We start from the raw sequence: 55,984 nt of genomic DNA, 5'->3' as shown, positions 1-55,984 counted from the left end.
AGCTATTTTGGTATTCAAACCTTGACGGCTGGCATTTATAAAGCTTGGTTGGTCATGGACAACCGAATTGCCGCAGCGCAATTGGCCACTTTGTTGCTGGGCACAGTTCTTGTATTGCTACAACTTGAAAAAATGGCGCAGGCCCGAATGCGTTTTTCAAGCCTGCGTTCTTATGCACCGTCATCAGATGCGCAGCCAACTTCTTTAACTGGCCTGTCCGCAATCGGCATGAGTACTTGGTGCGCCCTGCCCCTGTTCTTTGGATTTTTGTTACCCGTGCTGTTAATGCTGAGACCCTTGATGGACTCTGATCTCGATGTGCCATGGGCTCGATTCATCGATTGGGCGTTGAACAGTCTTCGATTGGGACTCATGACTGCACTGATCGCTGTCGCATTGGCACTGGTGTTGTCGTACAGCTTAAGGACCAAGAAAGACCTCGCCACCCGCATGGCAACGGGATTGATCGGATTGGGGTACGCGGTTCCAGGGGCTGTGGTCGTGGTGGGATTGTTATTGCCGGTCACATGGCAACAACAACGCTGGCCAGATTCCCAAATTGGTTTCTGGCTCACGGCAACGGTGTTGGGTCTGATTTGGGCGTACATGATTCGTTTTTGTGCAGTCGCCTTGCAAACTGTGCAAAGTGGCTACACACGCATTCCCAAAAGCCTAGATGACTCTTCGCGTATGCTGGGGATATCTGGGGTCAAACTGCTTACCCTAGTGCATGTGCCTTTGTTGAAGCGTTCCATCTTTGCTGCCACACTGCTGGTTTTTGTGGATGTGATGAAAGAGCTGCCAGCCACTTTGGTGTTACGCCCCTTCAACACTGACACACTGGCCGTAATGGCTTATCAACTGGCAAGAGACGAGCGATTGGGCGAAGCCGCATTGCCCAGTTTGGCTTTAGTTTTGGTGGGCTTGTTGCCTGTGATGTATCTTAGCCGTGCAATGAAAAAATCGACCTCTGCTTGAGGCTTCCAAAGGCGTATCAAACTTTTTTTAGGTCGCCCATCCCCCACTAACGGGAAAAACCTGGCCCACAAAGCAAGCTGCTTGATCACTGCACAAATACGCTGCGAAAGCGGCATCTTCTTCAGCGCTGACCAATCGACCCAAGGGAACTTCCCTTTTAAGACGGTCCTGAAATTTGGGGTTGGCTTGAATCTCGGCACCGTAATAGGTTGGGTTGTCAACAAAATTTTGCGCAATGGCATTGAAACGAATGCCCTGCGAGGCGAGCTCCAACCCGACCGATTTGACATAGGCAAGTTGTGCACCACGAGCAGCGCTGTAACTGCCGGTACGTTTCTGCCCTCTCAGCGCCGCAGCGCTGCCCATCAGCAAAATACACCCTTCCCGGCGTTCAAGCATCTGAGGCAGTACTGCTGAAACCAATCTAGGCATGGGATCAACCAAGTGCGCAAACACATTTCGCCACTCGTCATCTTGAATGTCTACAGCGGGCGTGCTGGGTGCAGGCAATGCAAGATGCAAAAGCAATATATCAATGTGCCCCGCGCTTTGGACTAACTGTTGTGGAAGTGAAGGATCTTGGTTCAAGGGGCGATCATCTGCGATCACTTCAGCGCCTTGGTTTTGAAACATTCTGAGCAATGCAGGGCCCATGAAATCAGTGGCTTGTGTCAATAAAACGCGCTTGCCATCCAGTTGATTGATCTTCATTAATTTACTCGCAATTCCTCAATGTCTCTTCAATCTGTTGATGCTGCTGTGACCCCATGACGGTCTTGTCGCCCACGCAATTTGTGCGCAGTGCTGACTGATTGCTCATGTGAGCTCTGATTTGTAGGCTCACCCCCCAAGGGCAAGCGTTCCTGCGCCAAACATTTTGGCCGTGCCCTGGCACCACTTGCCAAATAGTCTTGGAGCAGCGATGCACGAACAGGCGATGAATCCATCTCTCTTACCACTGTCAAATAATGAAAGACAGCGTCTACTAAATCCTCGGGTGTCAACCCATAAGTTTTTCCAGTAGACAGCCAAACATGATCGGAAAAATGCATGAAGGATCGGAACGCAGAAGCAGGCAGTCCAATAGGCGTCAATATCAAGGGCAAGCTAGTTTTGAAGCGTCCCGAATTGGCAATCAAGTCCCAATACTTGGCCATGCGGGTGAAGCGCTCCAAGCTTGACGCATCCAAGTCCTTGGTTTTTCGCACCACATAAGGTGGTTGATCGTCATAGACCATTTCAAAAGGCACGGTGTGCCTTGCAATCGGCGTTCCACGCAAACGCTTCAAAATACCCAATTGAATTTCTTGCGGTCCAATGGCCATCAGTCGGTCAAAACCTTCTGCAAAGCTGTCCAATGTTTCACCAGGCAAACCAAAAATAAAATCGGTGTGAAGGTGTGCATGCGACTCATTGATCAACCATCGCAAATTGGCTTCTGTCTGGATGTTGTCTTGCCGCCTAGAAATCAGTTTTTGAACGATTTCATTGAAACTTTGAATACCCACCTCAAATTGCAGCACCCCAGGAGGGTACTTCGCAATCAAAGCCTTTAACTTGTCTGGCAAATGGTCTGGAATGACCTCAAAATGCACCAACAAACCTTCTGCACCGGGTTCATTCAATCGATCCAAAAAGAACTGGAGAATTTGAACAGATGCTTCAATCTTCAGATTGAAAGTGCGATCGACAAATTTGAAGTTTCTGGCGCCACGCTCATACAAAATTTTGAGCTCATGCAAGAACGGCGACAACTCAAAAGCCCACGCCGTTTTATCTAAAGAGCTGAGACAAAACTCACATTTGAATGGGCATCCCCTTGAAGCTTCCACATACAACAAACGGTTGGCCAAATCGGCGTCCGAAAAGTGTTGGTATGGCAAAGCAATCTGATCCATTGGCGGTTGTTCGCCAGGGATCACCTTCATGAGCGGGGGCGGCCCCTGAACCAATTGCAAACAAAGTTTCGGAAAGCTCACATCCCCCCAGCCTGTGATCACATGATCAGACAATTTCACAATGTCTTGTTGGTCGGTTTCGTGACTTACTTCGGGACCGCCCAAAACAATTTTCAAGCGGGGGCGCTGGCATTTAAGCAAACGAATCAGCTCTGTGGTCTGAAGCACATTCCAAATGTAAACGCCGAAACCGATGACTTGTGTTTGACCTGGGCGCTCTTCGCCCAAGGTGTTCAACAATTGCAATACCATGTCTGGCAATGGCTTCGACAAGGTGAATTCAAGCAATGCTGTTTGATCTGCCAGCGCTTGGCTACCGTGACGCGCCATGTTGGCCATCAGATAGCGCAGGCCCAAAGACGCGTGGATGTACTTCGCGTTCAGAGTGCAAAGGATGATGGTGGGCTTCGAGGTCACAGAGTCAGGCATGTACAGATTATCCTGCGCAAACAGAAACTCAGTGCACAAGCCCAATCGGAAATAAGCTGTATATTGAGCCCATTTTCCAGCAGGCATTGCTGGCTACCCCTCAAATTAGGAGTCACTCGATGTTAAAAACATTTATATGGGCATTGCTGGCGGTTGCGCTCAGTGCCAACGCTGCGACGGCCCCTTACGACGAATCAGCCAATGCACCTGCACAGATTCAGACAAGCCTCCAAGAGGCCAAAGCCACCAACAAACCCGTACTGGTGGTCTTTGGTGCCAACTGGTGTGGCGATTGCAAAGTGTTGGACATGTCTTTCAAAACAGGGCCCAGTGCCCCATTGATTCAGCAGCATTTCAAAATGGTCAAAGTCAATGTTGGCAAATTTGACCGCAACCTCGACATTGCACAAGCCTACGGTGTGCCGCTCAAAAAAGGAATTCCCGCCATTGCAGTGCTGTCACCTGCAGGCAAAGTGATTTATGCCACGCAATCTGGAGAATTGGCCGATGCGCGCAACATGGGCGACACCGCCATCTTTGATTTTTTAGCCAAGGTGGCCAGCACGAAACCCGTCACACCTTGATTGCAAACAAGGGAAGAAACAGTCTTACCCGTTCAGATCCAAGAATACTCGGCCATTTTCAATTTTGACAGGCCACGATTTGACGGACTCGGATGCAGGTCCGCATTGAACGGAGCCATCGCGGACATCGAACAAGGCCTGGTGGAAGGGACACTCCACATGATGACCCTCCATAAATCCATCGCACAATTTGGCGTTGCCGTGGCTGCATTCATTGTTGATCGCATACACGCCCTCCTCCAATTTAAAAACAGCGATGTCATGATTTTGAGGGGTGACAGCAATGCCTGCACCTTCAAACAAATCGGCCTCTGCGGCCACGTCAATCCAGTTGTTCATGGTTAGATGGGGTAGATCACAGAATTGGGAATCATCTCGCTGTCGTAAACGCACAGACGCTCAGCGAATTTGAATCCTTCGGGTGTCGACACAATGATGTCAAGATAACGTCCCACGTTGTAGACGGTGCTTTCTTTGTCCAACTTGGTACGAAACACCGCGTAGTTGGCCTCACTGTAAATGCGGCCTTCTTCTACTTTTCGAACGATAGGTGCGCCCACCACGTGTCGCTGATAGTAGGGGTCGTGAAAGATGGTTTCACTGATGCCATACACGCGATCTTTCAACATACCCTTGCTGGTCAATGTCAATGTGGCCAAGGGAAATCCGCGCTCGTGATTTTCACGGGGTTGTAATTTGTAAACACACTGCTCTGTGAAGAAGTCAGGCCATAAATTCCATTGCCCACTGTCGACGGCACTGGCGTAATCGGCATAAAGTTGCTGGATGCCAAACCAAGTTTGCATGTCAACCATGATCAATCCTCCATCACATTTCGCCAGTATTCGTACATCCCTCGGATCAGGGTTTCGGTCACCATATGATCGGTGTCGCCTACATCTTTACCGCCCAACTCAGCAAGCGCGCGGTGCTGAGATTTAGATTCAAAGGCCTGCTGCGAAAATTCAATTACTTCACCATCATCGGCTGAGACAAATCCTGCAGGGCCAAACAAGTTGGCTTGTCGCAAGCGGCGCTCAGTCATCTCTGGCGTGTCGTCTTCAAAGCCGAAATGTGTCCACACGAAATCAAATGCGCCATGACCGTCAGGCTGAATGTGGCGCGTAGAAACACTGTTGACCTGCTGCTGAAAAATCACACTGGGAAATAGCGTCATCATGACAGCCGTAGGCCCCTCCCACCAAGGCTCGGGCACGATGTCTAAGAAACTGGGGTCGTTGAGTTCCATGCTGGCTTTGAAACTACTGACCTGCGTCACATCTGAAGCCCCACCCGTTGCTTGTCCTGCAGAGCCGCGCGTGGAAATCATGGCGGCATGACGATGCTTGTCGTCCATGCGCAATTCGCTTTTATTGTCAGCGCGCCAAAGGCCAAAGGTCACAAACCAAGTGTGCAACAAGCCTGGGTGATAAGGATCTTTGATGTTCTCTTGCATCAATTTCCAGTTACCTGGAATACGCTGACGGTTGTAGCCCAATATCTTGAGCTGTCGACCATTGAACAATCGGTCAAAGTACTTCAAGATCACCGGCCCCATGTAGTCTTCCAAAGACTCAACCTGGTGATCAAAAGAAGCAAACACAACGCCACCCCGTATGGCCACTTTCAACGAAGTTAAGCCATGGTCTTTGGGGTCAAAATCGGCAGGCATGCCGCCATTGACCTTGCCCTCGTGCCGCACACCGCGTCTAAAGGGGACCCCTTGTAACTTGCCATCCAAGGCATAGCTCCATTGATGGTAAGGGCATACCAATTCTTTTTTATTTCCATGCCGCTCTCGGCAAAAAGCCATCCCACGGTGCGCGCACACATTTTCGACCACATGAATTTGACCATCTTGCGCGCGGGTCATGATGACAGACCGCTCGCCGATGACGGTTCGTTTGAAATCACCCGCATTGGGGACTTCAGCCTCTAGGCCCACATAACTCCAGTGAGCCTTGTAAAAAAACCGCTCAAGCTCTTTGTGATGCGTGGCCTGTTGCGTATAGACGGCAAATGGGATCCGGCTGGTGCCAGGCGTTTCCCAATGTATTGGCTGTTCTTGCATGTGTGCGAATCTCCACAAGATGGTTGACGTTCATCATGCCAGCCGCTTTAAATTAGTAAATCAGATTTTAAATATAATGATTATTTGAAAATCGAATATTAAAAAGATCCATGGAACTGGCAAAACTCGACCTCAATTTGCTCTTGGTATTTCACCATTTGCTCATTTTGAAACGCGTCTCAGCGGTTGCAAATCTGTTGGACATGAGCCAGCCCGCTGTGAGCAGTGCGTTGGGCAGGCTCCGCACCAGTTTGAATGACGAGTTGTTCATCCGCACCCAGGGTGGCATGACCCCAACGCCTTACGCCTTGCAGCTGGCAGAGCCAATCGCCACTGCGCTGAATGGCTTGCAACAAGCTTTGAATGTGCGCGGCGCTTTTGATCCAAAGACCAGCCGCCGAAACTTCACCATTGCCCTGACGGATGTTGGCGAAATGTATTTCTTACCTGTACTGGTCAATGCCCTGGCCAAAGTAGCGCCCGGTGTCACTTTGCAAATTGTGAGCGTGGCGCAATCGGCGCTCAAAGAAGACATGTCAACGGGCCTAATTGATTTGGCCATGGGACTGCTACCGCAACTCCAAGCAGGCTTTTTTCAACAATCCTTGTTCAAGCAAAAATACGTTTGCCTGATGCGCAAAAAGCATCCATTGGCACAGACGACAAGCATCTCAGTGGCAGCCTTGTTTGCCTCAGAGCATGTTCGCGTTTTGGCAACTGGCACAGGACATCGCAAAGTAGATGGGGCCATGGACCAACAAAAATATTCGCGACAAGTGAGGCTCACAGTGCCCCACTATGTTGCTTTGGGCGACGTGCTGCAAAATGCCAACTTGATTGCTGTGGTGCCCGAGCGATTTGCACAACGCATTGTCAAACCTTTTGATTTGGTCATGCGCGACTTGCCCATCAAAGTAGAAGACAGTGCCATCCAGCAGTGTTGGCACGGTCGCCTACACCGCGACCCTGGTCACCAATGGTTGCGGCAATTGATGCGCGAACTCTTTGGTGACCGTTCCACAGGTGGCGAAGAGCTAGCGATCTGATGGATCAGAAAGGCAGTCCCACGTAATTTTCTGCCAAGGAACTTTGGGCTGCATCGGATGAGAACAAATAGGCCATCTCAACTTCTTGCAACTTTTGGTCGTATTCGATTGAATCTGGAAACGTGTGCAACAAGGTTGTGAGCCACCATGAAAAGCGCTGCGCTTTCCAAACGCGGGACAGCGCCTTTTCGGAATAGTTGTCCAAGCCTGTGCTGTCACCCTTTTGGTAGTGGTCCACAAAGCCATGGTACAAGTAGTAAATGTCAGACCCTGCAGTGTTCAAACCCCGTGCACCAGTGGGCGGCACAATGTGGGCCGCATCACCTGCCAAAAACATGTTGCCGTAACGCATGGGTTCAGCCACAAAAGAGCGCAGCGGTGCAATGGACTTTTCGATGGTGGGACCTGTGATCAATTGAGAAGACACTTCAGCGGGCAAACGACGTTTCAACTCCGCCCAAAAAGCCTCATCCGACCAATCTTCAACTGAATCAGTCAGTGGCACTTGGATGTAGTAACGGCTTAAAACTTGTGAGCGCAAAGAGCACAGTGCAAAACCACGCGGGTGCTTGGCGTAAATCAGCTCAGGCGAAACTGGTTTGGTTCGAGACAAGACGCCCAGCCAACCAAAGGGATACACTTTTTCGTATTCTTTAATGACGTCGCTTGGGATGGATTTGCGGCTCACACCGTGAAATCCGTCAGCACCAATGATGAAATCGCAATCAACGCGTTTTTCCTCACCGCCCACACTGTAGGTGACGTAAGGCTTGTCGGACTTCACATCGTGCGGTTGAACGTTTTCTGCGCTGTGAATCACGATGCCGTTCATGCGGTCCCGCGCTTCATACAAATCGCGCGTCAACTCCGTTTGACCGTACACCATCACGGAATTGCCACCGCTGTATTTGTGCAAATCAACACGATTCAGTTTGTCGGCATGCGCCAAGAAAAATCCATCGTGAATTTCCCCTTCTCGGTCCATGCGCTCACCGCATTGGGCTTCACGCATGAGTTTGGCAAAGCCATTTTCCAGAACACCGGCACGAATGCGACTGAGGACGTAATCCCTTGTTTGGCGCTCCAAAACCACCGTTTCAATGCCTTTGAGATGAAGCAACTGGGAAAGCATCAGGCCAGATGGCCCGCCACCGATGATGCAAACTTGGGTTTTCATTTGTTGTCTCCGTAAAACTTGATCTAAGGCAATTTGTCAAAACAAATCGAAAGATACCTCTTAAGCGACCCGACAGGAATGGCTGAAACTGGCAAAAACTTGTACATTTCGAACATGGAAAAAACACTTGCCCATGTACATAGCTACAGTCTATTTGGCGAATCCACACATTTGCCAGACGTGTTGCACTGCGAAACCATTGCAGACCGGTCGGAACTGCACGACTGGGAGTTGGCACCCCATCGACATGCACGTTTGCATCAGGTTTTGCTGATAGCGCATGGCGGCGGATGGGCCACCTTGGATGGAAAAACCCATGCTTTGCCTCAAGGCTCTTTGGTGAATGTGCCCCCCGATCATGTCCACTCCTTTCGATTTGAAAAAGACACGCGCGGTTGGGTCACTACCTTGGCCGATGAATTACTGGACGAACTGTTGGTGGGCGGAGGCACCCTTCGTTCTGAACTTGATCAGGCCTGTGTGCTGTCCGCTGATACCTTCGTCACCCAAACTGTTCATCAGATATGGCTTGAGTTCTCCGCGCAAGAAAAAGCCCGCGCGCTGGTGCTGCGAGGACTGAGTGGCGTGTTGTTGGGCTGGGTTGCAAGACAACTTGCCCAGAGCACATTGGCGGACGCCAAATTCAATGACTCGGAATTGGTTCAGCGGTTTAAAGAATTAATTGAGCTCAATTTCAAAGCCCATTGGACTGTGAGCCAGTATGCCAAAGCCTTGTCTATCTCTCCAACCCATTTGAGTCGGCTCACGCGCGCTGCCAATGGAAGCAGCGCACTGCGCTTGATTGAAGCGCGACTGATGCGCGAAGCACGTCGAAATTTGGCTTATACGAACCTCAGCATCTCCAGCATTGCCTACACACTGGGCTTTACAGATCCCGCCTATTTCTCTCGCGTTTTCACACGTGACGCAGGCATTTCACCCAAGGCATTTCGAGCGCAGATTTAATTTGGTAATTCGAAAGAATCTCGTGGAACTCACACATCACTGGTTCAATATGATAATCCGCAACTAATCTAAATAAGATGAATTCAATGAGCCTCCTCCGTCCATCGCGCATTGTCGTCACCCTGATTTTTTTGAATTTATTTGCATCGCAAGCGACCCCAAACTTACGAAGTGGCAAAATTTTCGAGGCTCGCGAAATGGACTGGCGAAATGGCGCCATCGTTTATCAAATTCTTGTCGATCGGTTTGTACCTTCTGATCATTTAGAAGCAAAAAAACACCTCTATCAATCACCCAAGGTTCTCAAAGAATGGCATGAACAGCCTCAGCGCGGCACCGAGTTAGAAGCCCAAAAGCTCAACAGTCAAGAGCTTGAATTTTGGGGAGGCGACATTCAAAGCGCTGGGACCAGACTCGACCATGTCAAGCAACTGGGTGCCACCGCAATTTACTTGAACCCTATTCACTTAGCATGGACCAATCACAAATACGACGCACTGGACTACAAAGCCATTTCGCCAGAATTTGGTAGCCGCAAGGACTTCAAAGAATTTGCAAAGCATGCCCATCAACTAGGTTTAAAAGTGGTGTTAGATGGTGTGTTCAATCACATGGGCCGCAACTCACCACAGTTTAAAGACGCCATGGTCAACCCCAACAGCCCTTGGCGCAATTGGTTTGCAATCGGTGCGCAATACAAAGGAGGCGCTCGCGTTTGGACAGGCTTTCAAAATTTACCTGAATTGAATTTAGAAAACCCTGCAGTTCGCCAATATTTGTATGAAGCCCCCGATTCCGTGGTTCGCGGCTACCTCCGTGATGGGGCAGACGGCTGGCGTTTGGACACTGCTTACGAACTGGGTCTGCCCTACATGCGCGCCCTCACAAAAGCAGCACGCCAAGAAAAAAAAGACGCTTTGGTCGTTGGCGAAATAGTCAATTACCCCGATCAGTGGCTGACCGCGATGGATGGCGTCATGAACTTCACTTTGAGAGAAATGATTTTGGGTCTTGCAAAAGGTGAGATCAGTGCTGTGACAACTGCGCGAATGATCGAACGCATGATCCAAGATGCAGGCATTGAACCCATGTTGAAATCTTGGAACATCATTGACAACCACGACATTCCTAGAATTGCCACGCAGTTTCCTGACGCCAAGCAACGCCGTTGGGTTCAATCTTTGCAATTTACTTTGCCGGGCTCCCCCAATGTGTATTACGGTACTGAAATCGGGATGACCGGTGGTGGTGATCCTGAAAATCGAAACCCAATGCGATGGGATTGGGTTGGCACTGACCACCCAGAAATGATTTGGCTCAAAAAACTGATCGACCTGCATCAGCAAAACAGAGCGCTGCGCGTGGGCAACTATCGCCGAATCGAAAGTGAACGACTGTTTGCCTTTGAAAGATACACTGACAAAACGCTTGAGACTCGACTGGTTTTGGCCAATCCCAGCAAAACAGATGTTTCTGAGACGATCATGGTTGCCAATGCAGGCTTGATGGACGACACCCCCTTTGTCGACTTGTTGGGCGCAGACATACAAAAACACATCACCACCATGGGGCCAGGCCTCATGCGCATCACTGTCCCTGCTCAAACAGTGATGGTCCTGAAGCCTGTTGAGCGGTATTTAGGTGGGTACAGCAGATACAAACGATATCCATGAAGCATGCTCTTTATGAGGATCTATCAAACACACTTGACCAAGTGCTAAAGTTCAAACCTAGTGCAAACCTTTTAGACATACATGACTCTTCCCAACTGCCCTCAGTGCCAATCAGAATTCACTTATGAAGATGGCGAAAATTTCATCTGTCCAGAATGTGCGCACGAATGGCCTCAACATGTTCAAGCGGAAGTTGAAATCAGCAAGGTTTTCAAAGATGCCTCCGGCAATGTCTTGCAAGACGGCGACACCGTGACCTTGATCAAAGACCTCAAGCTCAAAGGCTCTTCAAGTGTGATCAAAGTGGGCACCAAAGTGAAAAACATTCGTTTGATCGATGGCGACCACGACATCGATTGCAAAATTGAAGGTTTTGGTGCCATGCAACTCAAAACGGAATTTGTTCGCAAAGCCTGACTCCTTCACAAAACTGAATCCTATTTTTACGACGCCATGAAAAAAATCTTTTTCTGCTTGACCTTGACGCTTGCAACTTTGTTAACCGGCTGTGGGGGTGGCAGTAACAACACACCTTCAGGCCCCACGCTCTTGCAAACCACAGACACTTTAGTAGGTACCGGCGCAAGCGCTGTTGCAGGCAACACCCTCACAGTCAACTACACCGGCTGGCTTTACGATGCAACAGCCGCACAAAATCATGGCAAACAGTTTGACTCTTCCGTTGGCCGTGCCCCCTTTAGCTTCAAACTCGGAGCAGGCCAAGTCATTGCCGGTTGGGACCAAGGCATGGTGGGCATGAAGGTGGGCGGAAAACGGACTCTGATCATCCCCAGCGCCTTAGGGTATGGCAGTTCTGGCGCCGGTGGCGGCCTGATTCCGCCTAATGCGGCCTTGGTGTTCGATGTGGAGCTGATTGCCATCCAATAAAACACCGCCGCAACCCAGGCGCAAGCCATATTTCACCTTGCGAAATTTGGCTTGAATTTTTCGACTTTCTCTCAGATCAGCACAGTGTCAGACTTCTCTTTTAGGATCTAATACTGGCTTTCGAGATTTACTGTTGCACAACAAAAACGAGGACACAATGTCTAATCAAAAATCCAAAATCATCTACACCCTGACCGATGAAGCCCCTCTGCTGGCCACATCGGCATTTCTGCCAGTTGTTCGCACGTTTGCGGCGCCTGCGGGGATTGAAGTTGAAGCCAGCGACATTTCGCTTGCAGGACGCATCTTGGGTGAGTTCTCTGACATGCTCCCAGAAGAGCAGCGCATCCCCAACAACTTGGCCATTTTGGGCAAATTAACCCTCCGCCCCGAAGCCAACATCATCAAGCTGCCCAACATCAGCGCGTCGGTTGGCCAATTGAACAGTGCCATCAAAGAATTGCAGTCCAAAGGCTATGCCCTGCCCGACTACCCAGACAATCCTAAAAACGACCAAGAAAAAGAAATCAAAGCCCGTTACTCCAAGTGCACTGGCTCTGCAGTCAACCCTGTCTTGCGTGAAGGCAACTCAGATCGCCGTGCACCACGCGCTGTGAAAGAATTTGCGCGCAAAAACCCTCACAGCATGGCCGAGTGGAGCCAAGCATCCCGCTCACACGTGTCGCACATGCACCATGGCGACTTCTACCATGGCGAAAAATCCATGACCGTTGAGCGTGCACGTGACGTGAAAATGGAACTCATCACCAAGAGTGGCAAGACTATTGTGTTGAAACCAAAGGTCTCTTTGGTTGACCGCGAAGTGGTTGACAGCATGTTCATGAGCAAGAAAGCTTTGGAAGCTTTCTACGAGCGCGAAATTGAAGACGCGCACAAAACTGGCGTGATGTTCTCCTTGCACGTTAAAGCCACCATGATGAAGGTCTCACACCCCATCGTGTTTGGTCACTGCGTCAAGATCTTCTACAAAGATGCCTTCAAAAAGCACAAAGAGCTGTTTGACAGCCTTGGCGTCAACGTCAACAACGGCATGGTCGACCTGTACAACAAAATTGCGACCTTGCCCGATTCAAAGCGTGAAGAAATCATGCGAGATCTGCACGCATGTCATGAGCATCGTCCAGAACTGGCGATGGTCGACTCAGCAAAAGGCATCACCAACTTCCATTCACCGAACGATGTGATCGTCGATGCATCTATGCCTGCCATGATTCGCAATGGTGGCAAGATGTGGGGGGCTGATGGCCGCTTGAAAGATGTGAAGGCAGTTATGCCCGAGTCAACTTTCGCCCGCATCTATCAAGAAATGATCAATTTCTGCAAATGGCATGGTGCTTTCGATCCCAAAACAATGGGTACTGTCCCCAACGTGGGCTTGATGGCGCAACAAGCTGAAGAATACGGCTCTCACGACAAGACTTTTGAAATTCCAGAAGATGGCGTGGCCAATATCACCGACCTGGAAACCGGTGAAGTTTTGCTAAGTCAAAACGTTGAAGTAGGCGACATTTGGCGCATGTGCCAGGTGAAAGACGCTGCCATTCGTGATTGGGTCAAACTGGCGGTGAGCCGTGCACGCAACTCTGGCATGCCTGTTGTTTTCTGGTTGGATGCATACCGTCCGCACGAAGCCCAATTGATCCGCAAAGTGAAGATGTATCTGCACGAGCATGACATCAACGGTTTGGACATTCAAATCATGAGCCAAGTGCGCGCCATGCGTTACACACTTGAGCGTGTTGTTCGCGGCCTGGACACCATCAGTGCCACCGGCAACATTTTGCGCGACTACCTGACCGACTTGTTCCCCATCATGGAATTGGGCACCAGTGCCAAAATGCTGTCCATCGTGCCCTTGATGGCTGGAGGTGGCATGTACGAAACAGGCGCTGGCGGTTCTGCCCCCAAACACGTGCAGCAACTGGTGGAAGAGAATCACTTGCGCTGGGATTCTTTGGGCGAGTTCTTGGCTTTGGCCGTTTCGTTCGAAGACTTGGGTATCAAAACCAACAACGACAAAGCCAAACTGTTGGCCAAAACTTTGGATGCAGCCACAGGCACTTTGTTGGCAAACAACAAAAATCCCTCACCCAAAACAGGCGAATTGGACAACCGTGGCAGCCAGTTCTACTTGGCCATGTATTGGGCTCAAGAACTTGCAGCGCAAACTGATGACAAGGAATTGCAAGCCAAGTTTGCACCGATTGCAAAAGCTCTGACAGAAAACGAAAAGAAAATCGTTGAAGAGTTGAAAGCGGTTCAGGGCAAGCCTGCCGACATTGGTGGCTACTTCAAGCCCTCTGTTGAGTTGCTGGAGAAGGTCATGTGCCCAAGCCCAACATTCAACGCCATCATTCAATCCGCCAAAGCTTGAATGCAGCTCACAAAAACCAACACTCGAACCCAGTTCAGTGTTGGTTGAGTTCAAAAAAAGCCGCAGATGCGGCTTTTTTTAATGGCACTGACAGGTTTATTCGAAGAGATCGGTTTGATTCAGATTCGAATCCTTGGCTTTCAGGTTTCGTTGTTTTTTAGTTTTGGTGGCCAGATCTGATTTGGCCGCATCTTTGATGGGCGACAGCTCCAAGATGGCCGGCAAGCGGGACGCAATCACTTTTTCAACAGGCAAAGCAATGGGCTCAGTGAGGCCGGCTGGCCAACGCTTCAAGCGCTTAAGCTCACCCCGATTCATACATCGGTAAACGGCTACCAGTTTTTGGGATGCATCATCTTCTAGGATGACGTATTCCTTGCCCAAATAAACAGCTTCCCGCCCCTTTACCGCGACTGCTGCATCGGAGGCATTTTTCATATCCGTCCTTGAATATGCCGTAATCGCGCGCAAAATAACTTTGTTCATCTAAAACTCTAGTCAAGTAACAATATGTTGAGCAACATTATGCCATTCAGCAACTTGTTAAACAACGCTTAGTTAATTGACAAACTGTTAGCAATCAATGATTTAGGTTGCCACCGCGTCCCAAATCAACTTCAAGGAAAGTAAAAACAAACCAGCTTGAACCAGTCGAAAGAACCATGCATCCGCAATCCGTTTGGTCAGATAGGCCCCAAGGAAAGTACCTAACAATGCGAACGGCACCAAAACAAGAACCTTCCAGAAATCTTCTTCTGTGTAAGGACTGAGATTTTGATATGGCGCAATCTTGGACAGATTGATGATGGCAAACAAGATGGTTGCGGTTCCGGCAAACTCAGCTTTCGGCAATTTTTGAGGCAAGACAAAAATCTGAAAAGGTGGCCCACCCGCATGCGCAATGAAACTGGTAAACCCCGCTACGCCACCCCAAAAAATGCCTTTTGGAAGTGATGCCGGCTGGGGAATATCTGATTGACCTCGTTTGAACCAAGTCTGCAAGCAAAAACTCACCCCCACCAGTCCAATAAGGAATTTGATGGTCAGCTCTGAAATCATGGCGGCCGTCAACCAGCCAATCAAAACGCCAGCAATGCCTGCAGGCACCAATATTTTCAAATTCACCCAACTGTAGCTCTTGCGATAGAGCCAGACGCCAACTGCGTCTGAAATGACGAAAAGCGGCAACAACAAAACGGCAGCCTTAACAGGCGACATGACCAAAGACAACACGGGCACCGACAGCATGCCTACCAAAGGCAATCCCCCCTTGGACATGCCAATGAGTACGGCCGCAAAACTGGCCAAAACCAGATACTGATTCAGTTCCATGAAGTCCTCGGAAATTGGGCCGAAAGTCGGCAGGTCAATTCGCGTGTTGTGGATATTTCAAAACGCGCCAGCAGCTGAAAGTTGCCACCGCTGCAATGCAAAGGGTGATCCCAATGACCCAGTTGTATTGCCCCGTTAAGTCAAAAACCTGGCCCGCTAAAACAGGCCCCAACAAGTTACCAAACGCAGCACCTGTGTACAGGGTGCCAATGATGGCTGAGACCGCTTTGCCACCGAATAAATCCATGCAAATGGCAGGCAAGAGAGAAACAATGCTGCCATAGCTGAGGCCAAACCACATCGCAAAGATGGCAAACGCGATTCGATCTTCCGCAACGGCCCACACCAAGTACGAGAGCCCCATCAAACATTGCATCAGCATGAGCGTCTTCACACGACCCAACCTGTCGGCCAGCCAACCAATGGCAAAACGTCCGACCAAACTGCCAATGCCAATCAGCCCCACCAAGCCCACCGCTTGTGCTTCGGGAACGCCTGCATCCCGCGCCGCGGCAGAAATGTGCGCAAAGGGAATGAACATGACCGGCGCACCGAAAAGCGTCCCTAGATACAGCCAACGAAAAGCAGGCGTTTTCAGGGTTTCTCCAAGGCTGAGACCTGCCATGGCATGCTTAAGTCCTTGCCCCGCTTGAGGTGCTCTTTCTAATAAGTATGCGGCCAGCAATCCAACGACAGCGACGCCCAAAGACAAGGACTGAAGGGTTTCACGCCAAGTCATTTGGGTCATCCAATAACTGACGACGACAGGCAGCACCAGCGTACCAGCGCCAACACCTGAACTGGCAATGCCTGAAGCCAATCCACGACGCGTTGTAAACCAGGGCTGCACAGCGGCAATTGCCGGGGTATAGACCAATGCAATGCCCAATCCCACCAAAAGACCGTAGCTGAAATACAAAGTCAAAAGAGACTGTGCCTGACTGGTGACATACAGGCCAAGCGCAATGAAGCCCATGCCCAGCATGCAAACCACGCGCGGCCCCCATCGGTCTGCCAGCATGCCACCAAAGGCTCCCAAGATGAAATAGACCAAGCCACAAAGTCCAAAGATCCAGGAGACGTCGGCGCGCTGCGCATTGAATTCTTTGGTGAAGTTTTCAAAAAATGCAGCAAACGAATAAGACACGCCAAAAATGGTGGCCAAGCATACAAAGGTTGCCCAAACCACCACCCAAGCTTTGCGGGACTCCACCATGATGTGATGGTCGCCGCTTACTGTGGTTCGAGTTTGGCTTTTTTCACCAAGGCTGCGTACTTGGCCATTTCAGATTTAAATGCCGCCTGCGCTTGCTCAGGTGAACTGATGTTGATGGTATTACCCTGCTTGGCCATGGTTTCTTTCAACGTCGGATCGTTGAAAGCAGCCACGATGCCATCGTGAATTCTCTTAACGTTGGCGGGGCTTAAGCCTTTGGGACCAATGACAGCAAACCATGCTTCCACAGAATACCCAGTCAATCCTTGCTCAATGAAGGTTGGGATCTCTGGCGCAGCAGCCACTCGCTGTGAACCGCACATGCCAATGGCACGCAGAGCACCCGATTTGATGTGCTGCTGCACACTGGGCAGCGCCACAGTTGCGAATTCAACTTGACCACCAAGCAGGTCGGTCACCATAGGACCCACACCTTTGTAGGGAATGTGCTTGGCACTGGTCTTGGACTCGTCCAAGAACATTTCAGCGGCCAAATGCAAAATGGTGCCATTGCCACCCGAAGCAAAGTTCAACTCGCCTGGTTTGTTCTTCAGCAAAGCAATGAACTCGCGGCTGTTGGTAGCAGCCACTTTCTGCGGGTTAACCACCAAGACCATGGGCGTGCTACCCATCATGGCGATGGGTGTGAAATCGCCAGGCATGTCAAAAGGCAATGACTTCAAAACACTTGGAAAAATCACCACGTTGTTGGAAACCACAGACAAAGTAAAGCCATCGGGTGCAGCCTTGGACAGTGTCTGCAAGCCCACCACACCGCCAGCACCTGGCTGATTTTCAACAACCACGGTGGTGCCCAAGGCTTTTGACAGTGCAGGCTGGGCTGCACGGGTAATGGCATCAACACCCGATCCAGTTGCATTTGGCAATACCAAGCGCAAGGGACGGTCAGATTGAGCTAAGGCCCACTGAGGCATCGCAGCCAGAGCACCTAGAGTTGCCAGATGTCCCAGCGCAGCGCGTCGCTTGTGAAGGGTGGCAGTCTTTGTTGATTGAGTTGTTTTGCGGTTCATGCGGGTCTCCTTGATACATTTGTCTTGATGCTAGTTTAGTATTTTTTTTCGCCCTTATGACTTTTTCTCCATGATGCGCCCAAGCGGGCCAAAGTCAATTTATGCTCTGCCTGATCAATTCCGCGCAACATGACCCATCCTGCTCCGATCCGCGTCCTTTATTTAAGTCAAGACCCCCAACTCATTCAAAGACAACTGAATGGCGAAGTGATCACGTTGGCGCAAGCACGCCCCCTGCGCGATGATGTCTCAACAGACGAGATCACGCCTGTGGCAATCTTGAGCCACTACGACGATCAATTGGGCAACTATGCGCACACAGGAACACAATGCCAAGGCATCCTTCCAATTGGCAAAGGGGTTCTGAAAGCTGCGTGTTTTCAGGTCATTGTTGCGGGCAAGCGCTATGGAAAAGGGTCTTCCAGAGAACACAGCCCCACCGCCGAAAAAATGGCTGGTGTGCAATGCATCATTGCTGAGAGTTTTGAGCGCATCTACAGACAAAACGCTGACAACATTGGCCTGTTCACTAGCACCAATTTTGAGTTGCTTGAGACGCTGACAAGCCTCACGCATATTCCAACACCACCACTCATCCAGGGTCGCGAACCTTTGGCCGCGGCCATTTTGAGTGAAGGTGGTTTACTTCGTTGGGGACAGCAACACCTTCAAACGCTTCAGTCCGCAGCAGTGCCTGCGCAAGCCAAAGCGATGAGTTTGTTTGAAAAAATTCTTCATCGCCATCAACTCATTGCGCCGTTTACACCTCGCGAACCGCAGCAAGGCGAAGGCATGTTCGTGCAAGCCCATTGGCGCTTCATTCACGAGTACTACACGGGCATGGCCAACACGCTCATGCAGTCTGCTTTGGGGTCGAATTTTGAGCTGCACAATCCCGATCAAATTGTGGTTTTTGAAGACCACTCCTCGTATGTGAACGAAAGCCCGGCACATGTGAAAAACGGGCTGATTTCCAACATGCAGGCCATGTCACAGGCACAGCGTGCATTCGTCAAAAGGCACCAGCTCAAATTCCATCAAACACTCACGGACGACGAAGCGGCGCAGGACGATGGCCGCAACAGTGCAGGCATTTCACACGCCATGATGACAGAGCACTATGCTTTGCCAGGGCAAATTGTGGTTGGCACAGACTCCCACACGCCTCACAGTGGCGCCTTGGGTTGTGTGGCATTCGGGGTGGGCACCACTGACATGGCCAACGCCTTTGTGACAGGTGCCGTTCGACTGACCTCCCCTCAAATCTTTCGAATTGATCTTGAGGGACAGATGCCAGCGGGCATCACCGCCAAAGATGTCATGCTGCACCTTCTGGCAACACCGAAGATCAAAAGTGGTCAGGGTGTCGGCAAGGTTTTCGAATTTTCCGGCTCTGGCATTCAAACCCTCTCGACAGATGAACGCGCCACATTGACCAACATGACCGCCGAACTAGGTGGTTTGACGGGCATCATCGCACCCGATCAGGAAACCGTGCGTTTTCTCAAAGAGCGACGAGGAATCGATTTTGAATTAGAGAATTGGATGCAGAGTGACCCAGAGGCTGTCTACGCGGATACGCTCAAAGTTGACATGACAACGCTCAGCCCGATGGTGGCTTCGCCAGGTGATCCCGGCAATGGCATTCCCTTGAATACAATGAAACAAGCCGTTCGCATCGACATGGCTTATGGCGGTTCCTGCACGGCGGGTAAACGCGAGGATTTTGAACACTACCATGAGGTCTTGTCATGGGCCAACCAGCGCAACCTGAGATTCCCGCCCCATGTCCAAGTGTTCTTGCAATACGGCACTACCGCTGTTCGTGATCATTGTCAAAAAAAGGGCTACGATGCCACCTTCAAAGCCATGGGAGTGCGGATTCTTCAGCCCTCCTGTGGTGCCTGTGCCAATTGCGGCCCAGGCTCTTCAACGTCGTCCGACCAAGTCACTGTCAGTGCGATCAATCGAAATTTCCCTGGCCGTTCTGGCCCTGGGCAAGTTTGGTTGGCCAGTCCACCCACTGTGATGGCCAGCGCGTTGGCCGGTTCCCTCACTTCTTTTGAAGCATTGAAAAGAAAGTACAACACATGAATTCTTCCATCACGCCGCGCTTGCCAGGCATTCGTTTTGTGCATTCCCCCGGACCCACACGTGTGCCCGATGAAGTGATGCACGCCATGCAGCGACCCATGACCGACTTGGCCGATCCTCGCGTAGCGGCCCTGATCGTTGCATGCGAAAAAGGCATGAAAGAGTTGTTGAATTCCCCCAGCTCGGATGTGTATTTTTACGCCAGCAATGGGCACGGTGTTTGGGAAGCCGTGGCGGCCAACTTAGGTTCAGACAATCACAGCTTGTTGATTGCCGGTTCAGGGCACTTTTCAGATCAATGGGCCATTCAAACCCAAGGCTTGGGTTTGTCCGTGATACGCACCCCTCACCAAGATGGCCAGCGCATTGATGTCAGCGCCATTGAAGCCGCGTTGAAAGCCGATACGGCGCATCGCATTTCAGCGGTGATGGCCGTTCACACCGACACCGCCAGTGGCATGACCAGCGACTTGGCTGCCATTCGCCAAGCCATTGATCGCACGAGTCACCCGGCACTGTATGTGGTGGACGTGGTGGCCTCTTTGGCTGCCGCGCCATTTGACATGGACGCATTGGGCGTTGATGTGTGCTTGGGCAGCTCGCAAAAGGGATTGATGATGCCCCCAGGCTTGGGGTTTGTAGCGGCCAATGCCAAGGCATTCGAGTGGTCGATCCAACACGCCAAGCCACGTTTCTATTGGAGCTGGCAAGAGCGCAAAACCGACAACCAATCTGCCAAATTTTGCGGTACGCCACCCTTGGCCCACTTGGCTGGACTCGAAGTTTCTTTAGGCTTACTCAAAGCAGAAGGCTTGGAGGCTGTTCATGCAAGGCATCAACGCTTGGGCGGCGCAGTCCAAGCGGCTGTGCGCTGCTGGGCCACGGCTGGGGCCGTCAAACTCCATTGCAAAGATCCACTGGGATTTTCCACTTCAGTCACGGCGGTTGAAGTTTCCCCAGGCATTGACCCAGAGGCCTTGCGCGTGGTGGCTCGCGAGAAATTTCAAGTGGCCATGGCGGGTGGACTTGGACCCCTAGCCGGTCGCGTGTTCCGCATTGGCCACTTGGGCGACATGAATGAGCCCATGATCTTGGGTGCACTGGCTGGCATTGAAGCTGCCATGACCGTGCAAAAAATCCCTTACGGCGCTAACGGCATGGCTGCAGCCATTGCCTACCTCGCACAGCACACCCCCTGACGCATCAGAGGTGTTCCATCACACAAATTTAAGAAGTGTGATGAGGTATGTCCATGGATTCGTACAGGGGCAAAATTTCTGTGCGAATGCGCTGAAAGTACTGCGCATAAATCAATGCGGCAAGTCCAGCGATCGCCCCAAACAAGGCCAAGGCATTTTGGCTGCCGATCAAACTGGCCAGCCAACCTGAACACAAAGAGCCCAAGGGTGACATCCCTAAAAATGACATGACATACAGCGCCGCCACACGGCCACGCAGTTCGTCTGGCACGATGCTTTGAAGCACTGTGTTGGTAGAAGCCGCTGTCAACATCATGCACATCGACGAGATGAACAACATGGGCAAGGCCAACCACAAACTGGGCACGAACGAAAAGGCAATCAAGGCAAGGCTGGCCACCGCGGCACTTCGCCCAATGATTTTGAACAAGCCTCGAATGTTGGCGCGTGAGGCCAAATAAAGCATGCCGCAAACAGCCCCCAGACCTGCGGCACTGTAGAGAAGGCCTAGGGTGCGTGAATCACCATGAAATCGCTCACTCGCAAACCAGGGCATCAATGAACCGTAGGACTGCAAACAAAAACTGCTGATGGCCAACAAAATCAATGCACAGCGACTGGGGAAAAAGCCATAAGCGTAGCGAAGACCTACCATCAACTGGCGAACGATGCCGGCATGATGGCTGCGCGCAACATGCTTGGCGATCTCTGTTGCTCTTAAGGCATACAGCACGGCCAGGCGCATGGTGCAATTGGTGGCAAAACTCCAAACCTCGCCAAATGTTGCCGTGACCAAACCACCCAACATGGGGCCAATGAAACGCGCGCCATTCATCACCGTTGAATTCAAGGCAATGGCATTGGTCAGTTCTTGCCGGTTGGGCAGCAATTTAGAGATCAAGGCTTGCCTGGCAGGCGCATCAAATGCATTGCCCAGTCCCAGTACAGCATTGCCTGCAATGACATGCCAAGCCTCAATCTGACCACTGACCATGAGGGCCAACATCACCAGGGATTGCATCATGGCCAAAGAATTGGTCGCAAACAAAACACGACGAACGTCCATGCGATCAATCAGAACGCCCGCAAAGGGCGTGATGACCAGCATGGGAATTTGCAAGCTGAACGCTGAAAGCCCCAGCATCAAGGTGGAGCCAGACAAGCGATAGACCAGCCAGCTGGTGGCAATCAATTGGACCCAGTTGCCAATTTGCGAAGTGCCCTGCCCCACGATGAACAATCGAAAATTCCGGTGCTGAAGCGCACGCAGACTGTTCGGTAGTTTCATGGGTTTACATCCTGAGCAAGGGGTCGACAATGAAACTTCATTCTAGTGTCTTGTGCAGTGGCAAAATGCGTTCTATTCCAAAACCTCACAAGCAAGGTCAGTCACATGGTTCAAAGATTTGATGTCGGCACGCGTTTGTCCGAAATGGCCATCCACAATGGCGTGGTGTATCTGGCAGGACAAATACCAGAGGATCCCAACCTGGGCATTGAAGGTCAAACCCAACAAGTCTTGGATGCGATTGACAAATTACTTGCACGCGCAGGCACTGACAAAAGCAAGCTGCTGATGGTGCAAATCTTTTTAGTCGACCTGCAAGATTTTGAGGGGATGAACAAAGTCTGGGATGCTTGGGTGGTTCCTGGTCACACGCCACCACGTGCCACAGTTCAAGCGAATTTAGCCTCACCCAAATGGCGCTTAGAAGTGGTGGCCACGGCTGCCCTTTAATCGGCCGATGGCTTCATTTGAGCTTCATTGGGCAGAAACAACACAATCAGTGCACCCAAGGCTGCCACACAAGAGGCCGCTACCATCAATTGCGTAAAACCTGACGCCTTGACAAAGGGTCCTAGCGAATAAACAGCCAATGAACTGATGCCGAATGAAATGGCAATCCGCGTACCACTGACGCGCGAGCGCATGGCATCGTCAATGTAGCGGACCACCATGGTGTCGCTAAATGGAATGGCTGCAAAGACCATCACCATGTAGCCAATTGCAGCAACATACCAAACCCAACCCGTGGTTTGAGACGCCAGTGCAAAACTCACAATTTGCAAAAACAAAACTGCAAAGAACAAAGGTTTGACTGGCAGCCAATCGAGCAATCGACCGACGACCAATTGGGCCAAAGATGCAACAGCATAAATCACGGCCAACAGCATACCTAAGCGGGTCGGATCGTTGACCAGCCCGTCCAAGCGTTCAGCCAACAACTGGGTGTTGCCATTGGTGGTGATATTGAACAGCAAACTGGTGGTCGTGGAGGTGGCCACCATGACTGCAAAAGTGCGCCAAGCCAGTTGTTTCGGTAACTGAACGACCGTTGATTTTTTCTTGGCTGGCGCTGAAGTTTCATTGGGCGCGGTCCATGCAAAAAGAAAGCCGCACAAGATAGACACCACCCCAGGCACAATGAAGGCCATGCGCCATCCTTGCCAAGCCACTAAAAAGCCGGTGGACAAGGCAGCCATGGCAATGCCCAAGTTTCCTGCCAATCCATTCACGCCGATGGTCAGTCCTGGTCGCTCAGCTTTTTGAACCAACATGGGAATGCCCACGGGGTGGTAGATGGCAGAAAAAACTCCCAATACCGTCAGCGCAATCCCCATTTGCAAGGGCGTTTGCGTCAGCGCTACCCCCATGGCTGACAAGCCCATCCCAAAAAAGAAGACCAACATCATTTGGCGACGTCCCCACAGGTCACCTAAGCGGCCAGCTGGAATGGAACCCAAGCCAAACATCACAAAGGCACCGACCGTGTAGGGCATCATGTCCTCCCACCGCCCCACGCCAAAATCTGTGGCGATGGCACTGACGGCTGTGGCGAAAATCAATAAAAACAAATGGTCAAGCGCGTGACCAAGGTTCAATAACAAAGAAGCAATTTTGGGCATTGGGATCCAAACCGTGAAAGCAAACTGAATTAAACCGCGATTTAGGGTCTCTGTCAGGGGTGGCAAGCGCACAAACAAGGGAATATCCTGTGGGGAGTTTCTAAAAATTCTCATAGGCTATAGCTTCATTTTGACTGTGGAGTAAATCATGACAACTTCTCAAACTGCTTTTCCTCGACGCCGTTCAGCCATAACACTACTTTCAGGCATAGCGCTTTCCTTAAGTCTGACAGGCCTTCTGACGATCTCTCCAGCAGCCATGGCACAAACTTTCCCAAGCAAACCCATTCGATTGGTTTGCCCCTTCCCCCCTGGCGGCGCTGTTGACATCGCCTCACGCGCAATTGCACTCGAGTTGTCAAAGAACTTGGGCCAACCCGTGACTGTTGACAACAAGCCAGGCGCTGGCGGCAACATTGGTGGTGCCGAAGTTGCGCGTTCTGCGCCTGATGGCTATACCTTGCTCATGACCACCAGCGGCATTCAGGCCATCAATCCCGCGCTGTATGCCAAGATGCCCTTTGACCCCAGCAAAGACTTGGCACCTGTTTCGGCCTTGGTCTCCTTGAACAATGTGCTGGTCTTGCATCCTTCCGTCAAGGCCAACTCTGTGACCGAAGTCATTGCCATGGGTAAAGCTCAACCAGGCTTCATCAATTACGCATCAAGTGGCAGCGGCACCAGCACTCACATGTCGGGTGAAATGTTCCGTTCACTGTCCAACATCACCATGACGCATATTCCTTACAAGGGCAGCGCACCAGCCATGAACGATTTATTGGGTGGTCAAGTGATGATGATGTTCGACAACATTCCATCAGCACTCCCCCATATCAAAGCAGGCAAGCTCAAAGCACTGGCCACAACAGGTGCCAAGCGTGACCCATCCTTGCCCGATGTACCGACCATTGCAGAAGCTGGCTTGGCGGGTTACGAATCTGGCGTATGGTTTGGTTTGATGGTGGCGGCCAACACGCCTCGAGAAATCGTCAACAAACTCAATGCGGAAGTTGTTAAGGGCACCAAGTCACCCGAGTTCGTGAAACGCATGACCGAACTAGGTTACATCATTTACGGTACAAGTCCTGAGACCATGGCGGAGATGAACAAGGCTGAAGTCCAGCGTTGGGGCCCCATTGTCAGAGCCTCTGGCGCAAAAGCAGATTAAAGATTGAGCCCCTGCAAGGACGTCACATAGAAAGTTGAGTGAAATTTGAAAATTGTTTTTCATGGCGACAATGCAGCCAACTTCCGCCCAGGCTTGGAAGATTTGCTGCAAGGTTCTCATCAGATTGTGACCATCTCACAAGAGTTTGAGGGGCCTGAAGACAAAGCGCATTTTGAAACTGCCGATGTGGTGGTTGGCGTGACCTTGAACGCGGACATGCCCCACCCCCACAAAATGCGACTGCTTCAAGCCCCCGCGGCTGGCACCGATGGCATTCAACGCAGTTGCCTTCCGTCCCATGCGCAATTGGCCAATTGCTTTGGCCATGAGAATGCCATTGCTGAATATGTGATGGCGGCGCTGTTGTTGCGACATGTACCTTTGCATGAAGCAGATCGCGCCTTGCGCAAAGAAGAATGGCCATTTTTTGCAGGGCGACCGGGTGCCCTGCGAACTGAACTTGGGGCCCAAACCATGGGTTTGATCGGTTTTGGTCACATCGCCAAAACCCTGGCCCACCGTGCAAAAGCGTTCGGCATGCGTGTGGTCGTGGCCAATCGAAGTGACGTCACCAGCGCAGATGTCGATCAAAGCTTCAAGCTGGAAGATTTGCATTCTTTCATGCAAATTTGCGACGCAGTTGTTGTGACACTGCCATTGACCGACAACACGCGAGGTTTGGTCGATGCAAAGGCGCTGGCTTGCATGAATAGCCATGCCGTCATTGTCAATGTTGGACGAGGCGCGGTCATCGACGAAGCAGCCCTTTATCAAGCACTTCACGCGAAGCACATTGCTGGCGCCATCATCGACACTTGGTACCAATACCCAAGTACCGAGCAAGCCACTTGCGCGCCCTCTCAGTATGACTTTGCCAGCCTGTCCAACGTGCTGATGACGCCGCACATGTCTGGATGGACGACAGGTACGGTGCAAAGAAGAAAGCAAAGCATTGCAGACAATATCAATCGATTGTCTCAAGGTCAGCCTCTGCTCAATGTCTTGAGTTGAGTGGAGTTCTAGCGTGACTCGCTAGGTGCTTTGCCTTACAACGATCTCAAAACCCAAATCAAGCTGCGCTTGCTCAGGCGTTTCACCATGGATCAACTGCAACAGCATCTGGGCTGCAGCCTCCCCCACTTGTGCTCGGGGTGTTCGAACAGTGGTGAGGGGTGGCCACATTTGATCGCTCCCCGTTAAATCATTGAAGCCCGCAATGGCCACTCGCTGTGGCACAGAGATACCGAGACGCATGGCTGCCAACAAAGCGCCTTGCGCCAAGTCATCGTTGCAAAAGAAAATGGCATCGACGGCTGGATTTTGCTTCACGATTTGCTCAAACATCAAGCCGCCTAAGGCCAAAGATGAAGGCGCAGGGTTCAGCCACTCTAAGTTGGGGTCGTACTTTTGACTGGCCTTTAGGGCTTTACGCCAACCTTGCAATCTTTGCATGACCCGAGGATCGAGCTGTGCCGCCGCAAAGACGATGCGTTTTTTTCCTTGCGCCAAAAGATGCTGTGTCATGGCCTCCCCCGCATCAACTTGTCGAAAACCAACGCAATACGGCCCTGAAGTGATTGATTCTCCTTCAGCAAAAGCTGCAGAAGTTGATCCCAATTCTTCAGGCAAGTCCATCAAGTGCACGCAAGGGACATTGCTCCGTGCCATCAGTTTTTGCGTACTGAGGCTGTGATCCAAACCGGTGATCAACATGCCTGCAGGTCGATGGTGCATTTGCTCCCTGAGCAGTTGCTCTTCTTCACTGGCGTTGTAGTGCGTGACGCCCATCAAGGTTTGGAAGCCCGCTGCGCGCAAGGTTCTTTGCGCCGCTTCTAGCAAGTCCACAAACAAGGCATTCGTCAGCAAGGGAATCAAAATGGTGACGTGGTCACTGCGTTGAGATGCCAAGGCCCGCGCCGCAGGGTCTGGTACATAACCCAGCTTTTCAGAAACAGCCATGACCCGTTGAACCAAGTCAGGGTCAACGGCGCGTTCCCCCCTCAAAGCACGAGAAACCGTACTCGGACTGACGCCTGCAGCTTGTGCCACATCGTTCAGGGTAATGCGACCTGTCGATCTGTGATGTTTGGGACGGCTTAAGGAGGTCTTCAAGGGTTATTCCGGAGAGGAACTGAAATCATTGTCGTTAGGATAGCGCTATCCAAAGAATTTAATCGCATTTCAACACATTCATCAGCCCTCGATTTCCCTAATGAAAAATTGATGAACCGCAAGTTTCTCTTTTTTTACATATTAGGACAGCGCTGTCCAAGCTGGCACTCTTCAAACTCAAAATCTCATGTCATCTGAAGATCAAACACTGAGAATCATTGTGATGGGCGTGTCTGGCTCTGGAAAATCAACCTTAGCGCACAGCCTTAGCGACGCATTGCAACTGCGAATGAAAGACGGAGACGAGCTTCACCTGCCAGAAAGCGTTGCCAAAATGAGTGCGGGCATTGCACTGCAAGATGAAGACCGTTGGCCTTGGCTTGATCGCATTGCAGACTACTTAACAGGCAGTGGCGACCCAACAGGAACAGGCGGCATTGTGGCCTGCTCGGCGCTCAAACGCATTTACCGGGATCGCATTCGAGATCATGCTGGGCCTGTGGTGTTTTTATTTTTAGATGGCCATCCAGATCTGATTCGACAACGCATGCAGCAACGCGTGGGGCACTACATGCAAGCAGGCTTGCTAGACAGTCAATTGCAAACACTGCAAAAACCGACAGCAGATGAAAAAGATGTCATCACACTCGACATCGATCAACCTGTCTCCCAAATACTTGAGCAAGCCCTTCACGCTTTGCGCGCTTCAACACTCAATGTGCTGACCTAATTTTTAAACCACATAGGATTCCCATGTTCATTCGATGCGCATTTTTTCAAGGCAATGTCAAACCGGGCAAAGAACAAGCCTTCAATGACTACATCCGAAAAGAACTGGTCCCCTTATGGACTCGCTTTCCTGGCGCTCAAGAAGTCCGCGTTTTGCGTCAAGTTGAAAGTGATGTCACAGATCCTCACTTTGGCATGGTGCTCTCAGTTCGTTACCCCACGCGGGAGTCGATTGAAGTTGCATTGGCTTCTGAAGTTCGATTAAAGAGCCGCGAAGTTTCTAAAGATTTGATTGCCATGTTTGATGGCAATGTTTTTCACACGGTATTCAGTGCTGACGAATATGCACTGCCCACCGATTGATTTTTTTCACCCACGTTAAAACCACAGGAGACTCAACCATGAAAATTTCTCGCATTCTCATTGCCTGCTTGATCGCCAGCATGGGCTCGGCCGCATTTGCAGCCAAGTTCAACCTCAAAATGGGCCACGCTGTGAACACCACAGACGGCCAACACGCAGCAGCGCTCAAATTGGCCGAATTGGTCAAGCAACGCACCAATGGTGATGTTGAAATCACCATCTTCCCCGCCAATCAATTGGGCAACGATGCTGCCATGATCAACGGCGTGCGCGGTGGCACCATCGACATCGTGTCTAGCGGCGCCTCCAACTACAACGGCATTGTGCCCAACACAGCTGCCATGGAATTACCCTTTGTATTCCGTAGCGCACAACATGCTTACACCGTCCTGGATGGCGCTGTGGGAACTGGCGTCTTGAACGAACTGGCACCTCATGGCATGAAGGGCTTGGCCTACTGGGAAAACGGCTGGCGTGCTTTCACCAACAACAAACGTCCAGTCAACAAGCCTGAAGATTTGAAGGGTTTGAAGATTCGCTCGACCCCCAACCCCTATCACATTCAGGCCTTCAAACTTTTGGGTATGAATCCTTCACCTATGCCGATTGCTGAGCTGTACACCGCTTTGGAAACAGGTACGTTTGACGCACAAGAACACCCCATCAACGTCACTTGGTCTTCTAAATTTTACGAAGTTCAAAAGCACTTGACAGTAAGTAACCACGTTTACTCTCCCCTGATTGTTGCCATGAACAAAGGGAAATTCGATTCCTTGCCCGCCAACTATCAAGCCATTGTGGTTGAAGCTGCTCGCGAAGCTGCCAAGTACCAACGCGGTTTGAATGCAGCCAATGCAGGCAAAGTGGTTGCAGAACTGAAAAAATCTGGCATGCAAGTCATTGAGAACGTCGACATGGCACCTTTCCAGAAAATTGTGTCTGCCGAAATTGCCAAAACATTTGGTGAAAAAAATGGCCCAGCTTTGTTGCAAGCCATTGAAAACACGAAGTAATGTGTGATCCAAAAGCCCTCTTCTCTTGAAGAGGGCTTTTCAATGTGTGTCTTATGAAAAAAATCAACGACTTGTTTTTTCGCCTCGCCGAGTTCACCTTGGTCATCATGTTGACCGCCATGGTCATCATGGTTTTTGGCAATGTGGTTTTGCGTTATGGCTTTAATGACGGAATCATCAGTTCTGAAGAACTGTCGCGATTTTTGTTCATCTGGATTACATTTTTGGGCGCCATTGTGACCATGCGTGACAATGCGCATTTGGGGCTAGATTCCGTCGTTCGAAAGCTCAGTTTGACCGGAAAAAAAATTGCTTTCGGTATTTCGAATCTGCTGATGCTCGGTTGCTGTGTTCTCATGTTTTACGGCACTTTCAAACAGCACGGTATCAATGCCACCACACGCTCAGGCGTGACAGAATTGCCCATGAGCTGGGTTTACGGTGTAGGCTATATCACCAGTATTGCCATGGGCCTCATGATCGTAGGCAAATTGGTCAGACTGGCCAAAGGCGACTTCAACGAAGCAGACCTGATTCAAGTCACCGACTCTGAAGAAGACGCTAAACCCCATTTGCAAGGGAGCGCCAAATGACTGTCTTAGTATTCATTGGCTCTTTGTTGGCTGCCATGGCTTTGGGCATGCCCCTGGCCTTCTCCCTGATCGTTTCAGGTGTGGCGCTCATGCTGCACTTGGACAACTTTGACACGCAAATCGTGTCACAAAATTTAATCAATGGTGCAGACAACTTTCCATTGATGGCCGTCCCTTTCTTCATGTTGGCTGGCGAATTGATGAATGCCGGCGGCATGAGCCGACGCATTGTCAACTCAGCATTGGTGTGGGTTGGGCATTTTAAAGGGGGGCTGGGCTATGTAGCTGTATTTGCGGCCATCATCATGGCCAGCTTGTCTGGCTCTGCGGTAGCTGATACAGCCGCTTTGGCAGCAGTGCTGATGCCCATGATGCGAGAGGCAGGCTACCGCATGGACCGCTCTGCAGGTCTGATTGCCGCTGGCGGCATCATTGCCCCCGTCATACCCCCATCCATTGGCTTTATTTTGTTTGGTGTGATTGGTGGCGTGTCCATTTCCAAACTTTTCATGGCGGGCATCTTTCCTGGCATCTTGATGGGTGTTGCCTTGCTCGTGACCTGGTGGATCGTGGCGCGTAAAGACAATGTCAAAGTGTCTGAACGTGTCGCCATGAAAGAAAAAGTTCGCGTCACGATTGATGCTTTTTGGTGTTACCTGTTAGCCATCACCATCATTGGCGGCATGAAGATGGGTATCTTTACGCCCACCGAAGCGGCTGTTGTGGCCGTGGTTTACTCGCTGTTCATTGGTTTGTTTGTTTACCGCGAAATCAAAGTTAAAGATTTGTACGGCATTATTTTGGCAGCCGCCAAAACGTCGTCCGTGGTGATGTTCTTGGTAGCCGCAGCTTTGGTTTCAGCTTGGTTGATCACCATCGCCAACATTCCTGCCCAAGTGGTTGAAATGCTGCGTCCTTTTATCGACAACCCCACTCTCTTGATGATCATGTTGATGCTAGTGGTGCTCGTGGTCGGGACAGCGCTCGATTTTGCACCCACCGTGTTAATTTTGACGCCAGTGCTGATGCCCTTGGTGCGTGAAGCGGGCATCAATCCGGTCTACTTTGGCGTGTTGTTCATCATCAACAACGCCATTGGTTTGCTCACCCCTCCGGTAGGTACGGTGCTCAACGTGGTGTGCGGCGTTGGCCGTATTCCCATGCATGAAGTGATTCGGGGCGTCATGCCCTTTTTGATCTCTCAAGTCGTGGTCATGGGTCTCTTGATTGCTTTCCCCATTTTGGTGATGGGCCCGCTTAAATGGTTATCGAGTTAAACAGAGTGAAGTTATGACAGTTCTCAGCACATTTCAATTGAATGGCAAATTGGCCCTCATTACAGGGTCTTCCGCAGGGATTGGCTTTGCATTGGCACGCGCATTGGGTGAAGCAGGTTCGCATGTCGTGATCAATGGTCGCAATGCAGAGAAAGTTTCGGCGGCAGCTCAAGCACTCAAAGACGAAGGCTTGAATGTCAGCGAGTTCGTATTTGACGTCACCGATGCCAAATCCGTCACCACAGCTGTGAATGACATTGAAGCTCAATTGGGTGCCATCGACATTTTGGTCAACAACGCCGGCATGCAAATTCGAGGACCCTTGCATGAATACAAGGACGAAGATTGGCACACGCTCATGCGAACCAACCTCGACAGTGTTTACTACGTGGGCAAAACGGTGGCCCAAAAGATGATTCCGCGTGGTCGCGGCAAGATCATCAACATCTGCTCCGTCCAAAGTGAATTAGGTCGTCCAGGCATTGCGCCATACACGGCCTCCAAAGGTGCCGTCAAAATGTTCACCAAAGGCATGGCCATTGATTGGGGACAATTTGGCATTCAGGTCAATGGCATCGGCCCAGGCTATTTCAAAACAGAACTGAACCAAAAACTAGTGGACGACCCGCAGTTTTCCTCTTGGCTGGTAGGACGCACACCCAGCAGACGTTGGGGCGATGTTGAGGATTTAGGCGGCGCAGCCGTCTTTTTGGCCAGCGATGCCTCCAAGTTTGTCAATGGCCACATCCTGTACGTGGATGGCGGTGTCACGGCTACACTCTAAGCATTGAAACGAAGATTCCCCATAAGGCTCTCCTATGCGCGCACTGATCTGCCACTCCGCCAAAGATTTAAGAATTGAAACCACTGAACTGCCCGCCATGGGGCCGGACCAAGTTCGCGTCAAAGTTGCCTTTGGTGGTATTTGTGGTTCCGATTTGCATTACTACCAACACGGTGGTTTTGGCACGGTTCGCATCAAGCAGCCGATGGCCTTAGGCCACGAAATTTCAGGCGTGGTGGATGGCCTGGGTGCCAACGTGAAGCATCTGGCCGTCGGTCAACGCATTGCCATTTCTCCGTCGCGACCTTGCGGTTCATGCCGCTACTGCCAATTGGGTCAGCAAAACCATTGCCTCCACATGCGCTTCTTTGGCAGCGCCATGCCCTTCCCCCACATTCAAGGTGCATTTGCTGAGCAGCTCATCATCGAAGGCTATCAAGCGCATCCCATCGGTGCACACCTTAGCCTTTCGGAGGCTGCCTTGGCCGAGCCCTTGTCTGTTGGCTTGCACGCCATCCAACGTGCTGGCGGCGTGTTGGGCAAGCAAGTGTTTGTCTCTGGCTGCGGCCCCATTGGATCCTTGCTGATCGGCGCATTGCGTCGTGCAGGAGCGGCCCGCATTGTGGCCGCCGACATTGCCGACCTGCCCTTGAAGTGCGCTCAAGAGATGGGTGCCGATGAAACCATCAACCTCAAGACGCAACCTGAGTTGCTCGAAAAATACAAAGTTGACAAAGGCCAGTTTGAAGCTGTCTTTGAAGCCTCTGGCAGTGAACCCGCTTTGCGTGCGGGTCTGGATGTCATCATGCCGCGCGGCGTGTTGGTCTCTGTGGGCATGGGTGGCGACATGAGCATTCCAATGACCCAACTGGTTGCCAAAGAGGTGGACCTGCGCGGTACCTTCCGATTCCATGCAGAGTTTGCCAATGCCGTTCAATTCCTCAATTCAGGTTTGATCAATGGCAAACCTGTGATCACGGGCATCTTGCCCATGGACAAAGCGGTGGATGCCTTTGAACTGGCTTGCGACAAATCGCAATCCTTGAAAGTTCAAATCGACTTCGAAGTCGTTTGATGAAAAGCCAAATTGACCATTTGGTGCTTGCAGCCCACAGCTTGCAACAAGGTGTTGAATGGTGTGAATCCGTTTTAGGTATCACACCGGCAGCGGGTGGTGAGCACGAAAAGTACGGCACGCACAATCGATTGTTCAAAATCGCCACGCCCACTTTTCCAGTGGCATATTTCGAAATCATCGCCATCAACCCAGATGCCGTCATCGAAAAAAAACCACCTCCTACCAGATGGTTTGATTTAGACAACAAAGCGCTTCAAGCTGAGTTGATCAAATCGCCCAGGCTCATTCACTTTGTGGCCAACACCGAGAACATCCAAGATGCGCGTCATGCTTGGAAGGCACAAAGCATTGATCGCGGCCCCATCATTCACGCCAGCCGCAAGACGCCGAAAGGCTTGCTGCAGTGGCAAATTACGGTACGCCCAGATGGCGAGCGTTTGTTCAACGGCACCCTGCCCACACTCATTCAATGGGGCAAGCCTGAGGCTGCTGATCCCATGAAGTTGCATCCACGCAATCATTTACCTCGCTCTGGCATTTCGCTGAAGAGCTTATCGGTTCAGCATGCAAGCGCTGGCAAATTACAAGATGCTTATGATGCAATTGGGCTTGCCAACATCAGTGTTGCTGAAGGCCCCGCAAACATAGTTGCCACTTTGCAAACGCCCAAGGGCTTGGTCACCTTAGAAAGCCTAGGAATCTAAACCATGCCACACTCGCAACAGGGTCAGTCTGGCGGCGAGTCAGCCATCATGGATGTCCTCATTGTGGGCGCTGGTTTATCGGGCATTGGTGCTGCAAGACATCTACAAATGCATTGCCCCCAAACCCATTGGTGCATCCTAGAAGCACGCGAAGCCATCGGGGGTACTTGGGATTTATTCAAGTACCCTGGTATTCGCTCTGACTCCGACATGTACACCCTAGGCTACGCTTTCAAGCCTTGGGTTGATCACAAGTCCATCGCAGATGGCAAAACCATTCGACAGTACATCCAAGAAACCGCCGACGAAAACGGCATCACACAACACATCAAGCACGGACACGCCGTGACGCAAGCCAGCTGGTCCACGGCAGATGCATGTTGGACAGTCACCGCTAATAAATCTCAGGTTTCTGAACCGGTGATTTTCAAAGCGCGCTTCCTGTACTTTTGTTGTGGTTACTACAGCTACAAAAACGGTCATCAACCCGACTTTCCTGGTCACGCATCTTTTCAAGGCAAATGGGTGCATCCACAGTTCTGGCCCGATCACCTGAACTACGCCGATCAAAAAGTGGTGGTCATTGGCAGCGGTGCCACTGCAGTCACCTTGGTACCCGAAATGGCCAAGACTGCAGCACATGTCACCATGCTGCAAAGATCTCCCACCTATGTGATTGCCCGGCCCGGCGAAGACACGATGTCTTTGTGGTTGCAAAAGTACTTTCCAGCAAAGTTGGCCTATCAAATCACACGAACGAAAAACGTGGTCATGGGCATGTTGACCTACCAATTGGCGCGCCGGCGACCTGAGTTTGTAAAACGTTATTTGGTCAAAATGGCAGCTCGGCAATTGCGCTCTGATCAAACCGCCCAACATTTTTCACCCAAATACAAACCTTGGGACGAGCGCTTGTGTGTTGTGCCAGATGGCGATTTGTTCCGGCAAATCAGACATGGCAAAGCCAGCGTGGTGACGGACACCATTCAAAGCATTTTGCCCAATGGCATTCAATTGAGCAGCGGAAAAACATTAGAAGCAGACATCATTGTGTCTGCCACAGGTTTGTCCTTGAACATTTTGGGTGACATTCAAATTCAAGTCGATGGTTTGCCCTTCAAGGCTTCTGAACAAATGGCCTATCGCGGCATGTGGCTGTCGGGCTTGCCCAATGCCATCATGACCTTTGGCTATACCAATGCATCCTGGACTTTGAAAGCTGACTTAACGGCCTTGTACACCTGCCGCCTGCTCAATTACATGAACAAGCACGGTTACAAAAAAGCAATTCCGCTGAAAGACCCCAGCATTCAAGAAGCCGACTACTTGTCGTTTACTTCTGGCTACGTGCAACGTGCACGCAATGTGCTGCCGAAGCAAGGCACCAAAGCACCTTGGCAATTGAATCAAAATTATTTAAAAGACATCCTCTTGATCAAATATGGCCGTCTGAACGATGGCGTCATGAAGTTCAGTTAATGTGAGCACCCGAGGTATTTGAAATGCTAGTTTTATGGCTTCTATTTTTGTTCTTCATGAGCATGCTGGGTTTGGTTCTGTTTGCCAGCTTTTCAAACAAAAAAGCAGAACAATTTTTACCGCCTGCTGGGCAGTTTGCCAAGCTGAGTCAAGGGATGCTTCATTACCTTGATGAAGGTCAAGGCCCAGCTGTTGTGCTTGTGCATGGCCTTGCCGGCAATTTTCACAATTTCACCTATGGCGTCTCCAAGCCATTGTCTGCGCAGTATCGCGTCATCGCAGTGGACCGTCCTGGCTGTGGTTACTCAAAACGCAATGCCCATGCAGACGCCAGTCTGGAGGCGCAAGCTGATACTTTGATTGAATTGCTGGACCATTTAAAAATTGAATCGGCTGTTTTTGTAGGTCACTCTTTGGGCGGTGCTATTTCTTTGACAGCGGCGCAACGCCATCCGTCACGCATCAAAGCACTGGCACTCATTGCGCCCCTCACCCGCCAACCTGAGAGCCCAGCACCTGTTTTCAAGCCGCTTGATATTCCATCGCCTGTGCTTCGCAAATTGATCGGCTGGACATTTGCAGTGCCTGGCACACTTTTCAGAATGTCCACCAGTTTGAAGTTCATCTTCGGCCCTGAAAAGGCCCCAGCAGACTTCGCCATTCGAGGCGGTGGCATTTTGGCGCTCAAGCCCCAAACATTCATCACGGCATCCAGTGACCTACAGCAGGTGAAAGCATGCATGCCCAACATCGAAGCAGCCTATGCCAGCATGACCACACCTGTTCACGTTCTGTATGGACGTGAAGACCGCATTCTGAGCGCCAAGCTCAATGGCGAAGACTTAGCTCAGCGCCTACCTGGCACGCAGCTCACCCTGATCAATGGCGGTCACATGCTGCCAGTGACGCAAGCTGAGGTCACCTGTCAATTCATTGCCGGCGTGGCAGGAAAAGCAACAGGCTTAGCGCCTTGATGCCAAACTTTGTATTTGTGCATCACTTCTATATAAGCAGGTGATTGCTCAAAGTTTTCCAACCAAATTTTCAGCGCCGACCAAGCCTGGGCATCAAACCAGTCTCGGTCTGTTCGTGCAAATTGCCTCACAAACGGCGCAATGGCTGCATCCACCCAGCACCATTGATCACCCATCACGTAGGACGATTTTTCCAGTTGCGCATTCAATTTCATCAAGAAATTTGAACCCATTTCTCGATGCGCCAAACCGTCAGTCAGCGCATATCGGTTGGGGTATTTGTAACGGTCTAAATTTTTCTTAAATTCGTCATCGCATGAACGAACCCATTCTTGTGCAAGGGCATCGTTGGACTGTCCTTCGGTTGACCATCGCTCGGGATCACTTTGCGCCAGTGCCCAATGCATGATGTCCAAGCTTTCTTCCATCACTTTGTCTTTCAACACCAGCACAGGCACGGTCCCTTTGGGTGACACAGCCAACATGCTTTCGGGTTTTTGCGACAACGCAATTTCACGCATCTCACATCGAATCCCACTGGCCAGCAAAGCCATGCGGGCCCTCATGGCATAAGGGCAACGGCGGAAGGAATACAAAATTGGCGCATCTTGAGGCAACAAAGCAGCCACCTTTTCTTGACGTTGAGGCGTACCAATGTGATTGATATGACGGGCTTTGGCAATTTCCCATTGCTTTTGGCGTTCCCGTGCACTGTTCTTTTGAACCTCGCTGGTTTGGCCATGGCATCGTGGGCAACTGACGCCCAACTCAAACAAGGGTGAGGCTTTGGCACCCGCAGGCAAAGGCTCGCGGCAGCAACGGCAGAGTTCATGGGGTCCAGGCTTCAAGCCATGACCGACAGACACGCGCTCATCAAATACAAAGCACTCCCCCTCCCACAAACTTTGCTCCGGTGGAACTTCTTCAAGGTATTTCAAAATTCCGCCTTGCAAATGGAAGACCTCCTCAAAGCCCTGTTCTAGCATCAATGAGGTTGATTTCTCGCAGCGAATGCCGCCTGTGCAAAACATGGCCACTCTGGGCTTCTTGCCATTGCGCGCTTCCAATTCCTTGGCCTGCTGAACCCAATTTGGCAGTTGCGAAAAACTCTGGATATTGGGATCGAGTGCCCCTTTGAAAGTGCCAATCTCTACCTCGTAATCGTTGCGTGTGTCGACCACCACCACATCGGGGGAAGAAATCAGTGCATTCCAGTCTTTGGGTTTCACGTATTGACCGACACGGTGCGTGGGACTGATGCCTGGGACACCCAAGGTGACAATTTCTTTTTTAAGGCGCACCTTCATGCGGTGAAAAGGTGGCTTGTCAGCAAAGGACTCTTTGTGCTCTAAATCTGCCAACAAAGGATCGGCTCTCAAATACGCCAACACAGCATGCACGTCGGCGGGTGCACCGGCAATGGTGCTGTTGATGCCCTCACGCGCTAACAAAATTAGCCCCTTGACATTGTGTGCCTCACAAAAGGCCAGCAGAGGGGCACGTCGATCTTCAAAATTTGGCAGATCAACAAATTTATAAAAAGCAGCAGTGAGATAAACAGGGGTAGATAAATCGGTGCGCATGCCTGTATTTTGCACGCACTGGCATACCCCAATTGCCACAATCGCTAGGAACTCGCAAAATCATTGGGCTCATTTCAGCAGTAACCCCAAGCAGACTTCGCAGTATGAAACGTCTAGGCTTCCTCACCCCACTCCGTTTGATTTTGATCAAAGCAACTGCAGGCAAAACATGGCAAGCAGTCCTTCTTAAAGTCAGCCTGTGCTTTGGCTTGACTGTTTCAAGTCTGAGCCTCTTTGCGCAAGAGACCTACCTTGATCTCACCCAAAGCAAGGCCTTTGTTGCCGCCACCACAGCCCATCCATTGGCAACAGAAGCTGCTCTGAAAATGTTGAAACAAGGCGGCAGTGCCACGGATGCAGCCATTGCAGCGCAACTGATGCTGGGCTTGGTAGAACCTCAATCGTCGGGACTAGGCGGTGGCAGCTTTTTCATGCACTGGCATGCAGAGAAAAAAAACCTGACCAGTTTCGATGGGTTGGCAGCGGCCCCTCAAAAAGTCACTGACTCACTGACCACCGATGTGGATGGCAGCAAACTACCCTACGCACAACTGTCTCGCGGCGGCAGAAGTGCTGGCGTTCCCGGCACCTTGCCCTTGTTGGCCAAAGTCCACGCTCAATACGGGAAGCTGTCTTGGGCCAGTTTGTTTGTGCCGGCCATTGAAGTGGCCACCAAGGGCTTTCCAATGCCCGCCTACATGCACCAAATTTTGGCAGCGCCTCTATCGGCAGAAGCACATCCAGAACTTTTGAATTTGTATTTTGACGAAAAGCAAAAAGTCAAAGCCATTGGCACCCCCATCGTGAACGAGGCCTACGCACAAATTCTTCAAAAAATTGCTGCGCAAGGGCCCTCTGCAGTCTGGACGGGCGAACAAGGCGCCGCCTTCATGACAACTATTCAGAAAGGTTACAGGGCATCCCTGATCACTTTGGACGATTTGAAAAATTACAAAGTAGAAGAAAGACAAGCTTTGTGCAGCCCCTACCTTCGCTTTACTGTCTGCGTGATGGCACCGCCTTCTTTTGGGGGTGTCGTGGTCCTGCAGATGCTTCAAATGCTCGAAGCCAAAACTGCCCAAGGTTTCAATTTCAACCAGCCAGAGTTTGCTCACTTCTACGCTGAAGCCGGCAAACTGGCGCAAAGTGATCGTCAACGCTACATCGCCGATCCAGGCTTTTTTCAAGTGCCTGCCACGGCTTTGGTTGCCAACAACTATGCCCAGCAGCGTGCGCAGCTCATTCAAGAACGAACACTGCCCAACTACCCTGCTGGACAGCCCGTTGCGGCTTCGCAAGTCGTATTGAGCAACGTCACACCTGCAGCGCCTAGTTCTGATGCCACCAGTCAGTTGGCTGTTGTCGATGCTGCAGGCAATGCAGTCACCATGACCACCACCAACAACCTCAATTTTGGTTCGCGTCTGCTGACACAAGGTTACAGCCTGAACAACGCCATGACCAACTTCGTCACCAATCCCAAACCAGGTGAAATTTCGCCCAACAAGATGGAAGCTGGCAAACGACCCGTCACGTCCATGGCGCCTGTGATGGTTTTTGACGACAAAGGCCAGTTGGTCACTCTGGGTGGCTCTGCCGGTGGCGGTCAAATTGTGGACTATGTCACGACCAATTTGATTCGCATGCTGGCCTTGGACCAATCACCTGTGGAAGCGCTTTCACAAGGGCATGTGTCCACGGCCATCCCTCAAAGGGTGCAACTGGAAAAAGGCACGGCAGCGGCTCAGTTGGCCGAAGCATTGCAAGCCAAAGGACATCAGGTGGAAGTCGTTCCCATGAACAGCGGCATGGGGTTCCTCAAGCGTTCAGGCACTGGCTGGATCGGAGCGGCAGATCCTCGCCGCGATGGTGTGGCCTGGGGCTTTAACCCCACACCTTAGGAAACAAAGGATCGTTCATTTCGGCCCCCTCGGGCAAACGCTCCGCCAAACCTTCAAAAGGGGGTGAAGTGCGCCAATGGCGCACTGCATGGCGCGTGTCGTCACCCAGGTAACGAGCCGAAAAAACCCTGCGTCGCTCTGCTGGGCCCACGCCATTGGACGCATGCAAGGCCAGCATCTGGAATGCAACACAATCGCCGGGATCCAAAGACCACGCCAACTGTGTGTAATGATGCGGTTCAGCATCGATCGGTGGTAATTCAGCCAAGCTACCTTCAGGAAACCATTTGGCCTGCTGGTCACGGAATGTACGAGGCATGTACCAGGTTCCTAGGTGTGACTTGGCGACAAATCGCAAGGTACTGGCCTCTGATACAGGATCCACAGGAATCCAAAAACTCACGTTCTGTCGGCCGCTGACGTTGTAATACGGTTGGTCTTGATGCCAGGGTGTGGGCTGCTTGGTGCCAGGCTCCTTGACCAACAAATGGTCGTGATAAACGCGCACGGTTTGCGACTGCATCAACTGGGCAGCGATATGCGGCAAGGCTGAATCGCGCAGAATTTTTTCATAAGCCGCATTGGATTGCCAAGTACAAAAGTCTTCAATGAATCGGCCTGGATCGTCTGCACGACTGGCCACTTGAGCTAAGGGGCTGAGGTGTGACAAGTTGTGCTCAATACCCTGTTCTAGCGTTTGAAGCTCCTCTGCATTCAAGACACCTCTTAAGACCACTGCACCCAATTGGGCATAGTCTTGAACAGTCTGAGAAGAGAGCATCAAAGTACGCGACATGGCCACCCCGCTTAAATTTGTTTGAGCAGTTCTGCAGTCTCAAACACAGGCAATCCCATGATGCCTGTGTACGAGCCCTTGATGACCGCAATGTGCTTGGCTGCCAAACCTTGTACACCATACGCGCCGGCCTTGCCCATGGGTTCGCCACTGGCCACATAGGCTTTCATTTCAGTCAGAGACATGTGTGCAAATGTGACACTGGAAATAGACACCGCAGACACCCTTTGGGTTCCCTTGCCAATCGCAACGGCGGTGAGTACGCGGTGGGTTTTGCCTGAAAGTTTTTTCAACATCCGCAGAGCATCTTGCGCGTTGTTTGGTTTGCCCAATATCTCCCGCCCCAAGGCAACGGTGGTGTCAGCGCAGATCACAGGTGCTTTTGCCAAGCTACGCGTTTTCAATCGGGTCATGGCAGCCTCAAGCTTGAGAAGCGTCACTCGCTGCACATACGTCAAAGGTGCTTCGCCAGGCAAGACCTGCTCCAAGGCTTCAGCATCCTCCTCAGGCGTTGGCAACAGCAATTCATAGTTCACGCCAATTTGCTCAAGCAACTGCCTGCGGCGTGGGCTTTGCGAGGCCAAATAGACAAAATTTTTCACGCCGTCTTACTCACGGTGATAAGGGTGATTGGCGTTGACTGACCATGCACGGTACAACTGTTCAATCAACAACACACGCGCCATTGCGTGGGGCAAGGTCAAATCGGACAAACGAATGCGCTCGTGGGCCGCGTCGCGAAACGCAGGCTCAAGACCATCGGGGCCGCCAATGATCAGCGCCACATCGTCACCGCTTAACTGCCAATCTTTCAGCCTTTGGGCCAAGGCCAAAGTCCGCAACGAGGTTCCTCGCTCGTCTAGCACCACAATGCGAGTGCCACGAGGGATGACAGCTTCAATGCGCTGGCGTTCAGCAGCCACCAAGGTTTCGTAGGTCTTAGAGCCGCGAGGCTCGGTTTTGACCGCTTTGAGCTCCACTTTGATTTCGGGTGGAAAACGCTTGACGTAATCATCCCAAGCAGCCTGAGCCCAATCGGGGACACGCTGCCCTACTGCCACAATCAGCAGCCTCATGGGCTTTAGGACTTTGGCTTGGCCTTGCCTGCGGCTTTGGCGGCTGGTTTGCCGACAGATTTGCTTGCTGGCTTAGCACTTGTCTTTGCTGCAGGTTTGGCTGACTTTGTAGCTGGCTTGGCTACCGATTTGCTGGGCGCTTTAGTTGGGGCCTTAGTTGAGGCCTTGGTGGGCGCTTTGGCTGGCGCTTTGCGGGTAGGTTTGAGGGCTTCGGAGCCCATCGGACCCACAGGCACTGAATCGCGACGTGTTGGCGTGCGACCTGCGCTGACGTTGGCCTTCTTTTTGGCAACAGGCTTGCGAACAGGTTCAGCAGGCTTGGGAGCGCCCAGTTTCAAACGCACTGGTTTGTCACCCCAAATTTCTTCGAGATTGTAATAAGAACGAATGGTGGGCTGCATGATGTGAGCAACGGCGCTGCCGCAATCCACAATGATCCACTCGCCGTTGTCTTCACCTTCAATGCGCGGTTTGGGATAGCCGGCTTCGCGCACTTTATCGCGAACACTGGCTGCAAGGGCTTTGGTTTGGCGATTTGAAGTACCAGACGCAATGATGACGCGCTCAAACAAGGGTGACATGTGTTCTGTGTCAAAGACCACAATCTCTTGCGCTTTCACATCTTCCAATGCATCCACAATGGCGCGCTGGAGTTTTTGGGTGTCTTTTTTGGCAGAAGTGTCAGTCATCGTGCAGGCTGGTAAAGGTGATGGCGGTAAATATACAGCGCAACGGTCTTGGGAACCAGTGCGTCGATGGGTTGACCATGGGCCACCCGTGCTCGAACTTCCGTTGCACTGTGAGGCAAATGGGGTAATTTCAAGACTTGTGTGGGGATGTCATGGCTGGGAACGTCTGGGCCTAGCGGGCTAGGCATCTCACGTTCAGCAACGCAAATTATAGCCCGCCTCGAAATTTCTTCGATTTCACGCCATGTTCCCAAGGCTTTGCCCTGATCTTCCCCGATAAATAAGAAAAATTCTGCACCGGGGTATTGCAAAGCCAAGCTTCTAAGTGTGTCGACGGTGTAGCTGGGACCCTGACGCGCCAATTCCATGTCATTGATGGTGACACCCGGCAAATGGCCAAACGCCAACTTCGCCATCTCGGCACGGTGCGACCCACTGCTTAAATCGCGCGCCTTGTGCCATGCATCACCCGTTGGAATAATGAGCAGTGCGTCTAACTGGAATTGCGCCAAGGCAGCCTCTGCCATGGCCACATGGGCAACGTGCGGCGGGTCAAACGCCCCACCCAAAATGCCAATGCGTTGTGGCTTCAAACCCAATCCTTTGGCTTCAAGAAGTGAGCGGTCAATTGGGCCTCGTCAGAATCCGGGGCATCGACCCGGTTGTATGACCAACTGACCAAAGCCGGCATAGACAACAAAATTGATTCCGTTCGTCCGCCTGATTGCAAACCAAAATGTGTGCCACGGTCCCACACCAAATTGAACTCAACATACCGACCGCGCCGATACAACTGGAAGGCTCTTTCTCGCTCACCATAGGGCGTATCTTTGCGACGCATCACAAGGGGCATGTAGGCTTTAAGCAACCCGTTGCCCACGTCTTGCATCATCGCAAAGCCTTTTTCGAAACCAAGTTCGGAAAAATCATCGTAAAAAATGCCACCGACGCCGCGAGCTTCATTGCGATGCTTCAAGAAGAAATAGTCATCGCACCATTTTTTAAAGCGCGGATGTAAATCAGGCCCATAGGGGGCAACAGCGTCTTTACAAACCTGATGGAAATGCACGGCATCTTCTACAAAACCATAATAAGGCGTGAGGTCCATGCCACCGCCAAACCAAGCAACGGGCTCTTTCCCTTCTGGTTTGGCCACAATCATGCGCACGTTCATGTGCACGGTGGGCACATAAGGATTGCGGGGATGAAAAACCAAGGAAACGCCCATGGCTTCAAAAGGTGCACCCGACAGCTCTGGGCGATGTTGTGTGGCGGATGGTGGCAACTTGGGGCCACTCACATGAGAAAAACCACAACCGGCGCGTTCAAACACCGGGCCACCCTCTAGGATTTGAGTGATGCCATCACCTTGAAGCATTTCCCCTTCAGGCTTGCGCCAGGGGTCCACCACAAAGTCTGTGCCGTCCACATCGTGCAAGGCCCGCGTGATGTTGGCTTGCAACTGAATCAAGTAGTCTCGAACAGTTTGAGCTTGATGCAGGTCCATGGGGTGACTTTCTCTGAATGCCTGAGGCATCTTTTACTTTTTAACTTCTTTGGTTGGCAATGGCCGAATGGGCGCCGCTTGGTCAATGTGAAAGCCTTCAACACCTTCGTACATTTTTTGAATGCATGCGTAATCCACCTCAACATTGCCTGTGAGTTTGATAAAACCTTCAAACTTCAACACTTTGTTACCGTAATCAAAGCGCACAACAGCCAACGGCAAATTCGTGGCAACGGCCAATTGATAAAAGCCACTTCGCCAACCCTCTGTTTTCTTTCGAGTACCTTCTGGCGAAAGACCTAACCACAAGAATTTTCCAGCGCGTTGGTGCTCCGCAAACACTTCTGTCATGGCCCCCACAACGCCTCTTGAAGAGGATCTGTCAATGGGCAAACCGCCAATCCACTTTAACCAGCGACCAAACAAAGGGTATTTGAACAATGAGTCTTTGCCCCAAAAATGAACAGGCAAGCCTATGGTCCATTTGCACAACATCGCCGTGAGGAAATCCCAATTGCTGGTGTGCGGATAGACGATGGCAATACCTTGCAAACCAGGCAAACCTTGAAAATCAACCTTCCAACCAATCAGTTTTAACAACCATGCGGCCCAAGCATGTCCCTTGAACTGAATGGGATATGGGCCTGAAATGACTTCAGGTTGAGGCAAATTTTGAGAATTTAAATCGCTCACGATTTGATTGCCCTGTAGCCAATGTCCTTCCGGTACTGTTGTCCGTCGAAGTGAATACCTTTGGCCACCTCATAGGCTTTTTGCTGGGCTTGCTTGACCGAATCGGCCAGTACAGTGACGCACAAAACACGGCCACCTGAAGTGACAGTTTGACCGTTGACTGCTGCCGTGCCTGCATGGAACACCATCGCGTCGGGCTCGTCTTTGGGCAGTCCCGTGATTACATCCCCTTTGCGCGGGTTCATGGGGTAACCTGCAGCGGCCATCACCACACCTAAAGCGGGTCGGCGATCCCACTCCAACTCAAGGGTGTCGAGCTTACCGCTCGTTGCCGCCAACATCACCTCGACCAAATCGGTTTTCAAACGCATCATGATCGGTTGTGTTTCTGGATCTCCCATGCGGCAGTTGAATTCCAAAGTTTTGGGCATGCCTTGCGCATCGATCATCAAGCCTGCGTACAAGAAACCTGTGTAGGGAATGCCATCTTTTTCCATGCCCTTGATGGTGGGCATGATGACTTCACGCATGGCGCGCGCATGGACTTGTGCAGTCACGACGGGCGCTGGCGAGTATGCGCCCATACCGCCGGTGTTGGGACCTTCATCATGGTCTAGTAACCGTTTGTGATCTTGGCTGGTGGCCAAGGCCACCACGTTTTGGCCATCACACAACACGATGAAGCTGGCTTCTTCCCCTTGCAAGAATTCTTCAATGACAACGCGTGGCACTGCAGCACCGTCGGCGCCGGCGTTGTGAACCACGCCCAATTGGTTGTCAAGCAGCATGAAGTCAATGGCTTCGTGCGCCTCAGCAGCCGTCATGGCTACCACCACGCCCTTGCCTGCTGCCAAACCGTCAGCCTTCACCACAATGGGGGCACCCATTTTGTCGATGTAGGCATGGGCTTGAACGGGGTCGGTGAAGGTTTCGTAGATGGCCGTTGGGATGCCATGGCGATGCATGAAGGCTTTGGAAAAAGCCTTGGAGCTTTCCAACTGTGCAGCGGCCTGAGTGGGTCCAAAAATTCGCATGCCGTGCGCACGAAATTCATCAACAACACCTGCTGCCAATGGGGCCTCGGGGCCAACCACTGTCAGTTCAATTTTCTCTTGCTGCGCCCATTCACGTAAAGCTTTCACATCTGTGATCGGGACATCGACCAAATTAGGGTCACGCGCTGTGCCGCCATTACCAGGGGCCACATAAACTTTTTGAATACGCTCAGATTGCGACAACTTCCAGGCCAGGGCATGTTCTCGTCCGCCACCGCCAATTACCAATACTTTCATCGATCAAGCCTTATTCAGAAATGGTTGCGTTGTGGAAAACGTTTTGCACATCGTCCAAATCTTCCAAGATGTCCAAGAGTTTTTGCATTTTGATTGCATCGTCGCCCACCATGTCAATGGTGTTCTCAGCACGCATCGTGACCTCGGCCATTTCGGCCGTGAAGCCTGCAGCTTCTAATGCATTTTTGACCGCTTCAAAATCTGCAGGGGACGTTAGCACTTCAATGGCGCCCTCCTCGTCCGTGATCACATCTTCGGCACCCGCCTCCAAAGCAACTTCCATCACTTTGTCTTCAGAAGTGCCCGGTGCAAAAATCAATTGACCGCAATGCTTGAATTGAAAGGCCACAGAGCCTTCCGTGCCCATGTTGCCACCATGCTTGCTAAAAGCATGGCGCACCTCGGCCACTGTGCGCACACGGTTGTCGGTCATGGTGTCCACAATGATGGCCGCACCACCTATGCCGTAGCCTTCGTAACGAATTTCTTCGTAAGTCACGCCTTCTAGATTGCCCGTGGCTTTGTCGATGTTTCGCTTCACGGTATCGGCGGGCATATTGGCCGCCTTGGCTTTTTCAATGGCCAAGCGCAAACGAGGATTGGCCGTGGGGTCTCCCCCGCCCGTTCTGGCTGCCACCATGATTTCTCGAACCACTCGGGTCCAAATGCGCTGGCGTTTCTCGTCTTGTCTGCCCTTGCGGTGCTGAATATTTGCCCATTTACTGTGGCCAGCCATCTCAAATTCCTTGATGTTGATTTAATCTACTGGGTGAGATTTTACTTTTACAGATGGGGGGACCCTTTTTCATGCCAAATCAGCTCTTGATTGCCCGCAATAAAACCACAGATTGCCACCTTCTGATGGGCATGGCCAACCGCCACGGCCTGATTACAGGGGCCACAGGCACCGGCAAAACGGTGAGTTTGCAGACTCTGGCTGAAAACTTCTCCAATCAGGGCGTGCCGGTCTTCATGGCCGATGTCAAAGGCGATCTGGTCGGTATCAGTCAAACGGGCCACCTCAGCGACAAGATCAAGGGGATTCTGAAAGAACGCCAGCTGGACGAACCCAGCCCCCAAAGCTGCCCAACCACCCTGTGGGATGTTTTTGGCAAACAAGGCCACCCCGTTCGCGCCACAGTCTCAGACATGGGCCCTTTGCTATTAGGCCGCATGTTGAACCTCAACGACACACAAGCCGGTGTGCTCAATTTGGTCTTCAAAATTGCCGATGACCAGGGTCTTTTGCTGCTTGACCTCAAGGATCTGCGCGCCATGCTGCAACACGTGGGGGAAAACGCCAGTCAGTTCACCACCGAGTACGGCAACGTCAGCGCCGCCAGCGTGGGCGCCATTCAACGGGGTTTGCTAGAAATTGAAAGCCAAGGCGCCGACAAGTTCTTTGGCGAGCCCATGCTCAACATCCAAGACTTTTTGCAAACCGACGCCAAAGGCAAAGGCGTCATCAATTTGCTGTGTGCCAGTGAATTGATGAATGCACCTCGCCTCTATGGCACCTTCTTACTGTGGTTACTGTCCGAATTGTTTGAGCAATTGCCCGAAATTGGTGATCCTGAAAAACCCAAGCTGGTGTTCTTCTTTGACGAAGCCCACTTGTTGTTCAACGAAGCGCCCAAGGTGCTCATCGAACGCATGGAGTTGTTGGTACGCCTGATTCGGTCCAAAGGTGTAGGCGTTTATTTCGTCACACAAAACCCCTTGGATGTGCCAGAAACGGTTTTGGGACAACTGGGCAATCGGGTTCAGCACGCCCTTCGCGCTTTCACACCGCGCGATCAAAAAGCCGTCAAAGCCAGCGCCCAAACCATGCGAGCCAATCCCAATTTGGACATCGAAAAAGCCATCACCGAATTAGGTGTCGGTGAAGCCTTGGTCAGTTTCCTCGATGAAAAAGGCCGACCTGGCATCACAGAACAAGCTTTTGTGATGATGCCTGGCAGCCAACTGGGCCCCATTACCCCAGAACAACGCAAGGCACTGCTCGAGAACTCTTTGGTGGCGGGTGTCTATGAAAAAACCATCGACCGTGAGTCTGCCTACGAAGTGCTCAAAGGCGCGCACGCATCGTCCAATTCAGAATCAAAAGCACAAACTCCGACCAATGCCGGAACTAGCGCAAGCTCGACCGATGCAGAGAGTGGCAGCAACGCCCTGTTAAACGGCCTTGGAGAGGTTTTATTTGGTCGCACAGGACCTAGGGGTGCCAAACACGACGGCTTGGCGCAGGCCATGGTCAAGTCTGCAGTTCGTACGATTGGCTCAAGCGTGGGGCGTGAAATTGTGCGTGGTGTGTTGGGCGGCATCTTGGGCGGCCGCAAACGCTGAGCCCCGCCAGTTGCGCAACATCAGTCCCTCATTCAAATGGGGGACGAAAAAAAAGCCGGAGATCATCCGGCTTTTTTGTGAAGGCTTTAGCTGGCCGTGACCTCTTCAGGCTCGTGCGGCTCAGATTTGGAATTGCGCCCTTCTTTCTTAGGCAAAGGCGTAATGTCCAAAAGCACTTCGTCCTTGTCGTCCAAGTCAACACTCAAACGACCGCCGTCGATCAATCGACCAAACAGCAACTCATCGGCCAAGGCCTTGCGAATGGTGTCTTGAATCAAACGCTGCATAGGACGAGCGCCCATGAGCGGGTCGAAACCTTTTTTGGCCAAGAACTTGCGCAACTTGTCGCTGAACGTGACATCCACCTTCTTCTCTGACAACTGTGTTTCGAGTTGCAGCAAGAACTTGTCGACCACGCGCATAATGATTTGCTCGTCCAAAGCCTTGAAGCTGACCATGGCGTCCAAACGGTTGCGGAACTCAGGGGTGAACAAGCGCTTGATGTCGCCCATTTCATCACCAGCTTGACGCGGGTTGGTAAAGCCAATGGTGGCTTTGTTCATGGTCTCGGCACCCGCATTCGTGGTCATGATGATGATCACGTTGCGGAAGTCGGCTTTGCGGCCGTTGTTGTCTGTCAAAGTGCCGTGGTCCATCACTTGCAACAAGACATTGAAAATGTCGGGGTGCGCTTTTTCAATTTCGTCGAGCAGCAACACGCAATGCGGTTTCTTGGTGACGGCTTCTGTCAGCAAACCACCTTGGTCAAAGCCCACATAGCCTGGAGGCGCACCAATCAGGCGACTCACCGCATGGCGCTCCATGTACTCCGACATGTCAAAGCGAATGAGGTCAATGCCCATGATGTAGGCCAATTGTTTGGCCGCTTCTGTTTTGCCGACGCCTGTGGGGCCGCTGAACAAGAAGGCGCCAATGGGCTTGTCTGTTTTGCCCAAACCGGAGCGCGCCATTTTGACGGCCGATGACAACACTTCCAAGGCTTTGTCTTGACCAAACACCACGCTCTTCAAATCGCGCTCAATGGTTTGCAGCTTGCTGCGGTCGTCATTCGAAACATTGGCGGGCGGAATGCGCGCAATCTTTGCCACGATGTCTTCGATCTCGGCTTTGCCAATGGTTTTCTTGCGCTTGGAAGGCGGCAAGATACGCTGCGCAGCGCCGGCTTCGTCAATCACGTCAATGGCTTTGTCGGGCAACTGACGGTCGTTGATGAACTTGGCAGACAACTCGGCAGCAGCTTGCAGCGCTGCGTTGGCGTATTTCACGCTGTGGTGCTCTTCGAAACGAGACTTCAAGCCCTTCAAAATGTCCACAGTTTCGGGCACCGTAGGCTCGACCACGTCAACCTTTTGGAAGCGGCGTGACAAAGCTGCGTCTTTTTCGAAGATACCGCGGTATTCCGTGAAGGTGGTGGCGCCGATGCATTTCAACTGACCGCTAGAAAGTGCAGGCTTGAGCAAGTTCGACGCATCCAACGTACCGCCGGAAGCAGCACCGGCACCAATCAAAGTGTGAATTTCATCGATGAACAACACAGCGTGTGGCTTGTCCTTCAAGGCTTTCAAAACACCTTTAAGACGTTGCTCAAAGTCACCACGGTATTTGGTACCTGCCAACAGTGCGCCCATGTCGAGCGAATAGACCACCGCTTCGTTCAAAATTTCGGGCACGCTGCCTTGCGTAATACGCCATGCCAAACCTTCAGCAATGGCGGTCTTGCCAACGCCAGCTTCGCCAACCAACAAAGGATTGTTTTTGCGGCGACGGCACAAAATTTGAATGGTGCGCTCAACTTCGTATTCACGACCGATGAGCGGATCAATCTTGCCTTCTTTGGCCATCTGATTCAGGTTCTGAGTGAACTGCTCCAGTGGTGAGGCTTTTTCATTGCGCTCGCCACCGCCTGCACCCTCTTCGCTCTCGGGTGCGGGTGCAGCGTCACTTCCTTTGCTAGCTTCTGGCGGATCACTCTTGCGAATGCCGTGTGCAATGAAATTCACCACATCCAAACGCGTAATGCCTTGCTGGTGCAAATAGTAAACAGCGTGAGAATCTTTTTCGCCAAAGATGGCCACCAGCACGTTGGCGCCAGTCACTTCTTTTTTGCCACTGCCCGTCGATTGAACATGCATGATAGCGCGTTGAATGACACGCTGAAAACCTAGCGTGGGTTGTGTGTCCACTTCTTCAGTGCCTGCGACTTGCGGCGTGTTGTCTTTGATGAACGACGACAGCGATTGACGCAAATCGTCGACTTGCGCTGAACACGCACGCAACACTTCTGCTGCGCTGGGGTTGTCTAGCAATGCCAACAACAAATGCTCCACGGTAATGAACTCGTGACGCTGCTGTCGCGCCTCAACGAAGGCCATGTGCAAACTGACTTCCAATTCTTGGGCAATCATGTGATTTCCTTAAATGCCTTGCGGAGGTGAAAAATATTAAGTTGGGTAGTTTTGTTGAATTTCAACTGCTTTATGCCACATTCTGGATCAAAGTTTGCAACACTCATGCGACAGGTTCACTGACACATTGCAAAGGATGACCTGCCTGGTTTGCGGCATCTAAGACTTGGTCCACTTTGGTAGCTGCGACGTCGCGGGTGAAAACACCACAAACGCCTTTGCCGTCCAAATGAATTTTCAACATGATTTGGGTGGCCGCTTCACGGTCTTTGTTGAAAAACTCCTGAAGCACCAAAACCACAAACTCCATGGGCGTGTAATCGTCGTTCAACATCACCACTTGGTACATCTGGGGCGGACCGACTTTGGCTGTGCGTCTTTCTAAAACCACAGAATCGGCATTTCCTGGTGTACGAGTGAGGTCGCCCTCTGACCCTGGGCTTTTCGGCTGAAATGGTTGTTTTGGTTTCTCTGTTGCCATGTTTTCATTCTATCGATGCCTGAGGCGCTTCTGCGAACACTTTGCGGAAAGTCCTTATGCCGCACTGCAACATTCGGCATCAGTCGGGTAAACCTTGAATTGACAAGCGCAGAAAGCCTGATTTAAATGTTCCATACAGCTTTAAAACGATGGAGACAAGTATGCCCAGTGGAACAGTCAAATGGTTCAATGACGCGAAGGGATTTGGATTCATTCAGCCAGATGGAGGTGGGCCCGATGCATTTGCGCATTTCTCAGCCATTGCCATGGAGGGCTTCAAAAGCCTCAAAGAAGGCGCCCGAGTGAGCTTTGAGCTGACCGAGGGACCCAAAGGCCCCATGGCCATCAACATTCAATCAGAAAGCAGCGCAACACCCGCAGAGTAGAAAGAAAAAAGCCCCTGAGAGTTCATCTCAAGGGCTTTGGTCTTTTTGAATGGTCGGCGTGGCGGGATTCGAACTCGCGACCCCTTGCACCCCATGCAAGTGCGCTACCAGGCTGCGCTACACGCCGACAAGCTTTAAATTATAGCCCGAGAATTTGTTCAAATTGAGAGCAAATCTCGAATATCCATCAATTCGCGTCGCAAGCTAGGCAAGCTGCTGGTGGCTTGAAGTGCGCCCGCTCTTTGTGCACTCTCTACGGCCAATTTGGGAAGCGCACTTTCTTCCTCTGACATCTCATCATCAAGGTCAAGATCTTCAGGAAAATCGATGTCCGCATCGGCAGCAGCAAGCTGCTCCTTGCGATAGCCTTTTTGAGACTGCGCAAGCTCCTGCATTTTGTTGCGAGCCCCACTGATGGTGAAGCCCTGCTCGTACAACAAATCACGAATGCGGCGAATCATGAGCACCTCGTGGTGCTGGTAATAGCGGCGATTACCGCGTCGCTTCACAGGACGAAGCTGTGTGAACTCCTGCTCCCAATAACGGAGCACATGCGGCTTGACGCCACAGAGCTCGCCTACTTCACCAATGGTGAAGTAGCGCTTGGCGGGAATAGATGGGAGGGAGTTCTCCATTGAAATCACAAACTTGCTAGGGGAACTTACTAGCTTACTCTAAGCCGAGGCACTCCGTAAAGGCCTCAGTTGAATATTTTGTTAGATCTCTGATCGCTGATTGTCAGCAAGTGTTAAGCCTTGCCAGATTCGTCACCTTGGATCACATCTTTGAGCTTGTGACTGGCGTGAAAGGTGGCAACGCGCCGCGCCTCAATGGGAATCAGTTCACCCGTACGGGGATTGCGGCCTGGACGTGGTGCTTTTTCACGGATTTGGAAATTACCAAATCCGGAAATTTTGACATCCGTTCCTTGAACCAACTGCGTTGCAATCAAATCAAAGAAAGAGTCCACCATGTCTTTGGACTCGCGCTTGTTCAATCCAATTTGTTCAAACAACAAATCGGCCAGATGCGCTTTGGTCAGCGCAGGTGTTTCGAGACTTTCAACAGAAAAATCCATAGGTACTTTCTGCTTTCAATTAAGAGCGCAAGCGGGCTGACAACTTGGTCGCCAAATGGTCTAGCACGGCTTTGACTGTGGCTTCAATCTGAACGTCGGTCAATGTTGCTTCGTCACTGTACAAAGTCAAGCGGACTGCCAAGCTTTTCTCAATGCCTTGTGTGGCCTGTGGGCGGAACACATCAAACAACACGGCATTTTTCAACAGGCCTTCGGTAGGCGCCGCATGAATGGCCGACATGAGCTCGCCGTGCGTCACTTTTTCAGCCACGATGACGGCAATGTCACGCTCTACAGCCTGGAATCGCGCAACGCCTTGTGCCACAGGCACTTCGCGCTGTAGCACCGCATCCAAGTCCAACTCAAACATGATGGGGGCTTGTTGCAAGTCCCAAGTCTGGCGCCAGCGAGGATGCAACTCGCCCACATGGCCAATGACTTGGCCGTTGAGCAAAACTTGCGCACAGCGACCAGGGTGCATGGCAGGATGTTCAGCCGTTTCAAACACTGGCTTGGCCGGTGACAGCAAAGCCTCCACCTCACCTTTGACATCAAAGAAATCAACGTTGCGAACTTTGCCACCCCAAGAGGTGGTGCTGACCGGGCCATAAGCCACCCCGGAAACGCGCATGGGCTGATTCAAGCCTTCGACAGTGCTATCGCTGTCTTTGACCGAAGCATCGCGCAAAAACACACGGCCCACCTCAAAGACACGCACACGGTCAGCTTTGCGATCGGTATTGAATTTCACCACTTGCAGCAAGGAGCCAAGCAAACTGGTTCGCATCACACTCATTTGACTGGCAATGGGATTGAGCAACTTGATCGGGTTGGCGTTGCCTGCCAACTCATGCTCCCAGCGTTCTTCGACGAAGCTGAAGTTGATGGTTTCTTGGTAGCCCAATGCCGCCATGCTGCGGCGAACAGCAAATGGACCCCGCACATTTTCTTTGCGAATCTTGGCCGTAATAGGTGCTAACGGCGGCGTGGTGGGCAACTGGGTATAACCGACCATGCGCGCAACCTCTTCAATGAGGTCTTCTTCTATTTCCAAATCGAAGCGCCAACTGGGTGGGTTGACCGTGACCAAGCCTTCCGCCTCGCTCACTTCAAAACCTAAACCGCGTAGTGCATCGGCACACTGCTTTTGTGTCAACGCCATGCCAATCACCTTGACTGCGCGTGCCACGCGCAAGGTCACAGGTTTGCGCACAGGCATGTTCAGTTTTTGGTCGTCAACGGGGCCGACTTGGGTGGCTGGCGTGCCGCAAATGTCAATCACCAACTGCGTAATGCGCTCAATGTGCTCAACTGTGCCTTCTGGGTCGACTCCTCGTTCAAATCGGTGGCCGGCATCGGTCGAGAAGTTGTAGCGACGTGAGCGACCTGCAATGGCTTTAGGCCACCAGTAAGCAGCTTCGATGTAAATGTTTTGAGTTTCGTCAGAAACGGCGGTGGCATCGCCGCCCATGATGCCCGCCAAAGACTCCACTTGTGAGTCATCGGCAATCACACCCACTTTGTCGTCCACGGTCACTGTGTTGCCGTTGAGCAGCTTGAGTGATTCTTCTGCACGACCCCATCGAACTTGCAGGCCCCCATGAATTTTGTCGAGGTCAAAAATGTGTGAAGGACGGCCAAACTCAAACATCACGTAGTTTGAAATGTCGACCAACGGGCTGACACTGCGTTGGCCACAACGTGCCAAGCGGTCCACCATCCAGGCGGGTGTTTGGGCTTTGGGATTCACGCCTTTCACCACGCGGCCACTGAAGCGGCCGCACAAGTCGGCGGCTTCAACCTTGACGGCCAATTTGTCTTGCACTTGGGCTGTCAAAGCATTGAACACCGGCGCCTGCAAAGGCGTACCAGTGAGCGCCGAGACTTCACGTGCAATGCCGTACACACTCAAGCAGTGCGCCAAGTTAGGCGTCAGCTTCAATGTGAACAAAGTATCGTCCAACTTCAAATAGGTTCGAATGCTTTGGCCTAAGGGCGCATCTGCTGGCAACTCAAGCAAGCCGCCATGGTCATCCGCAATTTTCAACTCTTTGGCGGAGCACAACATGCCCTGGCTTTCAACGCCGCGCAGCTTGCCAACTTTGATCAGGAAAGGCTTGCCATCTTCGCCAGGCGGCAACTCTGCACCGACCATGGCGCAGGGAATGCGAATGCCAACGCGTGCGTTGGGCGCACCGCAAACAATGTTGAGCAATGTCGGTTGCCCCACATCCACTTGGCACACGCGCAAGCGGTCTGCATTGGGGTGCTGCTCTGCACTTTTGATTTCACCAATCACCACATTCGAAAATGGCGGCGCCACAGGTTGAAGTTCTTCAACCTCCAAGCCCGCCATCGTGAGCGTTTCAGCGAGTTGTTCTGTATTGAGGGGTGGGTTGCAAAACTCACGCAGCCAGGATTCAGGAAATTGCATGGTCTTTTAATTATTGAAATTGACTCAAGAAGCGAACGTCGCCGTCGAAGAACAAGCGCAAATCATTCACGCCATATCGGAGCATGGTGAGACGGTCGGGGCCCATGCCGAAGGCAAAGCCAATGAATTTTTCGGGGTCGAGGCCCATGTTGCGAACCACGTTGGGGTGCACTTGACCGGAGCCCGCCACTTCCAACCAACGGCCCGCCAATGGGCCTGTTTGAAATTGAATGTCAATTTCGGCGCTGGGTTCTGTGAAGGGGAAAAAGCTGGGACGGAAGCGCAACACCAAGTCGTCGCTTTCAAAAAACGTACGGCAAAAATCGGTGAACACCACTTTCAAATCTTTGAAGCTGACGTTCTCGCCAATCCACAAACCTTCGCACTGATGAAACATGGGTGAGTGCGTGGCATCGCTGTCGACGCGGTAGGTGCGGCCAGGTGCAATGACACGAATTTCGGGCATGCCCTGCCCTGCATCCAATTGCGCTTTGTAACGCTTGACGTGTTGGACTGCATGGCGAATTTGCATGGGGCTGGTGTGGGTGCGCAGCAAATGACCGCCTTCGACATAGAAGGTGTCGTGCATCGAGCGTGCGGGATGATCTTCGGGTGTGTTGAGGGCCGTGAAGTTGAACCAGTCGGTTTCAATTTCGGGGCCTTGTGCCACTTCAAAACCCATGGAGCCAAAAATTTGCTCGATGCGCTCTAAGGTAAGTGACACAGGGTGCAGACCGCCTTGCGTCAGGGGGCGACCTGGCAAGGTGACATCAAAAGCTTCCGCTTTCAGTTGAACAGCCAACTCGGCATCGGCCAAAGCTTGGCGGCGCGCCGTGAGCGCTGCTTCAATGCCCTGCTTGGCAACGTTCACCGCTGCGCCGAATGTTTTTTTCTCTTCAACGCTCAAAGCAGCCATGCCCTTCATCATTTCAGTGATGCGGCCTGACTTGCCCAAGTACAGGGCTTTGGCATTCTCAAGATCGGCGGGGGTTTGGGCCTGCGCAAAACTGGCGCGAGCCGCTTCAACCAAACTGTCCAACTCGGTCATGGTGGAAACTTTAAAAGGAACTTAAATTCA

At 51.6% G+C, this 55,984-nt stretch carries 55 protein-coding genes and 1 tRNA gene (1 of these 56 cut by a window edge); 26 read left to right on the top strand and 30 right to left on the bottom strand.

Annotated features, from left to right (window positions below; all coding sequences use genetic code 11):
• On the top strand, positions 1-978 hold the 3' portion of the coding sequence (locus tag B9Z46_RS08630) for an iron ABC transporter permease (RefSeq protein WP_108255600.1). Its footprint begins 639 nt before the window's first position; only the last 978 of its 1,617 coding nucleotides appear in the window; the start codon falls outside the window, past its left edge; the stop codon is at positions 976-978.
• A 27-nt stretch (positions 979-1,005) separates the two neighbouring features.
• Here B9Z46_RS08630 and B9Z46_RS08625 read toward each other — a convergent pair whose 3' ends face one another.
• Together B9Z46_RS08625 and B9Z46_RS08620 are read right to left on the bottom strand one after the other, a co-directional pair.
• Entirely contained in the window at positions 1,006-1,689 is a 684-nt protein-coding gene (locus B9Z46_RS08625) for an SDR family NAD(P)-dependent oxidoreductase (protein ID WP_108255598.1), read from the bottom strand.
• A gap of 29 nt (positions 1,690-1,718) precedes the next feature.
• Entirely contained in the window at positions 1,719-3,365 is a 1,647-nt protein-coding gene (locus B9Z46_RS08620; protein ID WP_108255858.1) for a B12-binding domain-containing radical SAM protein, read from the bottom strand.
• Between the two features lie 119 nt (positions 3,366-3,484).
• Between B9Z46_RS08620 and B9Z46_RS08615 the strand changes: the two genes are divergently transcribed.
• Positions 3,485-3,949 (top strand): thioredoxin family protein, encoded by a 465-nt coding sequence (locus tag B9Z46_RS08615; RefSeq protein WP_108255596.1) that lies wholly within the window; start codon positions 3,485-3,487, stop codon positions 3,947-3,949.
• Positions 3,950-3,973: 24 nt separating this feature from the next.
• Here B9Z46_RS08615 and B9Z46_RS08610 read toward each other — a convergent pair whose 3' ends face one another.
• The 3 genes from B9Z46_RS08610 to B9Z46_RS08600 are packed head-to-tail and all read right to left on the bottom strand — an operon-like array spanning position 3,974 to position 6,020.
• Positions 3,974-4,288 carry a non-heme iron oxygenase ferredoxin subunit gene (locus tag B9Z46_RS08610; RefSeq protein ID WP_108255594.1) on the bottom strand — a complete coding sequence of 105 codons (315 nt, stop codon included), beginning with the start codon at positions 4,286-4,288 and terminating at the stop codon, positions 3,974-3,976.
• Between the two features lie 2 nt (positions 4,289-4,290).
• Entirely contained in the window at positions 4,291-4,764 is a 474-nt protein-coding gene (locus tag B9Z46_RS08605; protein ID WP_108255592.1) for an aromatic-ring-hydroxylating dioxygenase subunit beta, read from the bottom strand.
• 2 nt (positions 4,765-4,766) lie between these two features.
• Entirely contained in the window at positions 4,767-6,020 is a 1,254-nt protein-coding gene (locus tag B9Z46_RS08600; RefSeq protein WP_108255590.1) for an aromatic ring-hydroxylating dioxygenase subunit alpha, read from the bottom strand.
• A gap of 110 nt (positions 6,021-6,130) precedes the next feature.
• Between B9Z46_RS08600 and B9Z46_RS08595 the strand changes: the two genes are divergently transcribed.
• Complete coding sequence (locus tag B9Z46_RS08595) at positions 6,131-7,066, top strand: LysR family transcriptional regulator (protein WP_108255588.1); 936 nt, start codon at positions 6,131-6,133, stop codon at positions 7,064-7,066.
• A 4-nt stretch (positions 7,067-7,070) separates the two neighbouring features.
• Here the strand turns inward: B9Z46_RS08595 and pobA are convergent, their stop codons facing one another.
• Entirely contained in the window at positions 7,071-8,243 is a 1,173-nt protein-coding gene (gene pobA, locus B9Z46_RS08590) for a 4-hydroxybenzoate 3-monooxygenase (RefSeq protein ID WP_108255586.1), read from the bottom strand.
• Between the two features lie 114 nt (positions 8,244-8,357).
• On the opposite strand from pobA, the gene B9Z46_RS08585 reads away from it, so the two are divergent.
• The 5 genes from B9Z46_RS08585 to B9Z46_RS08565 all read left to right on the top strand — a co-directional run bounded on the left by B9Z46_RS08585 (position 8,358) and on the right by B9Z46_RS08565 (position 14,165).
• Positions 8,358-9,209, top strand: a complete 852-nt coding sequence (locus B9Z46_RS08585) for a helix-turn-helix domain-containing protein (protein WP_233245950.1) — start codon at positions 8,358-8,360, stop codon at positions 9,207-9,209.
• A gap of 86 nt (positions 9,210-9,295) precedes the next feature.
• On the top strand, positions 9,296-10,882 hold the full coding sequence (locus B9Z46_RS08580) for a glycoside hydrolase family 13 protein (protein WP_158268415.1): 1,587 nt from the start codon (positions 9,296-9,298) through the stop codon (positions 10,880-10,882).
• 81 nt (positions 10,883-10,963) lie between these two features.
• Positions 10,964-11,299, top strand: a complete 336-nt coding sequence (locus tag B9Z46_RS08575) for a zinc ribbon domain-containing protein YjdM (RefSeq protein WP_108255582.1) — start codon at positions 10,964-10,966, stop codon at positions 11,297-11,299.
• A 36-nt stretch (positions 11,300-11,335) separates the two neighbouring features.
• On the top strand, positions 11,336-11,770 hold the full coding sequence (locus tag B9Z46_RS08570; RefSeq protein WP_055360922.1) for an FKBP-type peptidyl-prolyl cis-trans isomerase: 435 nt from the start codon (positions 11,336-11,338) through the stop codon (positions 11,768-11,770).
• Positions 11,771-11,927: 157 nt separating this feature from the next.
• Positions 11,928-14,165, top strand: coding sequence for an NADP-dependent isocitrate dehydrogenase (locus B9Z46_RS08565; RefSeq protein WP_108255580.1), 2,238 nt, complete (start codon positions 11,928-11,930; stop codon positions 14,163-14,165).
• Positions 14,166-14,261: 96 nt separating this feature from the next.
• Here the strand turns inward: B9Z46_RS08565 and B9Z46_RS08560 are convergent, their stop codons facing one another.
• The 4 genes from B9Z46_RS08560 to B9Z46_RS08545 form a co-directional block, all read right to left on the bottom strand.
• Positions 14,262-14,603 carry a hypothetical protein gene (locus B9Z46_RS08560; protein WP_108255578.1) on the bottom strand — a complete coding sequence of 114 codons (342 nt, stop codon included), beginning with the start codon at positions 14,601-14,603 and terminating at the stop codon, positions 14,262-14,264.
• Positions 14,604-14,753: 150 nt separating this feature from the next.
• Positions 14,754-15,497 carry a sulfite exporter TauE/SafE family protein gene (locus B9Z46_RS08555; RefSeq protein ID WP_055360925.1) on the bottom strand — a complete coding sequence of 248 codons (744 nt, stop codon included), beginning with the start codon at positions 15,495-15,497 and terminating at the stop codon, positions 14,754-14,756.
• Positions 15,498-15,531: 34 nt separating this feature from the next.
• Positions 15,532-16,713 carry an MFS transporter gene (locus B9Z46_RS08550; RefSeq protein WP_108255576.1) on the bottom strand — a complete coding sequence of 394 codons (1,182 nt, stop codon included), beginning with the start codon at positions 16,711-16,713 and terminating at the stop codon, positions 15,532-15,534.
• Positions 16,714-16,730: 17 nt separating this feature from the next.
• On the bottom strand, positions 16,731-17,744 hold the full coding sequence (locus tag B9Z46_RS08545; protein ID WP_108255574.1) for a tripartite tricarboxylate transporter substrate binding protein: 1,014 nt from the start codon (positions 17,742-17,744) through the stop codon (positions 16,731-16,733).
• 129 nt (positions 17,745-17,873) lie between these two features.
• On the opposite strand from B9Z46_RS08545, the gene B9Z46_RS08540 reads away from it, so the two are divergent.
• Together B9Z46_RS08540 and B9Z46_RS08535 are read left to right on the top strand one after the other, a co-directional pair.
• Entirely contained in the window at positions 17,874-19,838 is a 1,965-nt protein-coding gene (locus B9Z46_RS08540) for an aconitase family protein (RefSeq protein ID WP_108255572.1), read from the top strand.
• Positions 19,835-21,037 carry an alanine--glyoxylate aminotransferase family protein gene (locus tag B9Z46_RS08535; protein WP_108255570.1) on the top strand — a complete coding sequence of 401 codons (1,203 nt, stop codon included), beginning with the start codon at positions 19,835-19,837 and terminating at the stop codon, positions 21,035-21,037. The genes B9Z46_RS08540 and B9Z46_RS08535 overlap by 4 nt, the downstream gene beginning before the upstream one ends.
• A 28-nt stretch (positions 21,038-21,065) precedes the next feature.
• On the opposite strand, the gene B9Z46_RS08530 is transcribed toward B9Z46_RS08535, so the two are convergent.
• Positions 21,066-22,325, bottom strand: coding sequence for an MFS transporter (locus B9Z46_RS08530; RefSeq protein WP_108255568.1), 1,260 nt, complete (start codon positions 22,323-22,325; stop codon positions 21,066-21,068).
• A 105-nt stretch (positions 22,326-22,430) separates the two neighbouring features.
• Between B9Z46_RS08530 and B9Z46_RS08525 the strand changes: the two genes are divergently transcribed.
• Positions 22,431-22,775 (top strand): RidA family protein, encoded by a 345-nt coding sequence (locus tag B9Z46_RS08525; RefSeq protein ID WP_055360931.1) that lies wholly within the window; start codon positions 22,431-22,433, stop codon positions 22,773-22,775.
• Here the strand turns inward: B9Z46_RS08525 and B9Z46_RS08520 are convergent.
• Positions 22,772-23,944: an MFS transporter gene (locus B9Z46_RS08520; RefSeq protein ID WP_055360932.1), complete on the bottom strand. Its 1,173-nt coding sequence runs from the start codon at positions 23,942-23,944 to the stop codon at positions 22,772-22,774. The genes B9Z46_RS08525 and B9Z46_RS08520 overlap by 4 nt on opposite strands.
• Before the next feature lie 259 nt (positions 23,945-24,203).
• Here B9Z46_RS08520 and B9Z46_RS08515 point away from each other — a divergent pair, with 259 nt between their 5' ends.
• Together B9Z46_RS08515 and B9Z46_RS08510 are read left to right on the top strand one after the other, a co-directional pair.
• Entirely contained in the window at positions 24,204-25,112 is a 909-nt protein-coding gene (locus B9Z46_RS08515) for a tripartite tricarboxylate transporter substrate binding protein (RefSeq protein ID WP_231717621.1), read from the top strand.
• Between the two features lie 45 nt (positions 25,113-25,157).
• Positions 25,158-26,123 (top strand): 2-hydroxyacid dehydrogenase, encoded by a 966-nt coding sequence (locus B9Z46_RS08510; protein WP_055360934.1) that lies wholly within the window; start codon positions 25,158-25,160, stop codon positions 26,121-26,123.
• A gap of 21 nt (positions 26,124-26,144) precedes the next feature.
• On the opposite strand, the gene B9Z46_RS08505 is transcribed toward B9Z46_RS08510, so the two are convergent.
• A complete protein-coding gene (locus tag B9Z46_RS08505; protein WP_055360935.1) occupies positions 26,145-27,224 on the bottom strand; it encodes a LacI family DNA-binding transcriptional regulator in 1,080 nt (359 codons plus the stop codon).
• Between the two features lie 187 nt (positions 27,225-27,411).
• Here B9Z46_RS08505 and B9Z46_RS08500 point away from each other — a divergent pair, with 187 nt between their 5' ends.
• Genes B9Z46_RS08500 through B9Z46_RS08455 form a run of 10 tightly spaced genes read left to right on the top strand, consistent with a single transcriptional unit; the run spans position 27,412 to position 36,218 of the window.
• Positions 27,412-27,954: a gluconokinase gene (locus tag B9Z46_RS08500; RefSeq protein WP_108255566.1), complete on the top strand. Its 543-nt coding sequence runs from the start codon at positions 27,412-27,414 to the stop codon at positions 27,952-27,954.
• A gap of 23 nt (positions 27,955-27,977) precedes the next feature.
• Complete coding sequence (locus tag B9Z46_RS08495) at positions 27,978-28,316, top strand: hypothetical protein (protein ID WP_055360937.1); 339 nt, start codon at positions 27,978-27,980, stop codon at positions 28,314-28,316.
• Between the two features lie 38 nt (positions 28,317-28,354).
• Positions 28,355-29,329: a TRAP transporter substrate-binding protein gene (locus tag B9Z46_RS08490; RefSeq protein ID WP_055360938.1), complete on the top strand. Its 975-nt coding sequence runs from the start codon at positions 28,355-28,357 to the stop codon at positions 29,327-29,329.
• 53 nt (positions 29,330-29,382) lie between these two features.
• Positions 29,383-29,922, top strand: a complete 540-nt coding sequence (locus B9Z46_RS08485) for a TRAP transporter small permease (protein ID WP_055360939.1) — start codon at positions 29,383-29,385, stop codon at positions 29,920-29,922.
• Entirely contained in the window at positions 29,919-31,199 is a 1,281-nt protein-coding gene (locus tag B9Z46_RS08480) for a TRAP transporter large permease (RefSeq protein WP_055360940.1), read from the top strand. Before B9Z46_RS08485 ends, B9Z46_RS08480 begins: the two co-directional genes overlap by 4 nt.
• Before the next feature lie 13 nt (positions 31,200-31,212).
• Positions 31,213-31,983, top strand: a complete 771-nt coding sequence (locus B9Z46_RS08475; RefSeq protein WP_108255564.1) for a glucose 1-dehydrogenase — start codon at positions 31,213-31,215, stop codon at positions 31,981-31,983.
• Positions 31,984-32,017: 34 nt separating this feature from the next.
• A complete protein-coding gene (locus tag B9Z46_RS08470) occupies positions 32,018-33,058 on the top strand; it encodes an L-idonate 5-dehydrogenase (RefSeq protein WP_055360942.1) in 1,041 nt (346 codons plus the stop codon).
• The gene (locus tag B9Z46_RS08465) at positions 33,058-33,765 is read left to right on the top strand and encodes a VOC family protein (RefSeq protein ID WP_055360943.1); all 708 of its coding nucleotides are present in this window, start codon (positions 33,058-33,060) and stop codon (positions 33,763-33,765) included. The genes B9Z46_RS08470 and B9Z46_RS08465 overlap by 1 nt, the downstream gene beginning before the upstream one ends.
• A gap of 3 nt (positions 33,766-33,768) precedes the next feature.
• The gene (locus B9Z46_RS08460) at positions 33,769-35,244 is read left to right on the top strand and encodes an NAD(P)/FAD-dependent oxidoreductase (protein ID WP_108255562.1); all 1,476 of its coding nucleotides are present in this window, start codon (positions 33,769-33,771) and stop codon (positions 35,242-35,244) included.
• 23 nt (positions 35,245-35,267) lie between these two features.
• Positions 35,268-36,218, top strand: coding sequence for an alpha/beta fold hydrolase (locus B9Z46_RS08455; RefSeq protein WP_108255560.1), 951 nt, complete (start codon positions 35,268-35,270; stop codon positions 36,216-36,218).
• Here B9Z46_RS08455 and B9Z46_RS15305 read toward each other — a convergent pair.
• Entirely contained in the window at positions 36,170-37,801 is a 1,632-nt protein-coding gene (locus B9Z46_RS15305; protein WP_108255558.1) for a rhodanese-related sulfurtransferase, read from the bottom strand. The genes B9Z46_RS08455 and B9Z46_RS15305 overlap by 49 nt on opposite strands.
• Positions 37,802-37,905: 104 nt before the next feature.
• On the opposite strand from B9Z46_RS15305, the gene B9Z46_RS08445 reads away from it, so the two are divergent.
• Positions 37,906-39,702: a gamma-glutamyltransferase family protein gene (locus B9Z46_RS08445; RefSeq protein WP_108255556.1), complete on the top strand. Its 1,797-nt coding sequence runs from the start codon at positions 37,906-37,908 to the stop codon at positions 39,700-39,702.
• On the opposite strand, the gene B9Z46_RS08440 is transcribed toward B9Z46_RS08445, so the two are convergent.
• Genes B9Z46_RS08440 through B9Z46_RS08400 form a run of 9 tightly spaced genes read right to left on the bottom strand, consistent with a single transcriptional unit; the run spans position 39,686 to position 46,491 of the window.
• Complete coding sequence (locus B9Z46_RS08440) at positions 39,686-40,498, bottom strand: phytanoyl-CoA dioxygenase family protein (RefSeq protein ID WP_108255554.1); 813 nt, start codon at positions 40,496-40,498, stop codon at positions 39,686-39,688. The genes B9Z46_RS08445 and B9Z46_RS08440 overlap by 17 nt on opposite strands.
• Positions 40,499-40,509: 11 nt before the next feature.
• Entirely contained in the window at positions 40,510-41,100 is a 591-nt protein-coding gene (locus B9Z46_RS08435; RefSeq protein ID WP_108255552.1) for a nucleoside triphosphate pyrophosphatase, read from the bottom strand.
• Between the two features lie 6 nt (positions 41,101-41,106).
• Positions 41,107-41,574, bottom strand: a complete 468-nt coding sequence (gene rlmH, locus B9Z46_RS08430) for a 23S rRNA (pseudouridine(1915)-N(3))-methyltransferase RlmH (RefSeq protein WP_108255550.1) — start codon at positions 41,572-41,574, stop codon at positions 41,107-41,109.
• Positions 41,575-41,579: 5 nt separating this feature from the next.
• On the bottom strand, positions 41,580-42,263 hold the full coding sequence (rsfS, locus tag B9Z46_RS08425; RefSeq protein WP_108255548.1) for a ribosome silencing factor: 684 nt from the start codon (positions 42,261-42,263) through the stop codon (positions 41,580-41,582).
• Positions 42,260-42,856, bottom strand: coding sequence for a nicotinate-nucleotide adenylyltransferase (gene nadD / locus B9Z46_RS08420; protein ID WP_108255854.1), 597 nt, complete (start codon positions 42,854-42,856; stop codon positions 42,260-42,262). The genes rsfS and nadD overlap by 4 nt, the downstream gene beginning before the upstream one ends.
• Positions 42,853-43,770: an oxygen-dependent coproporphyrinogen oxidase gene (gene hemF / locus B9Z46_RS08415; protein ID WP_108255545.1), complete on the bottom strand. Its 918-nt coding sequence runs from the start codon at positions 43,768-43,770 to the stop codon at positions 42,853-42,855. Before hemF ends, nadD begins: the two co-directional genes overlap by 4 nt.
• 33 nt (positions 43,771-43,803) lie before the next feature.
• Complete coding sequence (locus B9Z46_RS08410) at positions 43,804-44,463, bottom strand: 1-acyl-sn-glycerol-3-phosphate acyltransferase (protein WP_158268414.1); 660 nt, start codon at positions 44,461-44,463, stop codon at positions 43,804-43,806.
• Complete coding sequence (gene purD, locus B9Z46_RS08405) at positions 44,460-45,755, bottom strand: phosphoribosylamine--glycine ligase (RefSeq protein WP_108255541.1); 1,296 nt, start codon at positions 45,753-45,755, stop codon at positions 44,460-44,462. Before purD ends, B9Z46_RS08410 begins: the two co-directional genes overlap by 4 nt.
• Before the next feature lie 10 nt (positions 45,756-45,765).
• Positions 45,766-46,491, bottom strand: coding sequence for a YebC/PmpR family DNA-binding transcriptional regulator (locus B9Z46_RS08400; protein WP_108255539.1), 726 nt, complete (start codon positions 46,489-46,491; stop codon positions 45,766-45,768).
• Between the two features lie 71 nt (positions 46,492-46,562).
• Between B9Z46_RS08400 and B9Z46_RS08395 the strand changes: the two genes are divergently transcribed.
• Positions 46,563-48,101 (top strand): helicase HerA-like domain-containing protein, encoded by a 1,539-nt coding sequence (locus B9Z46_RS08395; protein WP_108255852.1) that lies wholly within the window; start codon positions 46,563-46,565, stop codon positions 48,099-48,101.
• A gap of 86 nt (positions 48,102-48,187) precedes the next feature.
• Here the strand turns inward: B9Z46_RS08395 and clpA are convergent, their stop codons facing one another.
• Positions 48,188-50,527, bottom strand: coding sequence for an ATP-dependent Clp protease ATP-binding subunit ClpA (gene clpA, locus B9Z46_RS08390; protein WP_055360954.1), 2,340 nt, complete (start codon positions 50,525-50,527; stop codon positions 48,188-48,190).
• Between the two features lie 103 nt (positions 50,528-50,630).
• Positions 50,631-51,008, bottom strand: coding sequence for an ATP-dependent Clp protease adapter ClpS (gene clpS, locus B9Z46_RS08385; protein WP_108255537.1), 378 nt, complete (start codon positions 51,006-51,008; stop codon positions 50,631-50,633).
• 161 nt (positions 51,009-51,169) lie between these two features.
• On the opposite strand from clpS, the gene B9Z46_RS08380 reads away from it, so the two are divergent.
• Entirely contained in the window at positions 51,170-51,394 is a 225-nt protein-coding gene (locus B9Z46_RS08380; protein ID WP_108255535.1) for a cold-shock protein, read from the top strand.
• 50 nt (positions 51,395-51,444) lie between these two features.
• Here B9Z46_RS08380 and B9Z46_RS08375 read toward each other — a convergent pair.
• From B9Z46_RS08375 to pheS, 5 genes are all read right to left on the bottom strand, one after another.
• Positions 51,445-51,521: transfer RNA gene (locus tag B9Z46_RS08375), tRNA-Pro, on the bottom strand.
• Between the two features lie 31 nt (positions 51,522-51,552).
• Positions 51,553-52,029: a MerR family transcriptional regulator gene (locus B9Z46_RS08370; RefSeq protein ID WP_055360957.1), complete on the bottom strand. Its 477-nt coding sequence runs from the start codon at positions 52,027-52,029 to the stop codon at positions 51,553-51,555.
• A gap of 113 nt (positions 52,030-52,142) precedes the next feature.
• On the bottom strand, positions 52,143-52,472 hold the full coding sequence (locus tag B9Z46_RS08365; RefSeq protein WP_055360958.1) for an integration host factor subunit alpha: 330 nt from the start codon (positions 52,470-52,472) through the stop codon (positions 52,143-52,145).
• A 19-nt stretch (positions 52,473-52,491) separates the two neighbouring features.
• On the bottom strand, positions 52,492-54,906 hold the full coding sequence (pheT, locus tag B9Z46_RS08360; RefSeq protein ID WP_108255533.1) for a phenylalanine--tRNA ligase subunit beta: 2,415 nt from the start codon (positions 54,904-54,906) through the stop codon (positions 52,492-52,494).
• Between the two features lie 10 nt (positions 54,907-54,916).
• Positions 54,917-55,954 (bottom strand): phenylalanine--tRNA ligase subunit alpha, encoded by a 1,038-nt coding sequence (gene pheS / locus B9Z46_RS08355; RefSeq protein WP_055360960.1) that lies wholly within the window; start codon positions 55,952-55,954, stop codon positions 54,917-54,919.
• Positions 55,955-55,984: the final 30 nt, after the last annotated feature.

Origin of the sequence: Limnohabitans sp. Hippo4, assembly GCF_003063605.1 — a bacterium.
In the GTDB taxonomy this organism is placed as follows: domain Bacteria; phylum Pseudomonadota; class Gammaproteobacteria; order Burkholderiales; family Burkholderiaceae_C; genus Limnohabitans_A.
Note: the sequence above shows the minus strand (reverse complement) of the source record. Positions and strands in the feature narration are given on the sequence as shown.

What these genes read in the sequence shown, in the direction of transcription:
- B9Z46_RS08625 (WP_108255598.1), bottom strand. Translation starts at nt 1,689, where the DNA reads ATGAAGATCAATCAACTGGATGGCAAGCGCGTTTTATTGACACAAGCC.
- B9Z46_RS08620 (WP_108255858.1), bottom strand. Translation starts at nt 3,365, where the DNA reads ATGCCTGACTCTGTGACCTCGAAGCCCACCATCATCCTTTGCACTCTG.
- B9Z46_RS08615 (WP_108255596.1), top strand. Translation starts at nt 3,485, where the DNA reads ATGTTAAAAACATTTATATGGGCATTGCTGGCGGTTGCGCTCAGTGCC.
- B9Z46_RS08610 (WP_108255594.1), bottom strand. Translation starts at nt 4,288, where the DNA reads ATGAACAACTGGATTGACGTGGCCGCAGAGGCCGATTTGTTTGAAGGT.
- B9Z46_RS08605 (WP_108255592.1), bottom strand. Translation starts at nt 4,764, where the DNA reads ATGGTTGACATGCAAACTTGGTTTGGCATCCAGCAACTTTATGCCGAT.
- B9Z46_RS08600 (WP_108255590.1), bottom strand. Translation starts at nt 6,020, where the DNA reads ATGCAAGAACAGCCAATACATTGGGAAACGCCTGGCACCAGCCGGATC.
- B9Z46_RS08595 (WP_108255588.1), top strand. Translation starts at nt 6,131, where the DNA reads ATGGAACTGGCAAAACTCGACCTCAATTTGCTCTTGGTATTTCACCAT.
- pobA (WP_108255586.1), bottom strand. Translation starts at nt 8,243, where the DNA reads ATGAAAACCCAAGTTTGCATCATCGGTGGCGGGCCATCTGGCCTGATG.
- B9Z46_RS08585 (WP_233245950.1), top strand. Translation starts at nt 8,358, where the DNA reads ATGGAAAAAACACTTGCCCATGTACATAGCTACAGTCTATTTGGCGAA.
- B9Z46_RS08580 (WP_158268415.1), top strand. Translation starts at nt 9,296, where the DNA reads ATGAGCCTCCTCCGTCCATCGCGCATTGTCGTCACCCTGATTTTTTTG.
- B9Z46_RS08575 (WP_108255582.1), top strand. Translation starts at nt 10,964, where the DNA reads ATGACTCTTCCCAACTGCCCTCAGTGCCAATCAGAATTCACTTATGAA.
- B9Z46_RS08570 (WP_055360922.1), top strand. Translation starts at nt 11,336, where the DNA reads ATGAAAAAAATCTTTTTCTGCTTGACCTTGACGCTTGCAACTTTGTTA.
- B9Z46_RS08565 (WP_108255580.1), top strand. Translation starts at nt 11,928, where the DNA reads ATGTCTAATCAAAAATCCAAAATCATCTACACCCTGACCGATGAAGCC.
- B9Z46_RS08560 (WP_108255578.1), bottom strand. Translation starts at nt 14,603, where the DNA reads ATGAAAAATGCCTCCGATGCAGCAGTCGCGGTAAAGGGGCGGGAAGCT.
- B9Z46_RS08555 (WP_055360925.1), bottom strand. Translation starts at nt 15,497, where the DNA reads ATGGAACTGAATCAGTATCTGGTTTTGGCCAGTTTTGCGGCCGTACTC.
- B9Z46_RS08550 (WP_108255576.1), bottom strand. Translation starts at nt 16,713, where the DNA reads ATGGTGGAGTCCCGCAAAGCTTGGGTGGTGGTTTGGGCAACCTTTGTA.
- B9Z46_RS08545 (WP_108255574.1), bottom strand. Translation starts at nt 17,744, where the DNA reads ATGAACCGCAAAACAACTCAATCAACAAAGACTGCCACCCTTCACAAG.
- B9Z46_RS08540 (WP_108255572.1), top strand. Translation starts at nt 17,874, where the DNA reads ATGACCCATCCTGCTCCGATCCGCGTCCTTTATTTAAGTCAAGACCCC.
- B9Z46_RS08535 (WP_108255570.1), top strand. Translation starts at nt 19,835, where the DNA reads ATGAATTCTTCCATCACGCCGCGCTTGCCAGGCATTCGTTTTGTGCAT.
- B9Z46_RS08530 (WP_108255568.1), bottom strand. Translation starts at nt 22,325, where the DNA reads ATGAAACTACCGAACAGTCTGCGTGCGCTTCAGCACCGGAATTTTCGA.
- B9Z46_RS08525 (WP_055360931.1), top strand. Translation starts at nt 22,431, where the DNA reads ATGGTTCAAAGATTTGATGTCGGCACGCGTTTGTCCGAAATGGCCATC.
- B9Z46_RS08520 (WP_055360932.1), bottom strand. Translation starts at nt 23,944, where the DNA reads ATGCCCAAAATTGCTTCTTTGTTATTGAACCTTGGTCACGCGCTTGAC.
- B9Z46_RS08515 (WP_231717621.1), top strand. Translation starts at nt 24,204, where the DNA reads ATGGCACAAACTTTCCCAAGCAAACCCATTCGATTGGTTTGCCCCTTC.
- B9Z46_RS08500 (WP_108255566.1), top strand. Translation starts at nt 27,412, where the DNA reads ATGTCATCTGAAGATCAAACACTGAGAATCATTGTGATGGGCGTGTCT.
- B9Z46_RS08495 (WP_055360937.1), top strand. Translation starts at nt 27,978, where the DNA reads ATGTTCATTCGATGCGCATTTTTTCAAGGCAATGTCAAACCGGGCAAA.
- B9Z46_RS08490 (WP_055360938.1), top strand. Translation starts at nt 28,355, where the DNA reads ATGAAAATTTCTCGCATTCTCATTGCCTGCTTGATCGCCAGCATGGGC.
- B9Z46_RS08485 (WP_055360939.1), top strand. Translation starts at nt 29,383, where the DNA reads ATGAAAAAAATCAACGACTTGTTTTTTCGCCTCGCCGAGTTCACCTTG.
- B9Z46_RS08480 (WP_055360940.1), top strand. Translation starts at nt 29,919, where the DNA reads ATGACTGTCTTAGTATTCATTGGCTCTTTGTTGGCTGCCATGGCTTTG.
- B9Z46_RS08475 (WP_108255564.1), top strand. Translation starts at nt 31,213, where the DNA reads ATGACAGTTCTCAGCACATTTCAATTGAATGGCAAATTGGCCCTCATT.
- B9Z46_RS08470 (WP_055360942.1), top strand. Translation starts at nt 32,018, where the DNA reads ATGCGCGCACTGATCTGCCACTCCGCCAAAGATTTAAGAATTGAAACC.
- B9Z46_RS08465 (WP_055360943.1), top strand. Translation starts at nt 33,058, where the DNA reads ATGAAAAGCCAAATTGACCATTTGGTGCTTGCAGCCCACAGCTTGCAA.
- B9Z46_RS08460 (WP_108255562.1), top strand. Translation starts at nt 33,769, where the DNA reads ATGCCACACTCGCAACAGGGTCAGTCTGGCGGCGAGTCAGCCATCATG.
- B9Z46_RS08455 (WP_108255560.1), top strand. Translation starts at nt 35,268, where the DNA reads ATGCTAGTTTTATGGCTTCTATTTTTGTTCTTCATGAGCATGCTGGGT.
- B9Z46_RS15305 (WP_108255558.1), bottom strand. Translation starts at nt 37,801, where the DNA reads ATGCGCACCGATTTATCTACCCCTGTTTATCTCACTGCTGCTTTTTAT.
- B9Z46_RS08445 (WP_108255556.1), top strand. Translation starts at nt 37,906, where the DNA reads ATGAAACGTCTAGGCTTCCTCACCCCACTCCGTTTGATTTTGATCAAA.
- B9Z46_RS08440 (WP_108255554.1), bottom strand. Translation starts at nt 40,498, where the DNA reads ATGTCGCGTACTTTGATGCTCTCTTCTCAGACTGTTCAAGACTATGCC.
- rlmH (WP_108255550.1), bottom strand. Translation starts at nt 41,574, where the DNA reads ATGAGGCTGCTGATTGTGGCAGTAGGGCAGCGTGTCCCCGATTGGGCT.
- rsfS (WP_108255548.1), bottom strand. Translation starts at nt 42,263, where the DNA reads ATGACTGACACTTCTGCCAAAAAAGACACCCAAAAACTCCAGCGCGCC.
- hemF (WP_108255545.1), bottom strand. Translation starts at nt 43,770, where the DNA reads ATGGACCTGCATCAAGCTCAAACTGTTCGAGACTACTTGATTCAGTTG.
- purD (WP_108255541.1), bottom strand. Translation starts at nt 45,755, where the DNA reads ATGAAAGTATTGGTAATTGGCGGTGGCGGACGAGAACATGCCCTGGCC.
- B9Z46_RS08400 (WP_108255539.1), bottom strand. Translation starts at nt 46,491, where the DNA reads ATGGCTGGCCACAGTAAATGGGCAAATATTCAGCACCGCAAGGGCAGA.
- B9Z46_RS08395 (WP_108255852.1), top strand. Translation starts at nt 46,563, where the DNA reads ATGCCAAATCAGCTCTTGATTGCCCGCAATAAAACCACAGATTGCCAC.
- clpA (WP_055360954.1), bottom strand. Translation starts at nt 50,527, where the DNA reads ATGATTGCCCAAGAATTGGAAGTCAGTTTGCACATGGCCTTCGTTGAG.
- clpS (WP_108255537.1), bottom strand. Translation starts at nt 51,008, where the DNA reads ATGGCAACAGAGAAACCAAAACAACCATTTCAGCCGAAAAGCCCAGGG.
- B9Z46_RS08380 (WP_108255535.1), top strand. Translation starts at nt 51,170, where the DNA reads ATGCCCAGTGGAACAGTCAAATGGTTCAATGACGCGAAGGGATTTGGA.
- B9Z46_RS08370 (WP_055360957.1), bottom strand. Translation starts at nt 52,029, where the DNA reads ATGGAGAACTCCCTCCCATCTATTCCCGCCAAGCGCTACTTCACCATT.
- B9Z46_RS08365 (WP_055360958.1), bottom strand. Translation starts at nt 52,472, where the DNA reads ATGGATTTTTCTGTTGAAAGTCTCGAAACACCTGCGCTGACCAAAGCG.
- pheT (WP_108255533.1), bottom strand. Translation starts at nt 54,906, where the DNA reads ATGCAATTTCCTGAATCCTGGCTGCGTGAGTTTTGCAACCCACCCCTC.
- pheS (WP_055360960.1), bottom strand. Translation starts at nt 55,954, where the DNA reads ATGACCGAGTTGGACAGTTTGGTTGAAGCGGCTCGCGCCAGTTTTGCG.